53 protein-coding genes, 1 tRNA gene and 2 pseudogenes (1 of these 56 only partly in view) are annotated in these 55593 nt (G+C 61.8%); 27 read left to right on the top strand and 29 right to left on the bottom strand.

Annotated features, from left to right (window positions below; all coding sequences use genetic code 11):
• Positions 1-675 carry the 5' portion of a tRNA guanosine(34) transglycosylase Tgt gene (gene tgt, locus ACVW0Y_RS16660; protein WP_457439782.1) on the bottom strand. The gene continues 441 nt to the left of window position 1, outside the view, so only the first 675 of its 1116 coding nucleotides appear in the window; its start codon is at positions 673-675; its stop codon lies off the left edge, out of view.
• Between the two features lie 14 nt (positions 676-689).
• Positions 690-1739 (bottom strand): tRNA preQ1(34) S-adenosylmethionine ribosyltransferase-isomerase QueA, encoded by a 1050-nt coding sequence (queA, locus tag ACVW0Y_RS16655; RefSeq protein WP_457439644.1) that lies wholly within the window; start codon positions 1737-1739, stop codon positions 690-692.
• 109 nt (positions 1740-1848) lie between these two features.
• Here queA and ACVW0Y_RS16650 point away from each other — a divergent pair.
• Positions 1849-1933: transfer RNA gene (locus ACVW0Y_RS16650), tRNA-Leu, on the top strand.
• 161 nt (positions 1934-2094) lie between these two features.
• On the opposite strand, the gene ACVW0Y_RS16645 is transcribed toward ACVW0Y_RS16650, so the two are convergent.
• Genes ACVW0Y_RS16645 through ACVW0Y_RS16625 form a run of 5 tightly spaced genes read right to left on the bottom strand, consistent with a single transcriptional unit; the run spans position 2095 to position 7160 of the window.
• Positions 2095-3513, bottom strand: coding sequence for an efflux transporter outer membrane subunit (locus tag ACVW0Y_RS16645; RefSeq protein ID WP_457439642.1), 1419 nt, complete (start codon positions 3511-3513; stop codon positions 2095-2097).
• Positions 3510-4403: an efflux RND transporter periplasmic adaptor subunit gene (locus ACVW0Y_RS16640; RefSeq protein WP_457439640.1), complete on the bottom strand. Its 894-nt coding sequence runs from the start codon at positions 4401-4403 to the stop codon at positions 3510-3512. Before ACVW0Y_RS16640 ends, ACVW0Y_RS16645 begins: the two co-directional genes overlap by 4 nt.
• Positions 4400-4609 (bottom strand): DUF1656 domain-containing protein, encoded by a 210-nt coding sequence (locus ACVW0Y_RS16635; RefSeq protein ID WP_457439638.1) that lies wholly within the window; start codon positions 4607-4609, stop codon positions 4400-4402. Before ACVW0Y_RS16635 ends, ACVW0Y_RS16640 begins: the two co-directional genes overlap by 4 nt.
• On the bottom strand, positions 4606-6696 hold the full coding sequence (locus ACVW0Y_RS16630) for an FUSC family protein (protein ID WP_457439636.1): 2091 nt from the start codon (positions 6694-6696) through the stop codon (positions 4606-4608). The genes ACVW0Y_RS16635 and ACVW0Y_RS16630 overlap by 4 nt, the downstream gene beginning before the upstream one ends.
• Positions 6693-7160 (bottom strand): MarR family winged helix-turn-helix transcriptional regulator, encoded by a 468-nt coding sequence (locus tag ACVW0Y_RS16625; RefSeq protein WP_457439634.1) that lies wholly within the window; start codon positions 7158-7160, stop codon positions 6693-6695. Before ACVW0Y_RS16625 ends, ACVW0Y_RS16630 begins: the two co-directional genes overlap by 4 nt.
• Before the next feature lie 329 nt (positions 7161-7489).
• Here ACVW0Y_RS16625 and ACVW0Y_RS16620 point away from each other — a divergent pair, with 329 nt between their 5' ends.
• Positions 7490-7702: a cold shock domain-containing protein gene (locus tag ACVW0Y_RS16620; RefSeq protein ID WP_110616492.1), complete on the top strand. Its 213-nt coding sequence runs from the start codon at positions 7490-7492 to the stop codon at positions 7700-7702.
• Positions 7703-7848: 146 nt separating this feature from the next.
• Complete coding sequence (locus tag ACVW0Y_RS16615; RefSeq protein WP_457439632.1) at positions 7849-8343, top strand: RDD family protein; 495 nt, start codon at positions 7849-7851, stop codon at positions 8341-8343.
• An 87-nt stretch (positions 8344-8430) separates the two neighbouring features.
• Here the strand turns inward: ACVW0Y_RS16615 and lptG are convergent, their stop codons facing one another.
• Together lptG and lptF are read right to left on the bottom strand one after the other, a co-directional pair.
• Entirely contained in the window at positions 8431-9492 is a 1062-nt protein-coding gene (gene lptG, locus ACVW0Y_RS16610; protein ID WP_457439630.1) for an LPS export ABC transporter permease LptG, read from the bottom strand.
• Positions 9485-10606 carry an LPS export ABC transporter permease LptF gene (gene lptF, locus ACVW0Y_RS16605; RefSeq protein ID WP_457439628.1) on the bottom strand — a complete coding sequence of 374 codons (1122 nt, stop codon included), beginning with the start codon at positions 10604-10606 and terminating at the stop codon, positions 9485-9487. The genes lptG and lptF overlap by 8 nt, the downstream gene beginning before the upstream one ends.
• 279 nt (positions 10607-10885) lie before the next feature.
• On the opposite strand from lptF, the gene ACVW0Y_RS16600 reads away from it, so the two are divergent.
• The 9 genes and pseudogenes from ACVW0Y_RS16600 to ACVW0Y_RS16560 all read left to right on the top strand — a co-directional run bounded on the left by ACVW0Y_RS16600 (position 10886) and on the right by ACVW0Y_RS16560 (position 20208).
• Positions 10886-12376: a leucyl aminopeptidase gene (locus tag ACVW0Y_RS16600; protein ID WP_457439626.1), complete on the top strand. Its 1491-nt coding sequence runs from the start codon at positions 10886-10888 to the stop codon at positions 12374-12376.
• Between the two features lie 121 nt (positions 12377-12497).
• Positions 12498-12917, top strand: a complete 420-nt coding sequence (locus ACVW0Y_RS16595; protein WP_457439624.1) for a DNA polymerase III subunit chi — start codon at positions 12498-12500, stop codon at positions 12915-12917.
• 496 nt (positions 12918-13413) lie between these two features.
• Positions 13414-13557 (top strand): annotated as a pseudogene (locus ACVW0Y_RS16590) (DNA polymerase III subunit chi); the annotation flags it as partial.
• Positions 13558-13768: 211 nt separating this feature from the next.
• Positions 13769-16600, top strand: a complete 2832-nt coding sequence (locus ACVW0Y_RS16585; protein WP_457439622.1) for a valine--tRNA ligase — start codon at positions 13769-13771, stop codon at positions 16598-16600.
• Positions 16601-16657: 57 nt separating this feature from the next.
• Complete coding sequence (locus ACVW0Y_RS16580; protein WP_457439620.1) at positions 16658-17122, top strand: hypothetical protein; 465 nt, start codon at positions 16658-16660, stop codon at positions 17120-17122.
• A 14-nt stretch (positions 17123-17136) separates the two neighbouring features.
• Complete coding sequence (locus tag ACVW0Y_RS16575; protein ID WP_457439619.1) at positions 17137-17433, top strand: winged helix-turn-helix domain-containing protein; 297 nt, start codon at positions 17137-17139, stop codon at positions 17431-17433.
• On the top strand, positions 17433-18416 hold the full coding sequence (rlmF, locus tag ACVW0Y_RS16570; RefSeq protein ID WP_457439617.1) for a 23S rRNA (adenine(1618)-N(6))-methyltransferase RlmF: 984 nt from the start codon (positions 17433-17435) through the stop codon (positions 18414-18416). Before ACVW0Y_RS16575 ends, rlmF begins: the two co-directional genes overlap by 1 nt.
• Positions 18417-18559: 143 nt before the next feature.
• The gene (locus tag ACVW0Y_RS16565; protein WP_457439615.1) at positions 18560-19354 is read left to right on the top strand and encodes a tyrosine-protein phosphatase; all 795 of its coding nucleotides are present in this window, start codon (positions 18560-18562) and stop codon (positions 19352-19354) included.
• Between the two features lie 68 nt (positions 19355-19422).
• Complete coding sequence (locus ACVW0Y_RS16560; RefSeq protein WP_457439613.1) at positions 19423-20208, top strand: protein-tyrosine phosphatase family protein; 786 nt, start codon at positions 19423-19425, stop codon at positions 20206-20208.
• Here the strand turns inward: ACVW0Y_RS16560 and ACVW0Y_RS16555 are convergent.
• Positions 20201-20653, bottom strand: a complete 453-nt coding sequence (locus tag ACVW0Y_RS16555) for a PACE efflux transporter (RefSeq protein WP_457439611.1) — start codon at positions 20651-20653, stop codon at positions 20201-20203. The genes ACVW0Y_RS16560 and ACVW0Y_RS16555 overlap by 8 nt on opposite strands.
• Before the next feature lie 88 nt (positions 20654-20741).
• Here ACVW0Y_RS16555 and ACVW0Y_RS16550 point away from each other — a divergent pair, with 88 nt between their 5' ends.
• Positions 20742-21650 (top strand): LysR family transcriptional regulator, encoded by a 909-nt coding sequence (locus tag ACVW0Y_RS16550; protein ID WP_457439609.1) that lies wholly within the window; start codon positions 20742-20744, stop codon positions 21648-21650.
• Between the two features lie 103 nt (positions 21651-21753).
• A complete protein-coding gene (locus tag ACVW0Y_RS16545) occupies positions 21754-22560 on the top strand; it encodes a substrate-binding periplasmic protein (RefSeq protein WP_457439607.1) in 807 nt (268 codons plus the stop codon).
• Between the two features lie 142 nt (positions 22561-22702).
• Here ACVW0Y_RS16545 and ACVW0Y_RS16540 read toward each other — a convergent pair whose 3' ends face one another.
• Together ACVW0Y_RS16540 and sbcD are read right to left on the bottom strand one after the other, a co-directional pair.
• Positions 22703-26146: an SbcC/MukB-like Walker B domain-containing protein gene (locus ACVW0Y_RS16540; RefSeq protein ID WP_457439606.1), complete on the bottom strand. Its 3444-nt coding sequence runs from the start codon at positions 26144-26146 to the stop codon at positions 22703-22705.
• The gene (sbcD, locus tag ACVW0Y_RS16535) at positions 26143-27363 is read right to left on the bottom strand and encodes an exonuclease subunit SbcD (RefSeq protein ID WP_457439604.1); all 1221 of its coding nucleotides are present in this window, start codon (positions 27361-27363) and stop codon (positions 26143-26145) included. The genes ACVW0Y_RS16540 and sbcD overlap by 4 nt, the downstream gene beginning before the upstream one ends.
• 105 nt (positions 27364-27468) lie before the next feature.
• On the opposite strand from sbcD, the gene ACVW0Y_RS16530 reads away from it, so the two are divergent.
• Entirely contained in the window at positions 27469-28170 is a 702-nt protein-coding gene (locus ACVW0Y_RS16530) for an HAD family hydrolase (RefSeq protein WP_457439602.1), read from the top strand.
• A gap of 794 nt (positions 28171-28964) precedes the next feature.
• On the opposite strand, the gene ACVW0Y_RS16525 is transcribed toward ACVW0Y_RS16530, so the two are convergent.
• The gene (locus ACVW0Y_RS16525) at positions 28965-29384 is read right to left on the bottom strand and encodes an Lrp/AsnC family transcriptional regulator (RefSeq protein ID WP_457439600.1); all 420 of its coding nucleotides are present in this window, start codon (positions 29382-29384) and stop codon (positions 28965-28967) included.
• Between the two features lie 129 nt (positions 29385-29513).
• Between ACVW0Y_RS16525 and yjeH the strand changes: the two genes are divergently transcribed.
• Positions 29514-30782 carry an L-methionine/branched-chain amino acid transporter gene (yjeH, locus tag ACVW0Y_RS16520; RefSeq protein ID WP_457439598.1) on the top strand — a complete coding sequence of 423 codons (1269 nt, stop codon included), beginning with the start codon at positions 29514-29516 and terminating at the stop codon, positions 30780-30782.
• Between the two features lie 51 nt (positions 30783-30833).
• Here yjeH and mep72 read toward each other — a convergent pair whose 3' ends face one another.
• Positions 30834-32663, bottom strand: coding sequence for a biofilm-associated metzincin protease Mep72 (mep72, locus tag ACVW0Y_RS16515; protein ID WP_457439596.1), 1830 nt, complete (start codon positions 32661-32663; stop codon positions 30834-30836).
• Positions 32664-32682: 19 nt separating this feature from the next.
• Positions 32683-33348 (bottom strand): biofilm-associated metzincin protease inhibitor BamI, encoded by a 666-nt coding sequence (gene bamI / locus ACVW0Y_RS16510; RefSeq protein ID WP_457439594.1) that lies wholly within the window; start codon positions 33346-33348, stop codon positions 32683-32685.
• Positions 33349-33588: 240 nt separating this feature from the next.
• Here bamI and ACVW0Y_RS16505 point away from each other — a divergent pair, with 240 nt between their 5' ends.
• Positions 33589-34926 carry a TAXI family TRAP transporter solute-binding subunit gene (locus ACVW0Y_RS16505; protein ID WP_457439592.1) on the top strand — a complete coding sequence of 446 codons (1338 nt, stop codon included), beginning with the start codon at positions 33589-33591 and terminating at the stop codon, positions 34924-34926.
• Between the two features lie 36 nt (positions 34927-34962).
• Positions 34963-35970, top strand: a complete 1008-nt coding sequence (gene yejK, locus ACVW0Y_RS16500; protein WP_457439590.1) for a nucleoid-associated protein YejK — start codon at positions 34963-34965, stop codon at positions 35968-35970.
• 130 nt (positions 35971-36100) lie between these two features.
• On the opposite strand, the gene ACVW0Y_RS16495 is transcribed toward yejK, so the two are convergent.
• Positions 36101-36844, bottom strand: a complete 744-nt coding sequence (locus ACVW0Y_RS16495) for an SDR family oxidoreductase (RefSeq protein WP_457439589.1) — start codon at positions 36842-36844, stop codon at positions 36101-36103.
• A gap of 139 nt (positions 36845-36983) precedes the next feature.
• Between ACVW0Y_RS16495 and ACVW0Y_RS16490 the strand changes: the two genes are divergently transcribed.
• Positions 36984-37898 carry a LysR family transcriptional regulator gene (locus tag ACVW0Y_RS16490; protein WP_457439587.1) on the top strand — a complete coding sequence of 305 codons (915 nt, stop codon included), beginning with the start codon at positions 36984-36986 and terminating at the stop codon, positions 37896-37898.
• Here ACVW0Y_RS16490 and ACVW0Y_RS16485 read toward each other — a convergent pair.
• From ACVW0Y_RS16485 to ACVW0Y_RS16475, 3 genes are read right to left on the bottom strand one after another with little or no spacing between them, the layout of a single operon-like run.
• Entirely contained in the window at positions 37895-38512 is a 618-nt protein-coding gene (locus ACVW0Y_RS16485) for an SOS response-associated peptidase (RefSeq protein ID WP_457439586.1), read from the bottom strand. The genes ACVW0Y_RS16490 and ACVW0Y_RS16485 overlap by 4 nt on opposite strands.
• A 26-nt stretch (positions 38513-38538) precedes the next feature.
• The gene (locus ACVW0Y_RS16480; protein ID WP_457439584.1) at positions 38539-38799 is read right to left on the bottom strand and encodes a putative signal transducing protein; all 261 of its coding nucleotides are present in this window, start codon (positions 38797-38799) and stop codon (positions 38539-38541) included.
• On the bottom strand, positions 38799-38981 hold the full coding sequence (locus ACVW0Y_RS16475; RefSeq protein WP_457439582.1) for a CPXCG motif-containing cysteine-rich protein: 183 nt from the start codon (positions 38979-38981) through the stop codon (positions 38799-38801). Before ACVW0Y_RS16475 ends, ACVW0Y_RS16480 begins: the two co-directional genes overlap by 1 nt.
• A 187-nt stretch (positions 38982-39168) precedes the next feature.
• On the opposite strand from ACVW0Y_RS16475, the gene ACVW0Y_RS16470 reads away from it, so the two are divergent.
• Complete coding sequence (locus tag ACVW0Y_RS16470; RefSeq protein ID WP_457439580.1) at positions 39169-40332, top strand: 1-acyl-sn-glycerol-3-phosphate acyltransferase; 1164 nt, start codon at positions 39169-39171, stop codon at positions 40330-40332.
• A gap of 115 nt (positions 40333-40447) precedes the next feature.
• On the opposite strand, the gene ACVW0Y_RS16465 is transcribed toward ACVW0Y_RS16470, so the two are convergent.
• Positions 40448-40732 carry a hypothetical protein gene (locus ACVW0Y_RS16465; RefSeq protein ID WP_457439578.1) on the bottom strand — a complete coding sequence of 95 codons (285 nt, stop codon included), beginning with the start codon at positions 40730-40732 and terminating at the stop codon, positions 40448-40450.
• 286 nt (positions 40733-41018) lie between these two features.
• Here ACVW0Y_RS16465 and ACVW0Y_RS16460 point away from each other — a divergent pair, with 286 nt between their 5' ends.
• The 5 genes from ACVW0Y_RS16460 (at position 41019) to ACVW0Y_RS16440 (ending at position 48057) form a co-directional block, all read left to right on the top strand.
• Positions 41019-42182: a dipeptidase gene (locus ACVW0Y_RS16460; RefSeq protein ID WP_457439576.1), complete on the top strand. Its 1164-nt coding sequence runs from the start codon at positions 41019-41021 to the stop codon at positions 42180-42182.
• A 124-nt stretch (positions 42183-42306) separates the two neighbouring features.
• A complete protein-coding gene (rhlB, locus tag ACVW0Y_RS16455) occupies positions 42307-43773 on the top strand; it encodes an ATP-dependent RNA helicase RhlB (protein ID WP_457439574.1) in 1467 nt (488 codons plus the stop codon).
• Positions 43774-44007: 234 nt separating this feature from the next.
• Positions 44008-44526 carry a sigma-70 family RNA polymerase sigma factor gene (locus ACVW0Y_RS16450; protein WP_457439572.1) on the top strand — a complete coding sequence of 173 codons (519 nt, stop codon included), beginning with the start codon at positions 44008-44010 and terminating at the stop codon, positions 44524-44526.
• Entirely contained in the window at positions 44523-45473 is a 951-nt protein-coding gene (locus ACVW0Y_RS16445; RefSeq protein WP_457439570.1) for a FecR domain-containing protein, read from the top strand. The genes ACVW0Y_RS16450 and ACVW0Y_RS16445 overlap by 4 nt, the downstream gene beginning before the upstream one ends.
• Before the next feature lie 118 nt (positions 45474-45591).
• Positions 45592-48057, top strand: coding sequence for a TonB-dependent siderophore receptor (locus tag ACVW0Y_RS16440; RefSeq protein ID WP_457439569.1), 2466 nt, complete (start codon positions 45592-45594; stop codon positions 48055-48057).
• A gap of 93 nt (positions 48058-48150) precedes the next feature.
• On the opposite strand, the gene moaE is transcribed toward ACVW0Y_RS16440, so the two are convergent.
• The 4 genes from moaE to ACVW0Y_RS16420 form a co-directional block, all read right to left on the bottom strand.
• Positions 48151-48597: a molybdopterin synthase catalytic subunit MoaE gene (gene moaE / locus ACVW0Y_RS16435; RefSeq protein ID WP_457439567.1), complete on the bottom strand. Its 447-nt coding sequence runs from the start codon at positions 48595-48597 to the stop codon at positions 48151-48153.
• Position 48598: 1 nt separating this feature from the next.
• On the bottom strand, positions 48599-48847 hold the full coding sequence (locus ACVW0Y_RS16430; protein WP_457439565.1) for a MoaD/ThiS family protein: 249 nt from the start codon (positions 48845-48847) through the stop codon (positions 48599-48601).
• A complete protein-coding gene (gene moaC / locus ACVW0Y_RS16425; protein ID WP_457439562.1) occupies positions 48847-49323 on the bottom strand; it encodes a cyclic pyranopterin monophosphate synthase MoaC in 477 nt (158 codons plus the stop codon). The genes ACVW0Y_RS16430 and moaC overlap by 1 nt, the downstream gene beginning before the upstream one ends.
• A 143-nt stretch (positions 49324-49466) precedes the next feature.
• Positions 49467-50363, bottom strand: a complete 897-nt coding sequence (locus ACVW0Y_RS16420) for a DMT family transporter (RefSeq protein WP_457439560.1) — start codon at positions 50361-50363, stop codon at positions 49467-49469.
• Positions 50364-50514: 151 nt separating this feature from the next.
• On the opposite strand from ACVW0Y_RS16420, the gene ACVW0Y_RS16415 reads away from it, so the two are divergent.
• Positions 50515-51387, top strand: coding sequence for a helix-turn-helix domain-containing protein (locus tag ACVW0Y_RS16415; protein ID WP_457439558.1), 873 nt, complete (start codon positions 50515-50517; stop codon positions 51385-51387).
• A gap of 86 nt (positions 51388-51473) precedes the next feature.
• On the opposite strand, the gene ACVW0Y_RS16410 is transcribed toward ACVW0Y_RS16415, so the two are convergent.
• From ACVW0Y_RS16410 to ACVW0Y_RS16395, 4 genes are all read right to left on the bottom strand, one after another.
• Positions 51474-51797 carry a DUF3325 domain-containing protein gene (locus ACVW0Y_RS16410; RefSeq protein WP_457439556.1) on the bottom strand — a complete coding sequence of 108 codons (324 nt, stop codon included), beginning with the start codon at positions 51795-51797 and terminating at the stop codon, positions 51474-51476.
• Positions 51797-53395 (bottom strand): PepSY-associated TM helix domain-containing protein, encoded by a 1599-nt coding sequence (locus ACVW0Y_RS16405; RefSeq protein WP_457439554.1) that lies wholly within the window; start codon positions 53393-53395, stop codon positions 51797-51799. The genes ACVW0Y_RS16410 and ACVW0Y_RS16405 overlap by 1 nt, the downstream gene beginning before the upstream one ends.
• On the bottom strand, positions 53392-53718 hold the full coding sequence (locus tag ACVW0Y_RS16400; RefSeq protein WP_457439552.1) for a DUF3649 domain-containing protein: 327 nt from the start codon (positions 53716-53718) through the stop codon (positions 53392-53394). The genes ACVW0Y_RS16405 and ACVW0Y_RS16400 overlap by 4 nt, the downstream gene beginning before the upstream one ends.
• A 274-nt stretch (positions 53719-53992) precedes the next feature.
• A complete protein-coding gene (locus ACVW0Y_RS16395; protein WP_457439550.1) occupies positions 53993-54265 on the bottom strand; it encodes a DUF3509 domain-containing protein in 273 nt (90 codons plus the stop codon).
• Between the two features lie 475 nt (positions 54266-54740).
• Here ACVW0Y_RS16395 and ACVW0Y_RS16390 point away from each other — a divergent pair.
• Positions 54741-54950, top strand: a pseudogene (locus ACVW0Y_RS16390) (DUF3509 domain-containing protein); the annotation flags it as partial.
• Positions 54951-54987: 37 nt separating this feature from the next.
• Here ACVW0Y_RS16390 and ACVW0Y_RS16385 read toward each other — a convergent pair.
• On the bottom strand, positions 54988-55485 hold the full coding sequence (locus ACVW0Y_RS16385; protein ID WP_457439548.1) for a phosphate-starvation-inducible protein PsiE: 498 nt from the start codon (positions 55483-55485) through the stop codon (positions 54988-54990).
• Positions 55486-55593: the final 108 nt, after the last annotated feature.

The raw sequence follows: 55593 nt of genomic DNA, 5'->3' as shown, positions 1-55593 counted from the left end.
CACGCGGATCATCTCTTCCTTGGGCTCACCCACCGACAAACCGCCAATGGCCAAACCGTCGAAACCGATTTCGCTCAGGCCTTCCAGCGAGCGCATGCGCAGTTCCTGGTGCATACCGCCCTGCACGATGCCGAACAGCGCCGCGGTGTTGTCGCCATGGGCGACCTTCGAGCGCTTGGCCCAACGCAGCGACAGCTCCATGGAGGTGCGCGCCACATCGAGGTCCGCCGGGTACGGCGTGCACTCGTCAAAAATCATCACGATGTCGGAACCGAGGTCGCGCTGCACTTGCATCGACTCTTCCGGCCCCATGAATACCTTGCTGCCGTTGACCGGCGAGGCGAAGGTCACGCCCTCCTCCTTGATCTTGCGCATCGCGCCCAGGCTGAACACCTGGAAGCCGCCGGAATCGGTGAGGATCGGGCCTTTCCACTGCATGAAATCGTGCAGCCCACCGTGGGCCTTGATCACGTCCATGCCCGGGCGCAGCCACAGATGGAAGGTGTTGCCGAGGATCATCTGCGCGCCGATCGCTTCGATGTCACGGGGCAGCATGCCCTTGACCGTGCCATAGGTGCCCACTGGCATGAACGCCGGGGTTTCCACCACGCCACGGGGGAAGGTCAGGCGGCCACGGCGGGCTTTGCCGTCGGTGGCCAGCAGTTCGAAGGTCATGCGGCAGGTGCGGCTCATGCTTGCTCCTCGGGTCCGCGCGCGGCGGGATTGCGGGTAATGAACATGGCATCACCGTAACTGAAGAACCGGTAACCCTCGGCAATCGCCGTGGCGTAGGCCGCCATGGTTTGCGGATAACCGGCAAAGGCCGAAACCAACATCAGCAAGGTCGATTCGGGCAGATGGAAATTGGTCACCAGCGCATCGACCACATGGAACGGCCGGCCTGGGTAAATAAAGATATCGGTGTCGCCGCTGAAGGGCTTCAACTGGCCATCGCGCGCCGCGCTTTCCAGCGAACGCACGCTGGTGGTGCCGACGGCGATCACCCGACCGCCGCGTGCACGGCAAGCAGCCACGGCATCGACCACGTCCTGCGTCACTTCCAACCACTCATTGTGCATATGGTGGTCTTCGATCTTCTCCACCCGCACCGGCTGAAACGTACCGGCACCGACATGCAGGGTGACGAAGGCGGTTTCCACGCCCATGCCGCGGATGGCCTCCAGCAGCGGCTGATCAAAATGCAGCCCCGCCGTGGGTGCCGCCACCGCACCGGCACGCTCGGCGTACACAGTTTGATAACGCTCGCGGTCGGCGCTGTCGTCGGGCCGGTCTATATAAGGAGGCAACGGCATATGGCCAACGCGCTCCAGCAGCGGCAACACGTCTTCATTGAAGCCCAGCTCGAACAACGCATCGTGACGCGCCAGCATCGTGGCTTCGGCACCGCCATCAAGCAGAATGGTCGAACCGGGTTTAGGCGACTTGCTCGAACGCACATGGGCGAGCACGCGGCGGTTATCCAGCACCCGCTCCACCAGCACTTCCAGCTTGCCGCCGGAGGCCTTTTGGCCAAACAGCCGCGCGGGAATCACGCGGGTGTTGTTGAACACCATCAGGTCGCCGGGGCGCAGGTATTCCAAGAGATCGGCGAACTGGCGATGGGCCAGGGCACCGGTTGGGCCGTCGAGGCTGAGCAGGCGGCTACCTTGGCGTTGCGCCAGGGGATGGCGCGCGATCAGGGCGTCCGGCAGCTCGAAATTGAAATCGGCAACACGCATGATGGGAGGTCATTTTTCAGGGGCGCGAAGTTTAACGGAAATAGGTAAATTTGACCACGCAACCCCGTTGACCAACCCAAAAGCTCTCCCTATACTGCGCGCCCTATGTGCCCTGGTGGCGGAATTGGTAGACGCGGCGGATTCAAAATCCGTTTTCGCAAGGAGTGGGAGTTCGAGTCTCCCCCGGGGCACCACACATACGAAGAAGGTCCTATTTATAGGGCCTTTTTTTATGCCTGCGATTTGTCCAAAGCATCGCGGCTAACCGGAGCGCCGGACCGGCCGCTCCTACTAGGTCGTGCAATCCGTAGGCACGGCTTCAGCCGCGAAGCTCTTGCCTTTAGGGCTTGGCGTCCTACCACCCTCCACCCAACGCCAAGAACAGATTGATCTGCGCCATCGCCACCTGGGTGTTGGCCGCCGCCAACTGTGCACGCATATCGGTGTAGGTCTTGGTCGCCTGCAAATCCGCCAGGAACGACGCACGCCCTGCCTGGAAGAATTGATGCGTCTGGTTGGCCGCCTGTTGCGCTGAATGCTCGGCATCAGCCAGGGCGTCGCGGCGGTCGAGCAAGGCGCTGTATTGCACCAGACCGGTCTGGGTTTCCCGTACAGCGTTTAGTACCACGCCATCAAAATGCGCCAACGCCGCCTGGGTGCCAGCTTCGGTTTCACGAATCCGTGCCCGCGCGCCATTGGTGGGAATAGTCCAGCTGATCAGCGGACCAAACCCCCAACGGTTGGTAGCCGGTTCGCCCAAGTGGTCGAGAATGCCCACCGAACCCACGGTCGCACCGATGCTGATATTCGGGTACAGCTGTCCGGTCGCCACGCCGATTTTCGCGGTGGCCGCCGCCAGCGTGCGTTCAGCCTGACGGATATCCGGCCGACGTTTGAGCAGCTCGGCACCATCGCCCACCGGCAACAGCTGGGCGATATGCGGCAGTTCGGCGCAATCACTGACACCAGCTGGCAACTGGCTCACCGGCTTGGCCAGCAGCATCGACAAGGTGAACAGGCCCGCCTGTTGTGCGGCGTCGTAGCGCGGCATTTCCGCCCGCAGCGACTTGAATTGGGTTTGCGTGCGCGTGACCTGGGTTTCATCACCGCGTCCGGCATCGCGCAGGCGCTGCACCAGGGTTACGCCTTCCTCTTGCAGATCCAGAGATTTCTGCGCGATTTCGCGCTCTTCGTTGGCGGCGCAGACCTGGGTGTAGGCCCGGACCACCTCGGCCACCAGGGTGATACGCGCGGTGTCCGCAGCGGCCTGAGCGGCATCGGCATTGGCCTGGGCCGATTCGATACCGCGCTGCAAGGTGCCCCACAGATCGAACTGGTAGGAGGTGCTGATCGAGCCGCTGCCGATATTGGCTACCGGCACTTTTTCGGTGAGCAGAAAGGCTTCGCCAGACTCCTGTAAACGCTCGGCACCAAACTTGGCATTGCCACTGAAACCACCTTCGGCTTGCGCCTCTTCCACCTGCGTACGGGCGCGGGCCAGGTTGGCCGCCGCTACGCGCAGATCGGTGTTGGAGGCCATGGCCTGCTGCACCAGTTGATCCAGGCGCGGGTCCTGATAAAGCTTCCACCAGTCAGTCGGCACCGGTGCCGACACCACATCACTGTTACCTGTCGCCAGTTGCCCTTGCAGGTCCGGGCGCTGCAAGGCGGCGTCTTTAGGCAGCTGATAATCCGGGCCAACCGCCTGACACGCCGACAACACCAGACTGAAGCCAGCAGCCATCAACAAGCCCCGCGCGGCATGGCCGTTCATTGCGCGGCCTCCGCCTTCTTGTCGTTGCCGTCGATGATCGACACGGTCGCGGTACGCCCGGCAATCATGCGGAAGTCTGCCGGCACGTCGTCAAAGGCGATACGCACCGGAATCCGCTGAGCCAACTGCACCCAGCTGAACGCTGGATTGACGCTCGGCAGCATATTGCTGCCACTGCTGCGGTCACGGTCTTCCACGGCGGCGACGATGCTCTGTACATGGCCACGCAGGCGGGTGTTGTCGCCGAGTACGCGGATATCCACCGCCTGGCCGATCTGAATATGTTGCAGCTTGGTCTCTTCGAAATAGCCATCGATATGGAAGGACTCACCGTCGACCACCGACAACACCGGCCGCCCGGCGGTGACGAACTCATGGGCGCGCGGGGCGCGGTCGTTGAGGTAACCGTCCACCGGGCTGCGAATCACCGAACGCTCCAGGTTGAGCTTGGCGGCATCCACGGCCACCTGGGCAGCGGCGACCGCCGATTGCGCACGGCTTTCCCGGGACTGGCTTTCTTCCAGTTGCTCACGGGCGACCAGATTGCCCAGACCACGGTTACGTTTGGCTTCACGTTGCGCCTGGGCCAAGGCTTCTTTCTGCTCGGCGGCGCTGGCTTCAGCCTGGCGCAGGGCCAAGGTGAAACGGTCCTGATCGATGGTAAACAGCACGTCACCGCGTTTGACCGGCTGGTTGTCGCGCACCTCGACCTTCTCGATCAGCCCGGAAACATCCGGGGCGATCTGGATGATATCGGCGCGGATATGGCCGTCGCGGGTCCAGGGCGCGAACATGTAATACATCACCATGCGCCAGACCACGACGGTTGCCAGGGTCACCATCAACAACGTCAGGACCACGCGGCCCAGGGTCAACATAGGTTTTTTCATAGCATCAGGCTTCGGCAAATAGCATCCACCGCACCGAGCAGTACGGCGTAGAGACCAACGTTAAACAGGGCCCGGTGCCAGACCAGGCGGTAGAAGTGGGCGCGGTTCAACAGACCGTGCACCAGCAGGTACAACAGATAGGTGAACGCCATCATCACCAGCAGCGTGGGCAGGAACACCCCGCTGATATCCAGATCACCGATCACAGAGCAGCTCCATCGAGGCCGTAGGGCAGTTGTTCTTGCGTATCGCCCGCCTCCACCAGCACTTCCACCCCCGGCAACAACGCCAAGCGCAGACCACTGAGGGCCAACAGGCTGTGCAGCCGGGCCTGTTCGGCCTCGGCGCACACGGAATAATTGATCGCCCGCCGCGCACGATCCATGGTCATCAGCAAGCCCTTGGGTGCCGGCAGACGCTCGCCAGCTTTCAGGCAGGCGCGGAAGTACTCGCCGACTTCGGCGACCACGTTCTGCAGCTGGGTTTGCGCACCGGCCGGCAACCGCGGCAGATAGGCCAATACGTCCAACAGGCATAACGCAACGCGCAAATCACGCAGCGCGGCACCGCTGTCCTGCCCGGTCTGGGTCAGGCGCGGCAGGTGCTGCATCAGTCGGTCGAGCATGCGTACGCCCATGCGCCGGTGCTCGGCCAGAGTGGCTGGCTCGGTCAGGGCGACGATATCGCGCCAGCTGAATCGGGTCAGGCGCTTGGCCGCCACTTCCACACCAAAAGGGCGCATCACCAGGGTCCAGACAAAAGCGAACAGCAAGCCCACCGGACCGGCCAGGTTGCTGTTGATAAAGGTCATGAAGTTGGCGTCGTAGGTGCCCTGGATACTGATAAAGGACGAGGTGTTGACCAGCGTCAGCAGCATGCCGAGGTAGAACCGCGGCTGCACCGTCAGCGTGCCGATGCAGATAAACGGCACGGCGAAGGCCAGCACCAGCATCGGGAAGTCGTGCAAGTTGGGCAGGATCAGAAACAGGTAGAGGCTGGCAAACAGCGCCGACATCGCGGTCCAGAAGAAGAAGCGGTAGATCTGCGGTGCCGGGTCGTCCATGGCGGCGAAGAAGCTGCAGGCCACGGCGGCGAGAATCACCGCGCTGCCGCCATCGGTCCAGCCCAGGCCGATCCACAACAGCGAGGCGACAATGATCGCGCTGATGGTGGAAAACACCGAATAGAGCATCAGCCCACGGTCGAAAAACGGCGTCAGCCGACCCAGGCGCCAATGGCGGTACACGGCGCGCCACGGCGTCTGATCGTCGAGCAGAATCGCGTGTTGCAGACTGCGGCAGTCTTGCCACAGATCGATCCACTCGCCCAGGCGATACAGGGCGTTTGAGAGCAGCAACTGACGGCGTTCGTCCAGCGCTTCGGCTGTGGGTTGCAGGACTTCGAGCTGGTCGCGCAGCGCCTGCCAGCGCTGGGGTGCGGCATCCTCGGCGGTGCTCAGCAGCCATTGCTGACTCTGCGCCAACAACGGCGCAAGGATGGCGACCAGATCGGGCGAGCGGCGTTCGATGGCGAGCAGGGCATCATCCAGCCCGTCGATTACCGGCAACAGATGAATCATCCGCCCACGCAGCTCCTTGGCATTGCGCACGGTCTGCGGCCGGGCACCCTCATGGGGAAGCTGGCCAATCATCAGTTCCAGGGTGTTGAAGCTGGCGACCATCGCCGCACGCAGGTTGCCGACCTCGGACGGCACCGCACCACGACTGAGAAAGTGCTGGCTATAGCGAGTGGCATCGGCGAACCAGGCCGTAGCGGCATCCATCACCACCGGTGCCAGACGACGCGGCCAGAACACCGCGCCAACCACCGCTGCGCAGATGATGCCGAGAAAGATCTCCTGGGTCCGCGACGAGGCGATATCGAACACTGCGCCGGGGTTATCCACCACCGGCAGAGCAATAAGCGGCAAGGTGTAGCCCGACAGCATCAACGCGTAGCTGTTGGCCGTGCGCAGGTTCAGGGACAGGAATAGTAAGGTGCCCGTCCACAACGCCACCACCACGACCAGCAGCGCAGGCGATTGCACAAACATCGGCACAAACAGCACGGCAGCAGCGGCACCCACCAGGGTGCCCACTGCCCGATATAGCGCTTTGGAACTGGTGGGACCGACAAAGGGGCTGGAGACGATATAGACAGTGGCCATCGCCCAATAAGGCCGCGGCATCTGCATGATCATGGCGATATACAGCGCCAGCATCGACGCGGCAAAGGTGCGCACGCCATAAAACCAGTCGCGTGCTGGCGGTACGCCGGTAAAAAAACCGCTCATTGCAGCTCACCGCCGCCGGGCTCGACGGCACTGCTGCGCCCGGCTTCTTCAAAGGCACGCACCACGCGCAAGGCGGCTTCGAGGTCTGCCGGGGGAATGTTTTGCAGCACCTCGCGGCGCAAACGCACCAGCTCGTTTTCAATCGATTCAGCCAGCTCGCGGCCACGCAGCGTCAGGCTCAGGGCCTTGGCGCGGCGGTCGTCCGGGTCTTCACTGCGGCAGACGAAACCGGCGCGGCACAGTTGATCGAGCAGGCGCACCAGCGACGGGCTTTCCAACCCGGCAGCCTGGGCCACTGCCACCTGCCGCACGCCATCACCGAGGCGCACGATCATCAGCAACGGCACGGCGCAGGCTTCGGAAATGCCGTAATTGACCAGCGTCGCCTGGCAAATGCGCCGCCAATGGCGGGACGCCGTCACCATGCCGCTGCTGATATTGAGCTGGAGCGCTTCGAGGGTCATCGGGGAACACGAGAATTTAATTAGTTAGCAAGCTAATTGTATTCTCGGAAATTTCCGCTCGTCAATTACCGCATGGAGGCTTTGCCGCTTTATTTCGGCGCATCGGAGGCGGCTATTCCGGATGGTTTTAGCGCTATGCCAAAAAGCCCTGAAACGGCCGTAATCAGGCGCTCTAAGGGCTATTTCCGGGGGTTGTTTTTCACCCCGAAGTTAACTATCGTTCCGCCCACTGTGTTGCCGGGATCGCGCCTAAACGCACTCAATATTCCGCAACCAGTCCAGCCCTCGTCTCGAGGCTGTCATTAACTAAAGCTCCAAGGAAATAAGATATGTCGAATCGTCAGAACGGTACCGTCAAGTGGTTTAACGACGAGAAAGGTTTTGGTTTTATCACTCCAGAAAGCGGTCCGGATCTGTTCGTACACTTCCGCGCTATCGAAGGCGACGGCTTCAAGAGCCTGAAAGAAGGCCAGAAAGTCAGCTTCGTTTCGGTACAAGGTCAAAAAGGCCTGCAAGCTGATCAAGTTCAAGTTGTGAACTAAGCTTGGCCTGAACAAAAAAGGCGTCCTTCGGGGCGCCTTTTTTGTTTCCAGTTCGGGCTTACGCTGCGGTAAAAGCGCGCAAGTTTTATCAATGCCAGTCTTTTGCAGTAAAGTGCCTCGCGCTTTTCACCCACCGCGAGCTCCGCATGTCCAAACGTCTTCTCCAGCCCCAAGGCGATTTCCCCGCTGCCGGCCTGCTCCGCCGCCTCGCCGCGATGTTCTATGACTTCCTGCTGTGCGTGGCCATCGCAATAGTCACCGGCCTGCTGTACCAGCAAGTCGTTTTACGCCTGATCTTCGGCAGCGACCGTCTGTTGGAGTTGGCCAACAACAAAGCCTTGGATGTTGATCCGGTGCTCTCCACCGTTGTGCTGTTCGCCATTTTCGCCTTCTTCGCCAAGTTCTGGACCCACTCGGGCCAGACCCTGGGCATGCAGGTATGGGGCGTGCGGGTACAGAATGCCGATGGCAGCGCCATCAGCCTGTGGCAGGCGTTGCTGCGCTTTATGCTGTCGATTGCCTCATGGCTGTGCCTGGGCCTGGGCTTTTTCTGGATGCTCTGGGACAAGCAGAAGCGCAACTGGCAGGACATCTATTCGGACAGCCGTTTGGTGCATATTCCGAAGAAAAAGAAGACGTAGATTGGGTTGAGCGCAGCGAAGCCCAACAGTCCAACCACAGAAACCAAAAAGCCCGCACATCTGCGGGCTTTTTTATGCAGCTCGGAATTACCCCGCGCGCCGCAACATCCAGAACCCGGCGACACCGCAGATCAAGCTCGGGATCAGCACCGCCAACAACGGCGGGAAACCAAACACCAGGCTCGACGGCCCCAGCAGGTCCTGGGCAATGCGGAACACAAAGCCCACCAGCACGCCGGTAAACACACGCTGGCCCAGGGTCACCGAACGCAGCGGGCCGAAGATAAAGGAGATGGCCATCAGCACCAGCGCAGCGGTAACCACCGGCTGCAGCACCTTGGTCCAGAACGCCAGCCAGTACTTGCCATTGGCCAGGCCCTGATCCGCCAGGTAGTGGATATAGCGCCATAACCCGCTCACGGACAACGCTTCCGGCTCAAGCACCACGGTGCCGAGCAGTTGCGGCGTCAGTTGCACGTCCCAGCGCTCGCTCGGGGTTTGCACCACCTCGGTGTTGCGCTCGTGGAACAGCGTGGTCGCGACATCTTCCAGTTGCCAGTGATCGCCCTGGTACTGGGCTTTCTTGGCAAAGCTGGACGATTGCAGGTGACGCTGGTCGTCGAACTTGTAGCGGGTTACGCCGTACAGCACGCCGTTGGGTTGCACGGCGTTGATGTGCACAAACTCATCGCCCTGACGGTGCCACAGGCCGCGCTTGGAGCTTTGCGCGTCGCCGCCGCCTTGCGCCATGGAGCGCGCGGCCTGGCCGATATTCTCGCTCCAGGGCGCGACATACTCGCCAATCAGAATGCCGGCCAGCATCAGTACCAGCATCGGTTTCATCACCGCCCAGACGATCCGCCCAACCGATACCCCGGCTGCGCGCATGATGGTCAGCTCGCTGCTGCTGGCCAGGCTGCCCAGACCGATCAGGCAACCAATCAGCGCCGCCATCGGCAGCATTTCATAGACCCGCCGCGGCGTAGTGAGGAGCACATACCAGGCGGCGTCATCCAGGCCATAGCTGCCCTGTACGTCGCCCAACTCGTCGATAAAGGCGAACAGCAACGCCAGGCCAACGATGATGCCCAACACCGACAGAATGGCGAAGAACACACTGGTGCCGATGTAACGATCCAACTTAACCATGGGCCAACTCCCGCGCCATGCGGCGACCCGCCAGCTTCAGGCGCAACGGCTCCCAGAACTGCAGGGCCAGGCCGATCAGCAAAAATAATCCGTGTACCCACCACAAGCCGATGCCCATGGGGATCTTGCCTTTGTCCAGCGCGCCACGCGCAGCGATCAGCAACGACAGATAAGCCATATAAAGAAGAATCGCCGGCAGCAACTTGAGGAAACGACCCTGGCGCGGGTTGACCCGCGACAGTGGCACCGCCAGCAAGGTGACTACAAATACCAGCAACGGAATCGACAGGCGCCATTGCAGCTCGGCCTGTTTGCGCGGCTCGTCGCTGCCGATCAGCTCGCGGCTAGGCAGGGCTTCACGCTCGCTGATATCGCTGCTGACTTCCGGTTTTACCAAGAGCACGCCGTAGGTGTCGTACTTGATCGCGCGGTAATCGGCGGCACCGGGGTTACCGTCATAGCGGTAGCCGTTTTCCAGAATCAGGTAGCGGCTGCCATCCGCCTGGACTTCCTGGCGACCCTTGTCGGCCACCAACACGGTGATGCCACGCTCTTTATCGCCTTCTTTGGACAGGCGTTTTTCCGAGATGAAAATTCCACCGAGCTGGCTGCGGTCTTCCGTCATCTCCTGGGTGTAGGTGACCCGCGTGCCGCTGCGCATGGCCTGGAAGCGGCCAGGCACCAGGGTGTCGAACTCGGTCAGGGCATCTTGCTCATTGAGAATCTTCGCCACCTGCGCCACACCTTGCGGTGCCAGGCCCAGGCTCAGCCAGGCAACCAGCAGCGCCACCAGAGTGGCCGGTGCCAGGGTGTAAGCCAACAGACGTTGCTGGCTCATGCCGGTGGCGGCCAGCACGGTCATTTCGCTGTCCAGGTACAGACGCCCGTAGGCCAGCAGAATGCCGAGGAACAATCCCAGCGGCAGAATCAGCTCCAGAAAGCCCGGCATCCGAAAGCCCATGATCAGAAACAGCACACTCGGGTCGAGTGCGCCGGACGCTGCCTGGGCCAGGTACTTGATAAAACGACCGCTCATGATGATCACCAACAGCACGGCACTTACCGCACTCAGGGTCAGCATCACTTCACGGGACAGATAGCGGAAGACAATCAAACCAGACACTCCAGGGTTGTCAGGCTCAGGCGGCTAAGCTCAAACTAGCCGACCTGTTGCCAGCCCAGTAAAGGCCAGCGACCGAAAATTTGCAGGTGTGGATACGAAACCATCGCGGGTCACGCCTGCCGAACAACGACAAGGACGCGGAGTTTACTAGAGCCTGCTGCGCAGTCCGAGCCCGTTTTTCAAAGGCTTTACCTCGCCGCGCGGTTTTCACACCGATCAAGCGCGGCATTATCCTGTAATACCTACCGGTTGTCTTGGGGACTCCTCGCCATGGAATTTGTTGTTAAGAACGCACGTCCAGACGCACTGAAAACCGCCACCCTGGTAGTCGCCGTTGGCGAAGGCCGCGCCCTCAGCGCCGCCGCCCAGATTCTCGATGTGGCCAGTAACGGTGCCATCAGCAGCATTCTCAAACGCGGCGACCTGGCTGGCAAAGTCGGCCAGACCCTGCTGCTGCAAAGCCTGCCCAACCTCAAAGCCGAACGCGTGCTGTTGGTCGGCAGCGGTAAAGAGAGCGAACTCTCTGACCGCCAACTGCGCAAATTGATCACCGCCGTGCAAGGCGTATTGAAAGGTCTGGGCGGCAAAGAAGCAGTACTGGCCCTGGACGATCTGCAGGTAAAAGGCCGCGACACCTACAGCAAAACCCGCCTGCTGGTGGAAACCCTGGCCGACAACCAGTACAGCTTCGAACAGTTCAAGAGCCAGAAAAGCGAAGCCCGTACCCTTAGCAAAATCATTCTGCTGACCGAAAAAGCCAGCCTCGCCGACGTCGAGCGCGCCAGCCAACAGGCACAAGCCATCGCCGCTGGCATGGCCTTGACCCGCGACCTGGGCAATTTGCCGCCGAACATCTGCCACCCGACTTACCTTGGCGAGCAGGCCAAAGCCCTGGGCAAGGCCTATAAGTCGCTGAAAGTCGAAGTGCTGGACGAGAAGAAGCTCAAGGAACTTGGCATGGGTTCGTTCCTTGCCGTTGCCCAGGGTAGCGTGCAACCACCGCGCCTGATCGTGCTGCAGTACAACGGCGGCAAGAAAGGCGACAAGCCGTTTGCTCTGGTGGGTAAAGGCATCACCTTCGACACCGGCGGCATCAGCATCAAGCCGGCGGCCGGTATGGACGAAATGAAGTACGACATGGGCGGTGCCGCCAGCGTGTTCGGTACCTTCAAGGCGGTGCTGGAACTGCAACTGCCAATCAACCTGGTGGGCGTCATGGCCTGTGCCGAGAACATGCCCAGCGGCAGCGCGACCCGCCCGGGCGATATCGTCACCACCATGAGCGGGCAGACTGTGGAAATCCTCAATACCGACGCCGAAGGCCGTCTGGTGCTGTGCGATGCGCTGACCTACACCGAACGCTTCAAGCCGCAGGCGGTGATCGATATCGCCACCCTGACTGGTGCCTGCATCGTGGCCCTCGGCAGCCACACCTCGGGCCTGCTGGGTAACAATGACGAACTGCTGCAACAACTGCTCAGCGCCGGCCAGACCGCCGATGACCGCGCCTGGCAGCTCCCGTTGTTCGACGAATACCAGGAACAGCTGGACAGCCCGTTCGCCGACATCGCCAACATCGGCGGGCCGAAAGCCGGCACCATCACGGCGGCCTGCTTCCTGTCGCGCTTCGCGAAGAAATTCAACTGGGCGCACCTGGATATCGCCGGTACCGCCTGGATCAGCGGTGGCAAAGACAAAGGTGCCACTGGTCGCCCGGTGCCATTGCTAACCCAATACCTGCTGGACCGCGCTAAGGTTTAAAAGCCAACACCGCTCCCGCGTAGGAGCGGCTTTAGCCGCGATGCTTTTTAAAATCAAGAGCATCGCGGCTAAAGCCGCTCCTACGAAGGGCAATCCCCGCATCCTACGAACCAAGCTCACCATGCCCCGCATCGAATTCTACGTGCTCTCCTCCACCGCCCCCGCCGACCGCCTGCGCACGGCCTGCCAGTTGGCGATGAAGGCCTGGCGCCATGGCATGCCGGTATTTATGCGCGCCAGTGACGAGGCGCAATGCACGGAAGTCGACGAACTTTTGTGGCGTTTCAAGGCCGAAACCTTCGTGCCCCACAGCCTGCACCGCGACGCGCCCGAAGCGCCCGTGGTGATCGGCCTGGACGATGAGCCTGCGGCCAGCCAGGGCCTGTTGATCAACCTCAACAGCAGCCTGTCACCCCATGTACAGCGTTTCAGCCGGGTGATCGAGATCGTCAATCAGCAACCCGAACAACTGGCGAGCTCGCGGGAAAACTTCCGCACCTATCGTCAGCAGGGTTATGACCCCAAGCGAGTTGAACTGTAGCCACGCCATGGACACACCAAAACCGCCGCAAAAGCCCAATCACTTGCTCGACGACCTGGAGTCGATCCGCGAGTTCTTGAGCAATAACGAGCCCTCCCACACCGGCATTCCTGATGACTTGCTGGATCTGCCGCTGCTCACCGATTCGGTGGAAATGGGCCAGATTCCGCTGCTGTCGGATATTGTTGTTCCTGGCCACAGCACCCCGGTGTCTGCCCCGACCGCGCCATTGACGCCGCCGCCCAGTGCAACCCGCCCACTGCCGGCCGCCCCCAGCATTCCGGCAGCACCAGCGCATACACCACCGCCTGCCGTGGTGAGCCCCGATCCATCGCCAGCAGCAGCAGTAGCTCCCGCTGCGCATGCTCCGACAGCGGGCACCGCCTCGGCCGCCATTGCCCAGACTCATGCGCCGCAGCCTGCTACGCCAGTGCAGCCGAGCATCACGCAGGCCGTGCAGCGCAGCGTGGAAAGCAGCAACACCACCAGCGACCTGCTGCGCCTGGACGCCGAATTGCGCGCCGCCGCTCAACTGATTCTGCAAGACGTGATCGACGACTTCGTGCCGCAGATCGAAGCCGAACTCAAACGCCGGCTGGAAGCGCGCCTGACCCGGTTATTGCCACAGCGTAAAAGCTGAGCCAAAACGCCGTCGTCCCAGCGCAGGCTGGGGCCCAGAATTTTCAGACATGCGCGTTCTCCTGAACAACGCTGGGCCCCGGCCTGCGCTGGGACGACGGTGGTGAGTCCAGTAGCAGCGCCATGCGCATCACGCGCATTACCCCCTCGCGATCATCCCCCGTTATACTTGCCGGCTTTCCGATTAGCTGCCGAACAGGGTCCGAATCCGCATGGACAAGACGTACCAGCCTCACGCCATTGAAACCTCCTGGTACGAAACCTGGGAGTCGAAGAACTATTTCGCCCCGCAAGGTAGCGGCGACTCCTACACCATCATGATCCCGCCGCCGAACGTCACCGGCAGCCTGCATATGGGCCACGGCTTCAACAACGCGATCATGGATGCGCTGATCCGCTTCCGCCGTATGCAGGGTCGCAACACCCTGTGGCAGCCGGGTACAGACCACGCTGGCATCGCCACGCAGATGCTGGTGGAACGCCAGATCGGTGCCCAGGGCCTGAGCCGTCACGACCTGGGCCGCGACAAATTCCTGGAAAAAGTCTGGGAATGGAAAGACCAGTCCGGCGGCAATATCAGCCGGCAGATCCGCCGCCTCGGCTCCTCGGTTGACTGGAGCCGCGAAAAATTCACCATGGACCCCGACCTGTCCGAAGCCGTACAGGAAGCCTTCGTGCGTTTGCATGAAGACGGCCTGATCTACCGCGGCAAGCGCCTGGTCAACTGGGACACCAAGCTGCACACGGCAATTTCCGACCTCGAAGTGGAAAACCACGACGAGAAAGGCTTCCTGTGGAACCTGCGCTACCCGCTGGCCGACGGTGCCAAAACTGCCGATGGCCTGGACTACCTGATCGTTGCCACCACTCGCCCGGAAACCCTGCTGGGCGATAGCGCCGTAGCGGTGCACCCGAGCGATGAACGCTACCAGGCGCTGATCGGCAAGTTCGTCAAATTGCCATTGGTGGGCCGCCTGATTCCTATCGTCGCCGATGAATACTGCGACCCGGAATTCGGCACCGGCTGTGTGAAGATCACCCCGGCTCACGACTTCAACGACTACGAAGTCGGCAAGCGCCACAACCTGCCGCTGATCAACGTGCTGGACAAGAACGCCGCCATCCTCGGCCGCGCGCAAGTGTTCAATATCGACGGCAGCGTCAATGACACCTTTGAAGCCAGCCTGCCGCCGCAATACGCCGGCATGGATCGCTTCGTCGCCCGTAAACAAATGGTCGCCGACCTCGACGCCCAGGGTCTGCTGGAAAAGGTCGACGACCACGCCCTGAAAGTGCCGAAGGGCGACCGCTCCGGCACCGTCATCGAGCCGTGGCTGACCGATCAGTGGTACGTCTCCACCAAACCGCTGGCCGAAAAAGCCATCGCCGTGGTCGAAAGCGGCGAGATCCAGTTTGTGCCCAAGCAATACGAAAACATGTACTTCAGCTGGATGCGTGACATCCAGGACTGGTGCATCAGCCGTCAACTCTGGTGGGGCCACCGCATTCCAGCCTGGTACGACGAAGCCGGTCAGGTGTACGTAGGCCGCGATGAAGCAGAGGTGCGCGCCAAGCACAACCTCGGCGATATCGCCCTGCGTCAGGATGACGACGTGCTCGACACCTGGTTCAGCTCCGGTCTGTGGACCTTCTCCACCCTCGGCTGGCCGAACCAGACTGAAGCGCTGAAAACCTTCCACCCCACCGACGTGCTGGTGACCGGTTTCGACATCATCTTCTTCTGGGTTGCCCGGATGATCATGCTGTCCACCCACCTGACCGGGCAGATTCCATTCAAGACCGTGTACGTGCATGGCCTGGTCCGCGATGGCCAAGGGCAGAAAATGTCCAAGTCCAAGGGCAACGTTCTGGACCCGCTGGACATCGTCGATGGCATCGACCTGGAAACCCTGCTGGAAAAACGCACCAGCGGCCTGATGCAGCCGAAGATGGCGGAGAAAATCGCCAAGCAGACCAAAGCCGAATTCCCCGAAGGTATCGCCAGCTACGGCACCGACGCCCTGCGCTTTACCTTCTGCTCGCTGGCCTCCACCGGCCGCGATATCAAGTTCGATATGGGCCGCGTCGAGGGCTACCGCAACTTCTGCAACAAGCTGTGGAACGCCGCCAACTTCGTGATCGAAAACACCGACGGCCAGGACACCGGCGTCAACGGTGAAGAAGTCGAACTGTCGTCGGTCGACCGCTGGATCATCTCGCAGCTGCAACGCACCGAGGCCGAAGTGACCCGCCAACTGGACAACTTCCGCTTCGACCTGGCTGCACAAAGCCTGTACGAATTCGTCTGGGACGAGTACTGCGCCTGGTACCTGGAGCTGGTCAAGCCGGTGCTGTGGGACGAGAACGCCCCCATCGAGCGCCAGCGCGGCACCCGTCGCACCCTGGTGCGCGTGCTGGAAGTGATCCTGCGTCTGGCCCACCCGTTCATGCCGTTTATCACTGAAGAAATCTGGCAACGCATTAAAAACGCCGCTGGCGTTAGCGGTGAAACCATCATGCTGCAAGCCTGGCCGGTGGCCAACGAAGCACGCATCGATGCCGCTGCCGAAGGCGATATCGAATGGGTAAAAGCGCTGATGCTCGGCCTGCGCCAGATCCGTGGCGAGATGAATATCTCCATGGCCAAGCGCATCGACATCTTCCTGCAGAACGCCAGTGCCGAGGACCAGCGTCGTCTCAACGACAACGCGCCGCTGCTGAACAAGCTGGCCAAGCTGGATAATGTCACCGTGCTCGCGGCCGATGCCGAAGCGCCGATGTCCGCCACCGCGCTGGTGGGCGATATGCAGGTGCTGGTGCCAATGGCCGGCCTGATCGACAAGGACGCCGAACTGGCGCGCCTGGACAAGGAGATTCAACGCCTGAGCCAGGAAGTCGGCCGTGTGGGCGGCAAACTCGGCAACGCCGCGTTCGTCGACAAGGCACCCGCCGATGTGATCGCCAAAGAGCGCGCCAAGCTGGCCGAAGCCGAACAGGCGGTGGCCAAGTTCACTGAACAGCGCGCCCGTATCGCCAGTTTGTAAGCCCCCTACCCGGCCCTGTTTATCAGGGCCGAGTTTTTTACGAAATCGGAAACACGGATGACCATCTCCCTGCGCTTCGAATCCACGCTGAAATCCGAGCCTGCACAAGTCTGGCGCTGGATCACCGACGTGCGTTGCCTGCGCAAGGAAATGCGCCCGTGGCTGTGGATGAGCATTCCATTCAGCGTGCGCAACCTGGAAGACGTCGACGTAGAACCCGGCCAGCCGCTGTTCACCAGTTGGCTGTGGCTGTTCGGTCTGTTGCCACTGGGCACTTCGAAACTGACCCTGCTGGAACTCACATCCGGCGTCGGCTTTATCGAGCAATCGCCCATGACCGGCACCCGTCTGTGGCGGCACCAGCGCAGCCTGGAACGCCTGGCCGAAGGCGGCACCCGGGTGGTTGACCAACTGACCGTCGAGCCGCTGTTCGCCGGCTGGCTGCTGCGCAGATTTCTCCAGCTGTTCTTCGCCAGTCGTCACCGCGCCCTGCGCGCCCGCGACCGCAAACAGCTGCACTGATGGCAGGAGCGACCATGGACGTAAGCAAAACCAAAAGCAGCTTTTACCGGCGTCTGTACGTGGCCTGGCTGATCGACAGCGGCACCGCCAGCACGGTGCCGGCCCTGATGGTCGCCACCGGCATGCCCCGGCGTACCGCTCAGGACACCCTGCTGGCCCTGGCCGATCTGGATATCGACTGCCAATTCGCCCAGCAGGTCGGTGAGCGCAACAACGCCGGGCACTATGAAATCCGCAGCTGGGGCGCGATCGACAAGCACTGGATAGGTGCCCATCTGGCGCAGATCAAACACGTATTGGGTTACCCCTGATGTCTGCAAAAAAGCCCGCACCCGTGGCAGAAAAGAAAGCCGTGCTGCACCCGCGCAACCGCCACCAGGGGCGGTACGACTTCGCCCAGATGATCAAGGCCAACCCCGAACTGGGTGCCTTTGTGATCATCAATCCCTACGGTAAGGAAAGCATCGACTTCGCCAACCCGGCGGCGGTGAAAGCCTTTAACCGCACCCTGCTGCAACAGTTCTATGGCGTGCGTGGCTGGGATATTCCGCCGGCCTACCTGTGCCCGCCGGTGCCGGGCCGGGCCGACTACCTGCACTATCTGGCCGACCTGCTCGGCGCCAGCCATGACGGTGTTATCCCCCATGGCAAAGGTGTGCGTGGCCTGGATATTGGCGTGGGCGCCAACTGCATCTACCCGCTGATTGGTCAGCATGAATATGGCTGGCAGTTTGTCGGGGCCGATATCGACCCGCAGTCACTGGCCTCGGCGGCAGCGATTCTCAAGCTCAACCCCCAACTCGCCGGCCATATCGAACTGCGTCAGCAGGCCGACCCAGTGCATATTTTCCAGGGGTTGATCGGTAGTGACGAACGCTTCGACTTCACCCTGTGCAACCCGCCGTTTCACGCCTCTGCGCAAGAGTCTCGCGCCGGCAGCCAGCGCAAATGGAAAAACCTCGGCAAGCTCGACCCCAGTCGCCAGCTGCCGGAATTGAACTTCGGCGGGCAGAGCAATGAACTGCACTACGAGGGCGGAGAGTTGGCGTTTATCAGCCTGATGGCCGATGAGAGCGCGGGCTTTGCCGAGCAGGTGTTCTGCTTCAGCACCCTGGTGTCGAAGATCAGTAACGTCGCCTTGCTGCAGCAGCGCCTGCAACAACTGGGGGCCGGCGACATCCGCGTGGTGGACATGGCCCAAGGGCAGAAACAGAGCCGCTTCGTAGCCTGGACCTTTCTCGACAAGAATCAGCGCCGGGCCTGGCGCAAAGCGCGCTGGACAGCCCTGGGCTGATTTTCCGCCCAGCAGCCTACACGGCTGCGCTAGCGCTCCTCATGGCGCAACCGAAGGAGCCTACAGCCCCACAACTCGCTCTGGCTGAGCATGACCTCGACAGGCAGACAACAGGTCCGCCTCCCCTCCAGGGACGAGCAGTCATGAATCAACCATCAGCTATCGGGTTTTCCCTCTCCACCGCCATCCTCGGCGCCATCAGCGGTTATGCCAACGCCGCGCCAGTCAACGATATCCGCAGCCTCTACGGCAAAGTGCTCGAGGAGCAACTCAAGGAAATCACCGCAGGCAGCAGCTTCTCCCCGGAGCTGGTTCACCTGGTCGACCATGACAGCAACACCGGCAACTTTCTGTTCCGCGGCAATATGCCGATCAGCAACAAGGCCTTCAGCTACCAGCAACTGGTGGCCGCCATGCGCAACGCCAGCCCGGGCGTGCCGCTGCCGGACAAGGTGTATCTGATCGATGTCAGCCTGGTGAACAGCATCAACCCCGCCGAGGCCGCCGACCTCAAGATCGAACAGGGCTTCTGGCAACAGAACCCCACCCTGGGCAAGCTGATCAATCACCCGGTGTACGGCAGCATTACCTCCCCCAACGACTACCCCAGCGCCCTGCGCAAACGGCTGGAAAAAATCCCCACCATCAGCCGCATCGACGACCTGGTGGTCGATCTTCAGGCCCTGCTGAAAATGCCGCAGATGTCTGGCGTGACGCTGGCCATTTACGTGCACTGCGAAGCCGGCAAAGACCGCACTGGCGAAGTGGCAGCCGCCTACGCCATGAAGTACCTGGGCAGCTCCTATGCCAAGGCCTACGCCAACGCCAACGCCATTGCCAAGCGCGCTATCAGCCAGTTCAGCCGCAACGAATTGCAGTGGTATGCCTACTACCTGAAAGACGTGCGCAAAGTGCCCAGCATAGGTCCGATCAACTAACTGGCAGGCCATCCGGCCCAACCGTGAAACAAGCGCGGCTGCAGCCGCAATGCCATTCAGGAGCAGCCATGTTCAACCGTCGATTCATCGCCTTTACCCTCCCCGCCCTGCTGTTTTTATCAGCCTGCGGCAGCCCGGCCATTCAGGACGCCCGCGATGTATATGCCCTGGTTCTGCACCAGCAGAGCGAGGAAACCCTTGGCGCGCGCAAATTCAACCCGGAGCTGGTCTCGCTGATCGCCCACGTGCCCAGTTCAGGCAACTTTCTGTTCCGCGGCAATATTCCGATTCAGGGCAATGAGTTCAGCTACAACGACCTGGTCGCTGCGCTGAAAAAGGCGGCAAAGGACAAGCAACTGCCGGAGCAGTTTTATCTGGTCGATATCAGCCTGATCAACGACATCAACCCAGAGGAAGCGGCCGATCTGCGGATCGAACAAAGCTTCTGGCAGAAAAACAGTCAGAAGGGCCGGCTGATCAACCACCCGGTGTACGGTGCCCTGCGCTCGCCCAACGACTACCCGGAAGACGTGCGCAAAAAGCTGGAAAAGATTCCCACCCTGAGCAACACCGATGTGCTGATGGAAAACATCCAGAGCCTGCTGCTCGCCAGCCAACAGACGGGCCTGCCGCTGGTGCTGTATATCCACTGCGAAGCCGGCAAGGACCGTACAGGTGAAATGGCCGCGGCCTATGCCATGAAGTACCAGGGCAGCAGCTACGCCGACGCCTATGCCAACGCCATGCGCATCGCCAAACGTGATATCAGCCATTTCAGCCGCAATGAACTGCAGTGGTATGCCTATTACCTGAAGGACATCCAGATGCTTCCTGGCATCGGGCCGATCAAGTAGCGCACCCGGTTTGAGCCGGGCCCTCCGCCAAGGTGGCGCTCGGCACACCGAAGAGCAGGTCGAAACCCCACTGGAAGGCAAAGGCATACAAGAGGAAAAACAGCATCAGGGAAAAGTCGGTGGCCAGTGCCTGCCACCAGCCAATATTCAGCGCCCAGACCAGCATCGGCACGCTCATCAGCAACAAACCCAGCTCGAAGGCAATGGCGTGCAGCACCCGTCTTGCCACGGTACGTCGGGGTTGGCGCTGACGTTTTTCCCAGGCTTCGAACAGGCTGTTGAACAGCATGTTCCAGACCATCGCCACCGCACACAGGCCCAATGCCAAGGCACCGGACAGCGCCAGACCGCCGTCAAATACCCAGGCCATCGCCGGGGTAATAAAGACCAGTGCCACCGCCTCGTAACTGATCGCCTGTACCACTTTGCGTTTTTTGCCTTGCATCACTGCGCGCCCACGCTTGCCAATGTGCCGCCACTGTATTTCTAATGAACTGAAACCTTTAGTTAGCTTGTTTCAGGAAATCTGATAGATGAGCCTTAGCAAAGATGCGGTGCAGGTGTTTCTCGCAGTGCTCGACAAGGGCTCGTTTTCCGCCGCCGCGCGCAGTATCGGGCGGGTGCCCTCGGCGGTGAGCATGACCATCAGCAACCTGGAAGCCGACCTTAATCTGCAGCTGTTCGACCGCCGCGGGCGCGAGCCCCAGCCCACCGCCGCCGCCCTGGCGTTGCAGGCCAAGGCGCGCTTTATGCTGCAGCAGTTCGAGTTGTGGGAAGCCCAGGCTCTGGCGCTGTCCACCGGCCTGGAAAGCTGTCTGAGCCTGGCCATCGCCCCGGAGCTGCTGGCCTCCGACTGGGCCACGCCGTTGGCGAAACTGGCCGAGCGTTTTCCTACGCTGGACGTGGAAGTGCTGGCCGCCCCTGAAGCCGACGCCATCCGCCTGCTGCATGAAGGCCGGGTGCAGCTGGCGTTGGTGTTCGAAAACCCCAACTTCGACAGCCGCGAGTGTTGCCAGGAAACCACCCAGGAAACGCTGCTGGCGGTAATCGCCCCGCAGCACCCGGCAATTGCGACGGGTCGCCAGTTGCGTATCGATGAGCTGGCCGAGCATCGCCAGATAGTGGTCGCCGGTCGCGACCCCGAGCCGTTGCAACCGCGTTTTCTGCAAGCCCATCACCATTGGCGCACCGACAGCCATACGGCGGCGCTGCGCATGATGCAGGCAGGGCTGGGTTGGGGTTATCTGCCCGAGTCACTGGTGCGCCCGCAATTGCTGGCTGGCAGCCTGGTGGAACTGCAGCTGAGCAATATCTCCCAGCTGTCGTTATGGGTGGATCTGGTGTGGTCCACCAGCAAGCCGTTGGGCCTCGGCGCGCAGCACTTTATCGAGCTGGTTCGCGAGCAACGTCAGCGCAGCGCCAGGCGCTCTAAAGCGCACTGAATCAGGGCATTCAATTGCCTCTGTCGAAGCCGCCGAGTTCTGATAGCCTGCGGCTTCGACTGATGGCTGAGGCAGGTGACACATGACGCAGGAGAACGCGCGCATGGCCGTACGTGCCCGTCCGGCTTCCTGCTTCGCCCGCGCTTTCGCTTTCACTTTGCTTGCCATCCTCCCCGCCCTGAGCATTGCCGAGCCGCAGAACAGCCTCGGCACGTTGCGCGTGCTCACTGAACACTCACCGCCTGGCGAATACCAGGAACCCTCCGGACGGGTCACCGGCCCCACCGCCGAGATGGTCCGCGAGCTGATGCGCCGCGCTGGCGAAACCGCCGAGATCGAACTGCACCCGTGGAAACGCGCTTACGACTATGCCCTCAGCAACCAGCAGGTAGCGCTGTTCGAAACCGCCCGCACCCGTGAGCGTGAAGCACTGTTCAAGTGGGTCGGGCCGATCAAACGGATTTCCCGCGGCCTGTATGCCCTGGAAGAAAATGCCCAGCCGCTGACCAGCCTGGACCAGGCCCGCGACGGCACCAGCATCTGTGCCTACAACGGCGACAGCAGCGCCGAGATGCTGCAGCAAAAAGGCTTCGCCAACCTGGCCCTGCCAACCTTGCCGGAACAATGCCTGAGCATGCTGCTGCACAAGCGGGTGGCCATGTGGGCCACCAGCGATATTGAAAAAGATGCCTTTCTGGCCACTCTCGGCCTGCCGCCCACCACCATCAAACGGGTGCTTGAGCTGGATATCCGCGAGCTGTATATCGCCTTTTCCCTGGTCACGCCGGATAGCACCATCCAGCGCTGGCAGGCGGTACTCGACGAGATGAAACGCGACGGCACCCTAGCGCGTTTCTACCGCGGCACCTATTCCGACGAGCAGATCAGCTCGGTCACGTCAGTCGAATAACCGGTTGCGCTGCATTCCGTAGGAGCGGCTTCAGCCGCTACCCCTTGCACACGGAAGATCTAAAACTTCGCGGCTAAAGCCGCTGCGACTCGGCGGGGCGTCAACAGCGGCGGGCCCTTTGCAGGAGTCGGCGCGGGACGCTTCAGCTATTCACCACCGCATAGCGCCGATCCAGCGCGCTGTAGCCCAACCCCACTCCCTTGTGCACTTTCAGCTGCACCGGAATACGCTCCTTGAGCGCTTCCACATGGCTGATCACGCCGATCATCTTGCCACTGGCATTCAGCGCATCGAGGGCATCCAGGGCCACTTCCAGGGTTTCACCATCAAGGGTGCCGAAGCCTTCGTCGAGGAACAGCGAATCGATGCTGGTCTTGTGACTGACCAGGTCGGACAGCGCCAAGGCCAGGGCCAGACTGACCAGAAAACTCTCGCCGCCGGACAAGGTTCGGCAGTCACGCGCCACATCGCCCTGCCAGGTGTCCAGCACCTCCAGCTCCAGCTCACCGCTGCCACGCCGGGCCAGTTGGTAGCGACCATGCAGACGCTGCAGCTGCTGGTTGGCCAGGTACACCAGATGATCGAGGGTCAGCCCCTGGGCGAACTTGCGGTACTTGGCACCATCGGCGGAACCGATCAGGCCATTGAGGTGTTGCCATAGGTCGTGCTCGGCGCTCTTGTCGCCGATTGCAGCGAACAGGGCCTGTTGGCTCAGGCGGCGGCTGGCGTCACCTTGTAACTGGCTGCGGATCTCGCCCTGGCGTTGGCTCAGCTGTTTGAGCTGGTCGTTGAGTTGCTGCGCCTGCTGCTCAAGTTGCTCGCTGTCGAACGCCGTCTGCGGCGTGGCCTGCAACTGCATCAATGCCTGGGTGCTGGCAAGCTGCAGGGCTTGCGCCTCGGTCAACGCCTTGTCCAGTTGGCGCTTGAGTTCGTGCAATTCAGCTTGTTGCTCGTCGCTGAGCAGCGCGGCCAGATAGTCCGCCTCGGCGGCAAACGGGCTCTGCTCCAACGCGTCGTTCCAGGCCTGCTGATGCTGCTGGAGCTGGCCTTGTTCCTGTTCCAGCAGCTCGCTAAGGGTTTGCTGTTTGCCCACCAGCGCGCTGACCTGCTGCAACGCGGCCGCGTACTGTTGCTCCAGCGCCGCCAGACGCTGCGGCGCATCATCGCCAGCCGTCAGCGCGGCAAACGCCACCTCACCCTGCTGCTGCCAACGTTGCTGCCAGAGCGCGTGGGCTTGAATGGCGGCCGTCAGCCCATGCTGGGCATCGCGCTGGCGTTCCTGCAGATTTTGCAGTTCCTCCTGGCGTTGCTGATACGACGCCCACTCCTGCTCGCGCTCGGCCAACCACTGGGTGCCATCGTCCGGCATGGTGTAGCCCAGCTCGGCCAACGCAGCGGCCAGGCGGCCGTGTTGCTCCTGTTGCTGGAGTTGCAAACCCGTCAGCTGCTCATGGATGTCGGTTTGTTGTTGTTGATTGGCCTGCAGGTCTTTGTTCAGCAGTGCCAGCTGCTGGACGCTGTCGCGGTGCTGCGTATGTGCCTGCTGGCTGGCGGCGCGTGCGCTTTCCAGCGCGCTTTTCAGCTGTTCCAACGGGGCCAGACGCTGCTGCAACTGACTGACATTCTGCTCATGGGTGGCCCGCTCGGCTTTCAGCGCGGCGGAGTCGTCGAGTTGCACAGCCAACGCCTGGCATTGCTCGGCCCAAAGCTGCGCCTGGTGCTGCCGTTCCTGCTCGACACTGGTCTGTTGCTGGCGCTGCTGCTGCAAACGTTCGGTCAATGCGGCCAGGTCGCCTTTAAGGGTTTCACCCTGCTCAGCCAGCGCATCAAGTTGGGTTCTTTTGGCCTCCAGCTGCTGCCTGGTGGAGGCGCTGTCCAGTGTCTGGTAAGCGCTGATGGCCGGGTGTTCCAGTGAGCCGCACAGCGGGCAGGCATCGTGCGGTTGTAACTGCGCGCGGTACGTCTCCAAAGCCTGGATGCGCTGCTCCTGTTCCAGCAGCTGCTCCTTGTCACGCACCTGCAACTGCACCTCGCGGTATTGCTCGCGCAGGGACTGTCGAGCAAGCTCCTTGGCGCTCTGTTGCTGCGTCAGTTCGGCCAGACTGGCCGTAAACTGCGCCGCCTGCTGGGCCAACTGCTGACGTTGCTGGCCGATCTGCTGCAATCGCTCCAGACCATGACCATAGGTGAGCAGACGCTGGCTCTGCTCGCGAAGTTCGCTTTCCACCTGACCACCCAGCAACGCCTGCAACTGGCGTTGTTGTTCGAGCTCAGCGGCCTGAGCCCGCTCCAATTGCTGTTCGGCCTCGCCAACCTGGGCACTCAGCGCCTGCAGCTGATCGGCCAGCGTCGCCGCGACGTGCTGCGCCTGCTGCTGGCGTCCCTGCTGAGTAATGACGCCGGCCAGCAGCTCGCTGCTGGCGGCAAACTGCGCACGCCAGACACCGAGCTTTTCTCCCAGCTGGCGCTGCTGTGGTTGCTCGGCCAAGTGCCGATTCAAGCTCTGCTGTTGCTCGGCTAGTTGCCTCAGCTGAACCTGCCGCGCGGCCATGATCTGCTCGCCCAGTTGGCTGGCTTGCCACAGATCCTCCTGCACCTGCTGACTGGCCAGACGCTGCGCCTGCTCGGTGGTGTGCAGTTCCTGCTGACGCTGGGCGACACTGCGCAACGCGCGCTGCCAGGCACTGTGCTGCGGTTGCAGCCTCAATGCCGGTGCGCAGGCGGCAAGGCGTTGCAACTGCGGCTGGGCGTCCGCCATCCGCTGTTGGGCCTGCTGCTCCTGAGCAAGCGCCAGCTGTTGCTGCGCCTGCGCCTTGCTCAACTCCTCACGCCACTGGCGCTGCCGCTGCACCTGCTGTTGCTCGGCAAGCAGAACGGCTTCCGCCTCCCCCAGTTGCTGACCCTCATCCTCCAGCAGCTGGCGCTGCTCATCGTCCAGCAGCTCGACCCCCTCGGCACGGGCCCGCAGTTGTCCCAGTTCATCGCGCACCTCACGGGTGCGTTCGAAAACGCGCTGGGAAATCTGCCCGTAGATATCGGTGCCGGTCAGCTCTTCCAGCAGTTCGGCGCGCTGGTTGGCGTTGGCTTCCAGAAAGGCGGCAAAGCCGCCCTGGGCCAGGAGCATGGACTTGGTAAAACGCTCGAAATCGAGGCCAGTCAGGCTTTCGGTAAGGCGGTATTTTTCGTTGATCTTATCGGTGAGGATTTCCCCCTCGCCGGTGCCGGCATCCACCTTGGCCAGTTCGACCTTGGGCGGCTGCAACGCCCCGTCGCTTTTGTCCCGCGCCCGCCGTTGGCTCCAGAACGCCCGGTAACGCTGGCCCTTCACTTCAAACTCGACCTCGGCCAGGCACTCGGCAGTATGCCGGGTCATCAGTTCATTGGCGCTGGTGGACAGCGTGCTCATGCGCGGCGTGCGGTGGTACAGGGCCAGGCAGATGGCATCGAGCAAGGTGGTCTTGCCGGCACCGGTGGGGCCGGTGATGGCGAACAGACCGTTGTCTTTGAAGGGCTCGGCGGTGAAGTCGACCTTCCATTCGCCCTTCAGCGAATTGAGGTTTTTCAGGCGCAGGCTGAGGATCTTCATGCCTCGCCCTCCTGCAGCTCGCTGACCACCTGGCGATACAAACCCTGCAGGCGCTTTTCCAGTTCGTCCTCCAGGGTTTCACTGACCAGGCGCTGGGCAAACACCTCGTCGGTGCTCAGTTCATCCAGGGTTTCCTTGGTACTGCCTTGCAGGCTGGCCTGGGCATTGCCGCGCTCGCGGCGGATACGCAGCACTTCCACCGGCAAGCCTTCGGTCATGGCCTGGATACGGCTTTGCAGATCGCTCAGGTAGTCATCGGCACTCACGCAGACTTCCAGCCACACCGGTTTTTCCGCCGTGCCCTGTTCGGCCGCTGCGCTGATCGCCGTTTGCAGCTCGGCCAGGTTACCGCGCACCGACGCCAGGGCCTGCGCCCGCGGCACTGCTAGCGCCTGAATGCTGTGTAACTCGCGCCCGGCGAATTCCACCAGCAGCACTTCTTTGTTCTGCTTGGCCTCATCGAAGCTCAACGGAATCGGCGAGCCGCTGTAGCGGATATGTTCCAGGCCACCGACCTTCTGCGGCCGATGGATATGCCCCAGGGCAATGTAGGCCGCCGGTGGAAAGGCGCTGGTGGGAAAAGCCTCCAGCGCGCCGACGTAAATTTCCCGCACCGACTCGCTGGCACTGGCGCCCACCGTGGTCAGGTGGCCAGTGGCAATGACCGGCAGCTCGCCACCCAACTCGGCGCGACGGGCTTCGGCCAGGGCAAACAACTGCTGGTAATGCTCGTGAATGGCTTCCTGCAGCGACAGCTGTTTGTCCTGGGCACTCTGCCCGGCCTGGCTATGCAGCACATCGCGCGGGCGGATAAAGGGAATGCCACAGAGCAGCGCGGCGGGGTTGCCGGCGCGGTCTTGCAGCACCAACAGTTGCTCACTGAGGTCGCTGGCGACAGCGGGAATCACCCGGGCATTGAGATGCGCCAACAGGCTTTTGCTTTCACCGAGCATGGCCACTGAATCGTGGTTGCCGCCAAGCACCACCAGCTGGGTGCCGGTGGCGCGCAAGGCGACGATAAATTCGTTGTACAGCTCGCGGGCATAGCTGGGCGGCGCGCCGGTGTCGAAGATATCGCCGGCAATAATCAGCGCATCCACGGCATGGGCCGCACATTGTTCAATCAACCATGTGGTAAAAGCCTGGTGTTCGGCCTGGCGGGTCTTGCCCATAAAATGCTGGCCAAGGTGCCAATCAGAGCTGTGCAGAATGCGCATCCCGGTTCTATTCTCGCGGTTTTCAAGGCGCCAACCTTGGATCAAAGCGGCGTCCATGGCAAATCACAACGCGCTGCGGCACCAGCGCTCAGGAGTTCGGGTTTGATGACTAAAGCCAGCTATATCGACTTGCTGATCAGCGACTGCGACGGCGTGCTGATCGACAGCGAAATCGTCGCCGAACGCCTGGTGCGCGAAGCCCTTGGCAAACTGGTGCCGCGGCACGAACTGGAAGTGGTGCTGCACGGCACTTTCGGCCTGCAGGCCCACGATATTTTGGCCCGTGTGGAAGCGCATTTCGGCATCAGCCTGGATAAAGCCTTTGTCCGCGACCTGTATATCAGCACCGCCACCCGCATCCACGAAGACGCCCAGCCCATTGCCGGTGCCCGCGAGGCCTATCTGGCCATCGATCTGCCGGTGGCCGTGGCCTCCAACAGCCAAATGGCCAGTGTGGTGCACTCGGTACAGCGCTGCGGACTGAGCGAGCGGGTCAACGCCGGGCTGTTCAGCGCCGAGCAGGTGCCACGGCCCAAGCCTGCGCCGGATGTTTATCTACTGGCGGCGAAAACCGCAGGCGTCGCGCCAGAGCGCTGTCTGGTGGTGGAAGACAGCGCCACCGGCGTAAGCGCCGCTCTGCTGGCAGGTATGCGCGTTATCGGCTTTCTGGGTGCCAGCCATATTCCCCCGGAGCATGGCGAGACCTTGCGGCAGATGGGGGTGGAGCATCTGATCCGGCATATGGATGAGTTGCCGGCTTTGGTGGCGCGGTTGTGCGCTGAGCCGCCGAGGGATGTGTTGCCGTAGGCGGGAAAATTTTCGATTGCAGGAATCGCGGCAAACCCAACGGAGGTTTCTGCCTATATCACCGTCATTCCAGCGCAGGCTGGAATCCAGAGTGCGGCATGGAAATGCGTTCTCCTGACCCATTCTGGGTCCCAGCCTACGCTGGGACGACGGAGGTTTTTGCTAGAGCGCCCAATCCTTGACCACCATATGGGTCTTCACTTTCTGCATGCCGGGAAAATTTCGTTTGCAGGAATCGCGGCAAACCCAACGAAGGTTTCTGCCTTTATCACCGTCATTCCAGCGCAGGCTGGAATCCAGAGTGCGGCATGGAAATGCGTTCTCCTGACCCATTCTGGGTCCCAGCCTACGCTGGGACGACGGACGTTTTTGCTAGAGCGCCCAATCCTTGACCACCATATGAGTCTTCACTTTCTGCATGCCGGGGAAGTTTTCGATTGCAGGAATCGCGGCAAACCCAACGGAGGTTTCTGCCTATATCACCGTCATTCCAGCGCAGGCTGGAATCCAGAATGCGCCATGGAAATGCCTTCTCCCGTCCCATTCTGGGTCCCAGCCTACGCTGGGACGACGGAGGTTTTTGCTAGAACGCCCAATCCTTGACCACCATATGAGTCTTCACTTTCTTCATGCCGGGGAAGTTTTCGATTGCAGGAATCGCGGCAAACCCAACGGAGGTTTCTGCCTTTATCACCGTCATTCCAGCGCAGGCTGGAATCCAGAATTCGGCATGGAAATGCGTTCTCCTGCCCCATTCTGGGTCCCAGCCTACGCTGGGACGACGGAGGTTTTTGCTAGAACGCCCAATCCTTGACCACCATATGGGTTTTCACTTTCTGCATGCCGGGGAAGTTTTCGATTGCGCCGCGCACCTCAGCCAGGCGCTGCATGGAGGGCGCTTCGATATACACCAGCATGTCGGTCTCGCCGCTGATCCCACTAATGCGGCGGATTTCCGGGTAGACCTGCATGCGCTCGACATAGTTTTCGCAGCGCCCGCCGTTGTAGAACAGTTCCAGATAGCACTTCACCGCCACCCCTTGCGGTTCGGCGATGCGCGCGTGGTAACCCTGGATGGTGCCATTGTGCTCGAGCTGGCGAATCCGCTCGCTCACCGCCGAACGCGACAGGTTGACCTCGCGGGCAACCTGACTCACGGCTAAACGGGCGTCGGCACGCAACAGGGCGATGATCTGCTGATCGAACTTGTCCACAAGAAATCTCACGCAAAGCAGGTTGACGGTGACTTCCGCCAGTTTGCCGGGTAATGCCGACGGTCTGTCTGCGCCGGCAAAAACGCCTGCGGCTTACCATGGGCAACGACGGACCGCAGAGCATACCCCATGAGTCGCCTGAACCAAGAATTGAGCCTGTTGCAGGGCATCGGCCTGCTGAGCACCTCGCTGCTGGGCACTGGCATTTTCGTGGTCCCGGCCCTGGCGGCCACGGCGGCTGGCGGTGCCTCGTTGTGGGCCTGGCTGCTATTGATTGTGCTGGTGTTGCCGGTGGCCTTTACCTTCGCTCAACTGGGCCGCCACTTTCCCCATGCCGGCGGCGCGCCGCACCTGATCGGGCGCGCCTTTGGCGCACGCATGGAACGCATCAGTGCCCTGCTGTTTCTTGCCGTGCTGCCGGTTGGCTTGCCGGCCGCGCTGAATATCTCCACCGGTTTTTTCCAGGCCCTGTTCGCCATTGGCCGTGGCGAGGCGCTGCTGATTCAACTGGCCACCCTGGGTGCCATGCTGTTGCTCGGCCAGCGCCCAGCCAGAGCCTCGGGCATGGTTCAGGGCGCGATTGCCCTGGCGATCATCGCCACCGTCGGCCTGATCTGGTGGGCCGGTGACCTGCCCCACGCCAACCAGCCGCTGCTGCCGGAACTCAGCGGCTCCTGGCACCTGCTGCCGGCGGCGCTGGGGGTGATGTTCTGGTGTTTTGTCGGCATCGAAGCCTTTACCCATATGGGTGAGGAATTCAAACACCCGCAGCGCGACTTCCCCCTTGCCCTGTTGCTTGGCGTATTGCTGGCTGGCCTGGTGTATTGGGCCTGCTCCCTGGCGGTGCTGAGTTTCCATGCCTATGGCGATGTACAGACTGACGCCGCCTCCCTGCCGCGCATGCTCGACCAGTTGTTCGGAGCCAAGGCGCGCTGGCTCAGTGCGCTGATCGGTTACCTGGCCTGCTTCGCCTCGATGAATGTGTATGTGCAGGGCTTTGCCCGGCTGATCTGGAGCCTGGCCGACGAAGGCAAGCTGCCGCGCCCCCTGGCCCAGCGCAATCGGCATGGCGTACCGGCGCGGGCGCTGTTGCTGGTGGTGTTTATCTGCGCCCTGTGCGCCAGCCTGGCGGCGGTGCTGCAGCTGTCGGTAGACCAGTTGATTCGCTACGCCAACGGCAACTTTGTGCTGATCTATCTGTTCAGCATGGGTGCTGGCTGGGTGCTGCTCAAAGGCCTGTGGCGCTGGGTGGCGGCCTTCAGTGCGGCGCTGTGTGCGCTGGTGTTGATCGCCCTCGGCTATGACGCTTGGTATGCGGTCGGCCTGTTGCTGGCCTTGGCGGCGTTGGACTTTATCCGCACCAGTCGCTCATCTGCCTCGACCCATTCGGCGCACTAACAGCAAACGAAAATACCCCCTTGGCACCCCAGGGGTGCCAAGGGGCATGTGTTATTGCGGTTTGAGGCTGACGTTATCCAGGTACAGGGACTGGTCGGCACGGGTGCCTAGCACCAGCAGTTCCATGTATTGGTAGCTTCCCGCTGGCACCCGGAAGCTCTGCTGCAAATTGCCCCAGACCCCGCCCCGGGTGCGCACCGCGCCCAACCGCAGCAGCCGGCCGTTGCCGGCAGGATCTTCAAGGTACAGGTAGGCATAGGCCAGCGCGGCGACGCGGGCAGAACTTCCCACCATCACGTCGGCGGAGAAGCGGTAGGCCAGTCCCGGCTGCAGCTTGCCCACCAGCGAAAGGCTGGCACCGGTGCCATCGCCCTCGCGGCCGTATACCTCCAGGGATTTGCCCGGTGCCGCCAGCGCCTTGAGCCGGGTGCTGCCATAGAATCCCGTCCACTCATCGATGGAGCTGTCGAAGTTCCAGCTGTACGCCGCCCGGGTAACCGGAGTGGCGGGGCTAGTCACTTCACTAAGCTCGACCTCATCCAGCAATACGCCAAGCCGGTTGAGGCTAACCAGCCCCAGGTAGGCGTTACGGAAGGTGCCCGGCGGCTGGTAGACAAAGGTCATGTCGATGGGCGTGAACTCGCTGCTCGTCACCGACTTGATCACGCCGTTGACGCTGCTGTAGCTGATACCGGCGTTTTCCTCATGGACCATACCGAGGTAAACGTTGCCACGTACGTTGCTACCCTTGAGCATCACCTTCGCCTTCAGCCGATAGGTGCTGCCAACCTTGAGTTCGCCGACGGAGGTGACCAGCACATCATTGCGGCCGGCCGGCAGATCGAATTGCAGGGCGTCATCGCGGCAGGTTTTGCCAACGTTGAGCTGGCTCAGACTGGCCAGATTTAGCAACGCCTTCCAGCCATCCAGGGTACGAAACTCGCCATTGGCGACCAGACCTTTGAGCGCCGGCTTGTCGCACCAGGCCGGTACCGGCGGCGTCACGGGAGTGGTCGGCGTGGTGGGTGAGACAGGCTCGCTGGGCGTGCTGGTAGGGTTGACCGTCTCGGGCACTTTCGTCGGTCGCAGGGCGGCAATCTGCACGGCCATGTCGTTCAACGCGCGGGCTGCGTCGGCAAAGCCGGCGCTGCCACAAGCCAGGCCCGTGCAGGTGCCGTCGGACACCGCAGGCGTGGAGAACAATGGTGCGCGCACCGAGGTGTTGAATTCCTCAGGGTACGCCATGATGGTCGCGAAGCGCCCCTGCACGCCGTAGCCACGCCCCCACTCGTAGGTGCCCAGGTGAAAGCCTTGGGCCAGGTAGGCGTAGTAGCCCTCGGTCTGGTCCTGCTCATAGGAGTGACGCAGCCCCAGGTTGTGGCCGATCTCATGGGCCATGGTGCTGAGGCTGCAATCTACGCCAGTAATGCCGTAAGCGTTGGCCCAGGAGCCGGCCTGGAAAGTGCCGCTTTTCTGCCCTCCGGAGAGTACGTAACCAATGCCGCACACCCCATAGCCCTGCCCCTCCTCGGTCCGGCTGACCAGCTGCACCACGTCGGCACCATAGGTTTCACGCAGTTGTTGAACGCGGGGATCGGCGGCGAACGCAGCCAAGTCAGTTTTGGACACGCCTGGGTAACTCGCCCAGTTCAGCACTTGCCGATTCACCAGGCGCAAGCGCAGGTCGACGTTGCTCTTCTTGAACGCGTTATTGGCGAACTCGATATAGCTGGCGATACGCGCATCCATATCACGTCCGTTGGGCAGAGCCTGGGCTTCCTTGGTGTACAGCACCAGCAGATCGATGGTGCGAGGTTCGGGTGCAGCTTGAGTGATCGGGGCCAATACGAGCATGCCCAGCAAGGCGAGTATTTTTTTCATGGTCTTGGTCCTGTAGCGCTCACCCGCGCGATGGCGGAGCGAGGGGCGGCAATGGCTTGGAGTTGGGCTTGACGATGGCGTCCGGGGTGGCGCGCATCAGCAGTTGGTTTTGGTCGGTGATCAGGGCTTTGCCGCTGGCGTTGTCCACCACAACGGACAGCGTCGTCTCGCGGGTGGCAAGCGTGATGTGGGTCTCCAACTGCCCGCGCACGACGGTGAGGGTGTCTTCCGGCTGCCCCCCCTGCACCGGCCCACTCCAGACGGCGGCACCGGTGTTGTGGGTCTCGTCCAACTTGGCGCGCAGCGGTTCTTCACGGCCGGGCACGGCCATTTGCAGGGTCATGCCGACTGCCAGACTGCTGAGGGCGGTAAGCGGGACCTGGGTGTGGTAGAGGGTCATTTCGTTCTGCTGCTCGGGCACCAGCGAGTGGCTGTCCCAGAGCTCGAGCAAGCTTCCATCCGGCGTCGCCGGTTGGACCTGCACGTTCTTACGCGAAGGCGCGGTGCTTCCCCCCCCAGCAAAGCCAGGCGCGGCGCTCGGCGAACTGGACGACACCGGAGCGGTTAGAGAAGAGGCTATGGGGACCGCTGCGGCAGCAGTGGGTGAAGGATCGCGCAGTAAAAATGCCACTGTGGCACCTGAGCAAATCAGCGCTAACGCCACGTAAAACCAGGTTCGAGGCATGGACTAGCTTCCTGTATTCCACCCAAGACGCCGGGTGACTGCGAAACTACGGAAGAGCATCCATGACCAACCGCAGCGTTAGGTTCAGCCGTTCTTCAATGAGCAAGCGGCCAATGAACAAGCGATACACGCCGTTTCACTGAGGTAGAAATGCTGCCCGCCTCGCTGCATTCGTAACAGGCGAAAAATCCTCGAGGCGGTTACGCTCTATTGCACCGACAGCACCGCTAAGGATGTGCAATGCGTAGGATCTTGCGTGACCTGAAAATCATGTTGCTGACCAACCTGTGGATAGTCCCGGTGGTGGCGGCGTTAGTCGGTGCCCTCTTCTACTTCGTCGCCCCGCCCCCGCCCATGCACGCGCGCATGGCCACTGGCGCTGCCGGTGGCGGCTACCACGCCTTTGCCGAGAAGCTGAAAACCGAGCTGGGGAAACAGGGCTTCAGCCTGGAGCTGGTGGCAAGCAAGGGCTCGCAGGACAACCTCAACAAACTGGCCAAGGGCGAAGTGGAACTGGCCCTGGTGCAGAGTGGCCAGGAGCTCAGCATCGCCGCTGATGCGCGGGACAAACTCAGCGGCCTGGGGGTGATGTACCGCGAACCGCTGTGGCTGTTTCTGACCAAGAAAGCCAAGTTCGACCGCCTCGCCGATCTGATGAAAATGCGCGTGGCCATCGGTGTTGAAGACAGCGGCACCCAGGCGGTGACCGCCGCGCTCTTTGCCGCCAACCGCATCGAACCCGCGCAGTACCCGAAAACCTGGCAAGCCGTGGGCGGTGGCAAGGCCGCCGATGCGCTGCTTGCTGGCGAGCTGGATGCGGCGTTCTTTGTCGGCCCGGCCGAGAACGCCTTGATCCAGCGTCTGGCTGCCGATCCCAATCTGCAACTGGTCAGCCTGCGCCGCACCGCGGCCTACCTGGCGCGCCTGCCCTACCTCAGCGAGTTGCAGGTGGGCGAAGGAATGCTCGATATGGCGCAGAACACCCCCGACCACGACATCGTCACCCTCGGCCCGATGGCCACCCTGGTAAGTGGTGAAAACTTCCACCCCTCGCTGACCGCGCTGATTCTGGAAGCGGCGAAAACCGTGCTGAAAAACGGCAGCTTGCTCGACCCCGCCGGCAGCTACCCGGCACCGCCACCGCTGTCGCTGCACACCCTGGACGAGGCCGACTACTACTACAAAAAAGGCCTGCCGATTCTGCAGCGCTACCTGCCGTTCCGCATTGCCTCGCTGGCCGACCGCTACATCATTCTGGCCATTCCGCTGCTGGTGTTGCTGTTCCCGCTGTTCAAAGCCATCGGCCCGATCTACCAGTGGCGCATCCGTGCGCGCATCTACCGCTGGTACAAACACCTGAGGGAAATCGACCAGCAACTGTACAAAGGCAAGCTGCCCAGCGACCTGAGTGCCGAGATCGCCCGTCTGGAAGGGCTGGAGGACGAACTGGCGCGAGTGGAAGTGCCGCTGTCCTACTCCAACGAGCTGTATGAACTGCACATGCACCTGCGCTACATGATCGAGCGCTTGCAAGCCTTACAGCGGCGAAGGGCGACCCAGACCGAAGTGGTCGGGTAAACTGCGCGCCGCTTGTACTTTTAAACCGAGACCGCCATGCCGATTCGCCACTGCATCGTTCACCTGATCGAGAAAAAACCCGATGGCACCCCTGCCGTTCTCCACGCCCGCGACAGCGAGCTGGCCGAATCCCAGGCCATCGAGAACATGCTCGCCGACCTCAACGAAAGCTATAACGCCAAACAGGGCAAGGCCTGGGGTTACTTTCAGGAGGAGTCCGGGGCGTTTCCGTTCAGTGGCTGGCTGGCGCAATACCAGGCTGGCGATCAGGACTTCACGTCCTTCAGCCGTCAGGCCGTCGAGCACCTGCAAAAGCTGATGGAAGAATCCAACCTGTCCACCGGCGGCCATGTGCTGTTCGCCCACTACCAGCAGGGCATGACCGACTACCTGGCCATCGCCCTGCTGCACCACAGTGAAGGCGTAGCGGTAAACGCCGCGCTGGACGTGACCCCGGCCAAGCACCTGGACCTCGGCCAACTGCACCTGGCGGCACGCATCAACCTGTCGGAATGGCAGAACAACAAGCAGTCCAAGCAGTACATCTCGTTTATCAAAGGCAAGAACGGCAAGAAGGTCTCGGAATACTTCCGCGACTTTATCGGCTGCCAGGAAGGCGTCGACTCGCCCAGCGAAACCCGCACCCTGCTGAAAGCCTTCAGCGACTTCGTGGAAAGCGAAGACCTGCCGGAAGAACAGGCGCGTGCCAAGACCGACACCCTGGTCGACTACGCCACCAGCCAGGCCAAGATGGGCGAGCCGATGACCCTGCAGGAGCTCTCCGGCCTGCTCGACGAAGAACGGCCGAAAGCCTTCTATGACCATATCCGCAACAAGGACTACGGCCTGTCGCCGGAGATTCCAGCGGACAAACGCACCCTCAGCCAGTTCCGCCGCTTTACCGGCCGCGCCGAAGGCTTGTCGATCAGCTTCGAGGCGCACCTGCTGGGCTCGAATATCGAGTACAACGAAGCCGCCGGCACCCTGACCATCCGCAATCTGCCCACCCAGTTGCAGGATCAGCTCAAGCGTCGCAAAGACTGATGCAGTCGCCGTTTTTTCGTAGGAGCGGCTTCAGCCGCGATGCGCTTGATCTTAAAGGCATCGCGGCTGAAGCCGCTCCTACGGGATTTAGTGCGTATAAAAAAACCCGCTTTCGCGGGTTTTTTGTTGCTTAGAAATCCTGCACGGTCGGGCGCAGCAAGATATCGCTGATGTCGACGTCTGCCGGTTGGCCGATGGCAAAGGCAATCGCCCGCGCCACCGATTCCGCCGGAATCGCCATTTTGTAGAACTCGTTCAGGCCCTCACTGCTGGCCTGGTGCGAGCTGCCGTGTTTCAGCTCGGTGTCCACCGCGCCCGGCGAAATCACTGTGGTGCGGATCGCCCCGCCCACTTCATGGCGCAGGCCATCGCTGATGGCGCGCACGGCGAACTTGGTACCGCTGTAGACGGTGCCACCCGGGCTGAACACCTTGTGCCCGGCAATCGAGGCAACGTTGATAAAGTGCCCGCTGTTCTGCTGCTGGAAGCGTGGCAGGGCAGCGGCAACGCCGTAGAGCAGGCCTTTGATATTGATGTCGATCATGCGCTCCCACTCGTCCACCTTGATCTCGCTCATGGGGGCGATGGACATCAGGCCAGCGTTGTTGATCAGCACATCGACACGACCGAAGCTGTCCACCGCGCCTTGAATCAGCGCTTCGACCTGGCTGCGCTCGGTGATATCGGTGGCATAGGCCACGGCCTTGCCGCCGGCACCGGTGATTTCGCTGACCAGCTTGTCGAGACGATCCTTGCGCCGCGCACCCAATACCACCGATGCGCCCAAGGCGGCCAGGTGGCGCGCAGTGGCTTCGCCCAGGCCGCTGCTGGCCCCGGTGATCACTACAACCTTGCCTTCGATATTGTTGCTCATGCTCATGTCCTCAGAATTGCGGGCCAGGGAGTTGGCAGCCGTTGAGGGCGAGTATGGGCAGCGCGCTTGCAACTGAAAATGGAACAGATAGGATTTGGCTATTCCATAAACTGGAACAAATCATACAAGGCCCCACCTGATGCTCAACCGCATGGAACTGCTGAAAATTCTCTGTACCGCCGCCGAGGCTGGCAGCTTTCGCGAAGCGGCCATGCGCCTGAGCATTTCGCCGCAAAGCGTGACCCGGGCGATTCAGGAGCTGGAGCAGCAGTTCGGCGAAATCCTCTTTCACCGCAGCACCCGCCAGGTGCAGATCACCGCCTTTGGCCAGAGCCTGGCGGAGCAAGCGCGGCAGACCCTGGACAGCGTCGACCAATTGTTCCAGCGCAACGCGCGCCACCCGAGCAATGAGATCAGCGGCCGGGTCGGCATCACCGCGCCGCATGCCATCGGCCGGCGTTTTCTGGTGCAGTTGTTGGTGCCGCTGCTGCGTGAGCACCCGGGCCTGCAGGTGGACCTGCGCCTGGAAGATGAAATGACCGATGCGGTCAGCGCGCAGATCGATATCGGTATCCGCGTCGGCATGATCCGCGACCGCCGGTATATCGCCCGGCCGATGGCCAAGGTGCCGTTGTGGGTGGTCGCCAGCCCCACTCTGCTCGCCACCACCGGCGCGCCTTCATCACTCGAAGCGCTGCAGCAGCAGCCGCTGTCGGCGCTGATCGACCGCCGCAGCGGTAAACCCTGGCCGTGGATGTTTGCCAACCATGAACAGCTGCTGCCTGAACAGGCGGTGTTTATCAGTGATGACCCGGAGGCGGAGCTGGAAGCGGTGCTGGCCGGGTTGGCCTTTGCCCAGGTACCGAGTTACCTGGCCGTGCCCCATCTGCGCAGCGGCGCGTTGCTCAGCGTGTTGGATAGCGTCGCGCCGCCGGCCTGGGACCTGTTTATCTACCGCCCGCAGCGTGGACCGGTGTCGCCTCGGGTGCGACTGGTGTTCGATCACCTGATGGCGCAGTTTTCTGACCCTGCGCTCTTTCCCGAACAGCCTTAGGCCGGGGTCAGGCATTCGGGGCCATTGGCCTTGGGGTCATTGACGAAATGCGCCAGCGCCCGTTCACGCAAGCTCGGGTTGGGCTGACAGAGCAGTTCCTGCAAGGCCGGCAGCGGCGTATCAGCGCCCAGCCAAACCTCCTGACCCGCCGCATCGAGGATCAGCGGCCGGCGCAAACCATTGGCCGGCTGGGTGATCACCGCTACGCTCAGGTAGGTATGGCCCTGCACTGGAAACGCCTCCCACACCGCGGCGAAATACAACGGCGACTCTTCACGGGTGATCCAGTAGGGGCGCTTGCGCACCGAGCCGCGCCACTCGTAAAAGCCATTGGCTGGCAGCAACGCCCGGCGCAGGCGAAAGGCATCGCGAAACATCGGCTGTTCGGCCAGGGTTTCGGCGCGGGCATGGGCAGGGGTTTTCGACAGATCGGTGAGCCAGGGCGGGGTCAGGCCCCAACGGGCGCGCTCGGCCTGACGCTGGCCCTCGACCTGGCGCAGCATCAGCACCTGGCTATTGGGCGCGATGTTCCAGCCCGGCTGTTGGTCGGCGGGGAAACCAGGGGTTGCCGCCAGGGCGGGTGTCCAGCGAAACAGGGCGTAGCGTCCACACATCAGGCAGGGGGCTCATTGAAAAGGGTTCAGCATAAGAGGATGCCCTGGAATTCTTCAGGCTCATCGCCCGGCAGCGGCTGCGCGGCATTGTACGCGGCGATCAGACCGCGTGCGTGCTCGGCCTGCTGATTGGGCACCAGCAAGCCCAACAGCCCCATGACCGGCAACTCCCCCGCCGCGCCGAGCAGATGGCCACCCGTGACATGGGCCTGCACACCTTCGCTGGCCAGCATACTGGTCAGCAATTCCGCTTCCATCAGATCCTGTGGCTCATAAATGCGCTGCATCAGTCATTCTCCCCACGAACATCCAGATCCCAGCCATCCCCATCGGTACGCAGATCAAACACAATCGGCCGGCAACACACCGGACAGTCCTCGATGTACTGCTGATCACCGCCGGAAAGATCGAGCAGCGCCTCGGCCGGTTCACCGCAATACGGGCAGTCGTAGAGCTGGGTTTCGAGCATAGGGAACTCCGGAAAATCGCCTGAACGTCGTAAAGCCTTGTGAAGCGTTACAGGAGCAAGCGTAGTCTCCCTGTGACTTGTAGGTATAATCGCCGGTCTATTGCTGACCGAGCAGCCTCGCCGTATTTTTCACACGGCCTGCAGGGCGCATTTCCAACCGTAACCGCAAGCAGAACAAGAGAGCATGATGGGCGAATTCGATGCCATCCGACCGTACGCTGACGCCGAAGTCCCTGCGGTCCTGAATCGCCTGCTGGCGGACCCGGCGTTTTTGCAGATCCTTACCCATTTCCGCTTTCCTCGCCTTTCCCGGCATTTTTCCTGGTTGCTCAAGCCGCTGATCGCCCATCGTCTGCGTTCGCAGTTCGCCGCGATCGATTCGGTGGCGACCTTGCAGGACAAGGTCGAGGTGTATGTCGACCGCAGTATCGAGCAGGCTACCGATGGCGTGACCTATAGCGGTCTGGAGCACCTCAAGGCCGGCAATGCCTATCTGTTTCTGGCCAACCACCGCGATATCGTGATGGACCCGGCCTTCGTCAACTACGCGGTGTACCACGCCGGCCTGCCGACGCCGCGCATCGCCATTGGCGACAACCTGCTGCAAAAGCCCTTTGTCAGCGACCTGATGCGTTTGAACAAGAGCTTTATCGTGCACCGCTCCCTGAGTGGCCGGCGCGAGAAGCTGGCGGCGTTCCAGTTGTTGTCGGCCTATATCAACCACTCGATTCGCAATGATCATGAGTCGATCTGGATCGCTCAGGCCGAAGGCCGCGCCAAGGACGGTGATGACCGTACCGATTCGGCGATCCTCAAGATGTTCCATATGAGCCGCAAGGACGAGCCGTTCGTCGAGGTGATTGGCCGGCTGAATCTGGTGCCGGTGTCGATCAGTTACGAGTACGACCCCTGCGATCAGGCCAAGGCCCGAGAGTTGTTTATCCGCGCCAGCACCGGTAGTTACGAGAAGGCCGCCGGTGAAGATGACAAGAGCATTGGCTTGGGCATTACCGGCTACAAGGGCCGGGTACACCTGAACTTCGCCCCGCCGGTACTGGACGGTTTTGAGGACAGCAAGCAGCTGGCGGTAGAAATGGACCGGCAGATTCTCAGTGGCTACCGCTTGTTCCCAGCGCATTACCTGGCCTATGCGCAGTGGGCCGATCGCGACCCGACGCTGCAGGTGCCGGACGCCACCGAGCTGTTCCCGGCCGAAGAGCTGGCGGCGGCGCAGCAGGAATGGCAGAAGCGCCTGGACAGTTGCCCGGCCGAGCAGCGGCCGTTTCTGGTGGTGCAGTACGCCACGCCGGTGCGCAATCAGTATCGAATCAAGGCCGGCCTGCCGTTGTAAGGCGCAGTCGGCAACAAAAAAGGCGGCCCCGGTATCGGGTGCCGCCTTTTTTCGTATTGGCGTTTTGTTGCAGATCGTAGATTGGCTGGAGCGCAGCGAAGCCCAACGGTCCATTTCAGATCTGGGTACTGAACCAGGACACCAGCAGACCAATCGCCAAACTGGCATAGCCAAACGCGGTAAAGAAGCGGTTGAGCTGCAGGGTGGAGGCATCGAGGCTGGACAGTTCGGTGCCTTCGGCCAGTTCACTGTCGGCCAGCAGACCGGCGATGGCGCGGCGCTGGCGAATACGGGTGGCGATCAGCAGCCAGCTGCCGGCGAGGGCGAAGAACAGTGCCAGGGCATTGATCGATTGTGCGGGGTGGGACAAAGCGAGAGAAAACAGCGCCTGCAACGACATCTACAACCTCGGCTTCAGAGCTACGGCAAACGGCTCTGGTCGGATCTGCGCCGCCTGGTACGGGCGCTACGGCGGCGGATTCTACCGAAGCCGAACGGCGCTGCGCGGCTTTCCGACGAATGTCCCGGACGCTGGTGCCTGCCCGGGCTAAATCCCCTGCCCCCTGTTTCGTATGTCCTTGGAGAGGGGCTGCGCGCAAGCAGCCCCGGGCCAGCTGCCGTACGCCCAGCACCGCCGCCGATTTGCTACAGTCCGGGCCACAACAACAAAAGCTCGGATGCGACCTATGCGTAAACTTTCGATTGCCGTACTGGTTTTGCTGGCTATTGGCCTGGGGGTGTTCTTCAGCCTGCCCAGCTACCTCGACCGCACGCTCAACAGCGTGGAAAACCCGGCACCCTACCCGGCCAATGAACAGGCCGAAGCCCTGCACAAAACTCTGTTTATCGCCGACCTGCACAACGATGAGCTGCTGTGGCAGCGCGATATCCTCAAGCGCGTGAGCTATGGCCATTCCGATCTGCCGCGGCTGATCGAGGGGCGTGTGGCGTTGCAGGTGTTTTCCACCGTGACCAAAACCCCGCACAACCTCAATTACGAAAACAATGGCAGCGACAGCGACGACATCACCCTGCTGGTGATGGCCCAGCGTTGGCCCACCGCCACCTGGAAAAGCCTGCTGCAACGCGCCCTCTACCAGAGCCGGAAACTGCACGAAGGTGCCGCCAATAGCGATGGCAAGCTGGTGGTGATCAAAACCCGCGGCGATCTCGCTGCCTTTATAGAGGCCTGGAAAAAAGACCCCAACCGCGTCGCCGGGATCATGGCCACCGAGGGGCTGCAGGTGATCGAGGGCAAGCTGGATAACGTCGACCGTCTATATGACGCCGATTTCCGCATTGCCGGCCTCACCCACTTTTTTGATAACGAGGTCGGCGGCTCGGCCCACGGCCTGGCCAAGGGTGGTCTCACCCCATTGGGTCGCCAGGTGATCACCCGTCTGGAACAGAAAGGCATGCTGGTGGACCTGGCCCATGCCTCGCGCCCGCTGATCGACGACGTATTGGCCATGGCCACCCGCCCGGTGCTGGTCTCGCACACCGGGGTTGAAGGCACCTGCCCGGGCACCCGTAACCTCAGCGACGCCCATATCGAGAAAATCGCCGCCACCGGTGGGGTGATCGGCATCGGCTTCTGGGACACCGCGGTGTGCGAGACCTCGGTGCCGGCCATCGTCAAAGCCATTCGCTACACCGCCGACAAGGTCGGCGTCGCCCATGTGGCCCTGGGTTCGGACTTCAACGGCACCATTCACGCGCCGTTCGACAGCACCGGCCTGGCGCAACTGACCGAAGGCCTGCTCAAGGCTGGCTTCAGCCAGGCGGATATCGCCGCGATCATGGGCGGCAATGTCCAGCGCCTGCTCCTGCAAACCCTACCCGAGGCCTGAGTGGCAAGGGGATGAACGTCCGCCGCCGGCCGATGTTTAGGCAGTTGCCTGCAACATTTCGCCGCACCGACTTATTGCTTTACACTGGCGGGCGTTCATTCCTTAACCAATTGAAGAGATTCCCGTGCTCAAAGCACTCAAGAAAATGTTTGGCAAAGGCGAAGGCGAGCTGCCGGCGTCTGTCCCTGCCGCCCCCTCTTCCGCGCCCACCCCTGCCGTAGACAGCCCCCGCCAGGCCAAACCGAGCCAGCCGCGGCAACCACGCGCAGCGAAAACCGAGCGCACCCACGCCGCTCCAGCGCCAGCCGAAAGCGCCACCAGCACCACCCACCATTCAGAAAAACCCCGTCGGGCCCGTCCGGTGCCGGCGGTGAGCACCTGGAAACTGGAAGACTTCGTGGTTGAGCCGCAAGCCGGCAAAACCCGTTTCCATGATTTCCAGCTGTCCGATGAGCTGATGCACGCCATCCACGACCTGGGTTTCCCGTATTGCACGCCGATCCAGGCCGAGGTTCTGGGCTACACCCTCAAGGGCCAGGACGCCATCGGCCGTGCCCAGACCGGTACCGGTAAAACCGCCGCCTTCCTGATTTCCATCATCACCCAGCTGCAGCAGACCCCGGCACCGAAAGAGCGCTACATGGGCGAGCCGCGCGCGCTGATCATCGCCCCCACCCGCGAGTTGGTGGTGCAGATCGCCAAAGACGCCGAGTTGCTGACCAAGTACTCGGGGCTGAACGTGATGTCGTTTGTCGGCGGCATGGATTTCGACAAGCAGCTCAAGCAGCTCGAATCGCGCTTCTGCGACATTCTGGTGGCCACTCCAGGTCGCCTGCTGGACTTCGCTCAGCGCGGCGAAGTGCACTTGGATATGGTCGAAGTGATGGTGCTGGACGAAGCCGACCGCATGCTCGACATGGGCTTTATTCCCCAGGTACGTCAGATCATTCGCCAGACCCCGCCGAAAAACGAACGCCAGACCCTGCTGTTCTCCGCGACCTTCACCGAAGACGTGATGAACCTCGCCAAACAGTGGACCACCACCCCGGCCATCGTTGAAATCGAGCCGGAAAACGTCGCCAGTGACACCGTGGAACAACATATCTACGCGGTCGCCGGCAGCGACAAATACAAGCTGCTGTACAACCTGATCACCCAGAACAACTGGGAACGGGTAATGGTGTTTGCCAACCGCAAAGACGAAGTGCGCCGCATCGAAGAACGCCTGATCCGTGACGGCGTGAGTGCCGCACAGATGTCCGGCGATGTGCCGCAGCACAAGCGGATCAAAACCCTGGAAGGCTTCCGCGAAGGCAAGATCCGCGTGATGGTCGCCACCGACGTGGCCGGCCGTGGCATTCATATCGATGGCATCAGCCATGTGATCAACTTCACCCTGCCGGAAATGCCGGACGACTACGTGCACCGCATCGGCCGTACCGGTCGCGCGGGTGCCAGCGGTGTGTCGATCAGCTTTGCCGGTGAAGACGACTCCTACCAGTTGCCGGCGATTGAGGAACTGCTGGGGCGCAAGATCAATTGCGAAACCCCGCCGACCGAGTTGCTGACGCCGGTGCCGCGTAAGCACTGATCGTCGCCCACAAAAAAGCCCGTCCATGTGACGGGCTTTTTTGTGGGCGAACGAATTAAAACAGCATCGCGGCTCAAGCCGCTCCTTCGGGGGCAACGCGCTCCCCTGTAGGAGCTTGAGCCGCGATCCCTGCAAACGACACAACCCCCTCCTCACGCAAACAGTGGCAATTGTCACTTGATAGACATTATCATTTGCCACCCTTTCCTAGCCGCTGCACAGCGCGAGTGTCTGATGTCTTCCGCCGGGCAACCGTTACACCAGCTCTATAGCGCCCACCATGGCTGGCTCACGGCGTGGCTGCGGCGGCGCCTTGGCTGCTCGCACAACGCGGCCGACCTTGCGCAAGACACCTTTATGCGCCTGCTGCTGGCCGACCGCGCCGCGCGTTTGCCCAGCGATCTGCAGGAGCCTCGGCACTTTCTGGTGACGGTGGCCAAGCGCGTGATGGTCGATCACTTCCGCCGCCGGGCCATTGAACAAGCCTATCTGCAGGCGTTGGCGTTGCAGCCGCAGGCCGAAGAGATCTCCCCGGAAACCCGCTTGCTGATGGTGGAAACCCTGCTGGCGCTGGACGCCATGCTCGATGGCCTGGGTCAGAAGGCCAAGCAGGCGTTTCTTATGTCCCAGCTCGAAGGCCTGGGCTATAGCGCCATCGCCGAACGCCTGGGGGTGTCGGTCAGTTCGGTGACCAAGTACATGGCCAAGGCCACCGAGCACTGCCTGCTGTTCGCCCTGGACGCGCAGCTATGAAAACCCCGGACAAACGTCTGGCGCTGCGCGAGGCGGCGCATTGGTATGCGCGTCTGGGTGCCGAGCCGGTGAGTGGCGAGGTACAGCAGCAATGGAGCGTCTGGTATGCCCAGGACGCTGCGCATCAATGGGCGTGGCAGCAGGTGCAGCGCTTGCAGGCGCAGCTCCAGGGCTTGCCCGGCCCGCTCGCCTACCAGGCCATGCAACACGCCAACTCGGCCCCTGCGCTGGCGCGGCGCACGTTGCTCAAAGGCTTGTTTCTGGGCGTTGGCGCGGGCGGCCTGGGGCTGTATGGCTACCGTGAAGCACCGCTGTGGCTGGCCGACTACCGCACCCGTGTCGGTGAACGCCAGCGCATTGCCTTGGCCGATGGCAGCACGCTGATCCTCAACACCGCCAGCGCTGTGGATGTGCACTTGCAGGCCGATCTGCGCCTGGTCATCGTGCGCGCTGGCGAAGTACTGATCGAAACCGGAAAAGACCCGCGCCCCTTTGTGGTCCGCAGTGCCGAAGGCGATATGCGCGCCCTCGGTACGCGCTTTACCGTGCGGCAACGCGAGGGCATCACCGACCTCGGCGTGCTGGAACATGCCGTGGCCGTGCAGAGCAAAAACGGTAACGGTGCCGAGCAGATTGTGCCGGCCAACCAGCGCCTGTCCTTCTCTGCCAACCAGCTTTTCAGCCCCAGCGCTCTCGATCCCAGCGAGGCGCAATGGGTCAATGGCCAACTGGTGATCGACAACTGGCGTCTCGACCAGCTGCTGGCCGAGCTGCAACGCTATCGCCCGGGGTTTGTGCAGTGCAGCACGGATATCGCCGGGCGGCGGCTGTCCGGCGCTTATCCGCTGGATGACACCGACAGCGCCCTCGCCGCCATCGCTCGCGCCCTGCCGGTGCGCATCGAACAACGCAGCCGTTACTGGGTGCGGGTGTTGCCCCAGGCCTGAGTTTTCGCCCTGCCCCGCCGCCCTGAAAAATTTTTTACCCGCCATTGTCGATTTGCCGTCCCTCGCTCGACTCCCTCTGCAAAGAACCATAACGCCTACACGATCTTCAGGAGTCAGCATGTACGCAGGGCAGAAACCTACAGCGCGTCGCCCCCTCAGAACGCCACTGGCCGCCGCCATTTTCGGCACCAGCCTGGCCCTGCACGGGGCATTGCTGATGCCCGCCGCGGCGCAAGCGGCAGAGACCGAAACCAGCGCCCAGCGCAGCTACTCGATTGCCCCCGGCCCGCTGGGTGCGGTGCTCAGCCGCTTTGCCGCAGACGCCGGTGTGGTGCTGTCGTTCGACGCCAGCCTCACCAATGGCAAGCAGAGTGCCGGCCTGCAGGGCAGCTACAGCGTCAGCCAGGGCTTTGCCCAGTTGCTGGCCGGCAGTGGCCTGCGCAGCGTGCAGCAAGGCGCTAACAACTATTCGCTGGCCGTGGCACCGACCGGCGAAGGCCTGGAGCTGAGCGCCACCAGCATCAACGCCAGCAGCCTCGGCGAGAGCACCGAAGGCAGCGGTTCCTACACCACCGGCAGCACCCGCTCGGCGCTCAAGTTGCCGCTGTCCATTCGCGAAACGCCGCAGTCGGTGACCGTGATCACCCGGCAACAAATGGATGATCAGGGTGCCCGCGATATCAGCGATGTGCTGGCGCGCACGCCGGGGGTTTCGGCCCAGCAGTACGACAGTGACCGTATGGAGTTTTCCACCCGCGGCTTCACCATCACCAACTACCAGTACGACGGTGTGAACACCCTGTACGACGGTGTCTACGATCAGGGCACCACCCACACCGATATGGCGGTGTACGACCGCGTGGAGGTGATCAAGGGTGCTACCGGTTTGATGACCGGCCTGGGCGACCCGTCTGCCACCGTCAACCTGGTGCGCAAGCGCCCGACCCGCGAGTTTCAGGCCTCGGTCACCGGCACTGCCGGCTCGTGGGATGACTACCGCAGCGAAGGCGATGTATCCGGCCCGCTGAATGACGAGGGCTCAGTGCGTGGGCGGATGGTCGGGGTGTACCAGGACCGCAACTCCTACCTCGACCACTACTCGCAGAAAAAAGACATTCTCTACGGCATTTTCGAAGCCGATCTGACCCCGGACACCCTGCTGACCTTCGGCATCGACCAGCAGAACAACAAGCCGCGCGGCACCTCGTGGACCGGCGATATCGCGTTCTACAACGACGGCAGCGAAACCGACTTCTCCCGCTCGTTCAACCCCGGCACCGACTGGAGCCGTCGCGATTTCGAGAGCACCACCTTCTTTGGCTCGGTGGAACAGACCCTGGCCAATGACTGGAAGCTGAAAACCAGCCTCACCCATATGATCAACGACCACGACACCCTGCTCGGCTCGGCCAGCGGCACCACCGTTGCCGGCCTGGACCCGGCCACCGGCGAAGGCGCGGCCTTCTACTGGGGCCACTGGGAAGGCCATCGCCTGCAGGACACGGTGGATGTGAATGCCAGCGGGCCATTCAGCCTGTTCGGGCGCGAACATGAGCTGGTGATCGGTTATACCGCCGCCGCCGCGAAAACCACCGGCGACCTGTACGAGGGGCTGGGCGGCGATGCGGTGCCGGGCAACCTGTTCGACTGGAGCGGCGACTACCGCGAGCCGGACTTCGCCAAGACCGGCGACTATGAAACCAACCAGCGCCAGAGCGGCGCCTACCTGGCCAGCCGTTTCAAGCCGACTGATGACCTGGCGATCATCCTCGGCACACGCGTGAGCACCTTCAAGTACGACGACAAGAGCGACTTCTACGTCGACCCCGACACCCGCACCAGCTACGAACAGCATGGTGTGGTCACGCCTTACGCCGGGGTGGTGTACGACCTGGACGAGACCTACTCGGTGTACGCCAGCTACACCTCGATCTACCAGCCGCAGACAGTGAAACAGCAGAACCTCAACACCCTCGACCCGGTGGAAGGTGCCAGCTATGAGGGCGGCCTGAAAGGCGAATATCTGGGCGGCCGTTTGAACGCCAGCCTGGCGCTGTTCCGCATCGAACAGGACAACGTGGCGCAATACGTGGGCACCACCCTGACCGGCATCGACTACTACAAGCCAATCAAAGGTGCGACCACCAAGGGCATCGAGCTGGAACTGGCCGGCGAGATCAGCGAGGGCTGGAACCTCTCAGCCGGTTACACCTACGCGCGCACCCGCGACAAGGACGACCAGCGCATCTATGGCTATCCGCTGTCCACCACCAAACCCGAGCATGTGGCGCGCCTGTTCACCACCTACCGCCTGACTGGCGACCTCAACCGCCTGACCATCGGCGGCGGGCTGAGCTGGCAGAGCCAGTTCTACGGCCAGGCCTGGGGTCCGTATGAACTCAAGCAAGGCGGCTACACCCTGGTGGACGCCATGGCGCGCTACGACTTCAACGAGCACCTGAGCGCCAGCCTGAATGCCAAGAATCTGTTCGATAAGGAGTACTTGTCGGGGCTCGGCAACTTCGGCACCACCTACTACGGTGAGCCGCGCAGCTTGAGTGTGTCGGGGACGTATAAGTTCTGATTGAACACGTAGGGCGAATATCCGCAGCGCGGATATCCGCCGTTACACCGAATCAGCGGATATCACCTGCGGCGATATTCGCCCTACGCCTCTCTACCAACGATTGGCGGCGTCTTTATCGCTGCACTTGCCTTCCACCCAGCGCGGCCCTTCGGGGGTGTCTTCCTGCTTCCAGAACGGCGCGCGGGTTTTCAGGTAATCCATGATAAAGGCGCAAGCGTCGAAGGCGGCCTGGCGGTGGGCGCTGGTGGTGGCGACAAAGACGATGGGCTCGCCAGGTTCGAGGCGGCCGATGCGGTGAATCACTTCCACCTTGAGCAGCGGCCAGCGCTGGCCGGCTTCATCGGCGATTTTGCCCAAGGCCTTCTCGGTCATGCCGGGGAAGTGTTCGAGGAACAGGCCGGACACCTCGCGGCCATCATTGAAATCGCGCACATAGCCGACGAAGCTCACCACCGCGCCCACCCCGGCATTGGCGGCGTGCATGGCGTTGAGTTCATGGCCTGGATCAAAGGCGTCGGTTTGTACGCGAATGGCCATCTCAGCCTCCGGTCACGGTGGGGAAGAAGGCTACTTCATCGCCATCGGCCAGGGGCTCGTCGAGGCTGCACAGCTCCTGGTTACGGGCGCACATCAGGTTCTGTTCGGCCAACACCTGCCACACCCCGCCACGGGCCAGCAGGTGCAGGCGCAAGGCGTCGAGGGTGGTGAAGGCGCTGGCGTTGTTCAACTGTTCGGCTTCGATGCCGAGGGCTTCGCGATAACGGGCGAAATACTGCACGCGAATCATCACTGCTCCTCGCCGGCTTTGAAGTGGCCGCTCTTGCCGCCCAGTTTCTCCAGCAAACGCACCGACTCGATAACCATGCCGCGGTCCACCGCTTTGCACATATCGTAAATAGTCAGGGCGGCGACGCTGGCGGCGGTCAGGGCTTCCATTTCCACCCCGGTCTGGCCGGCCAGTTTGCAGCGCGCCTGGATGCGTACGCAGTCCTCACCCTGGGCGCTCAGCTCGACCTTGACGCTGGTGAGCATCAGCGGATGGCACAGGGGAATCAGGTCGGAAGTTTTTTTCGCCGCCTGGATGCCGGCAATGCGCGCCACGGCAAATACATCGCCCTTGGGGTGGCCACCGGCCTGGATCATTTGCAGGGTTTGCGGTTGCATGCGGATCAGGGCTTCAGCCACGGCCTCGCGGGAGGTCACCGCTTTGTCGGTGACATCGACCATATTGGCGCGGCCTTGGGAGTCGAGATGGGTTAACACGGGGGTGCTCCGTTGGAAGAGCGGGGATTGTAAACCCGTGGGTCAGAATTCGGTCAATGGCCATAAAATCAAAAGCATCGCGGCTAAAGCCGCTCCTACAAATTGTGCGACCCCGTAGGAGCGGCTTGAGCCGCGATACGCTTTCAACGAGCCAACGCTGGTGCCCCCACCGCCTTGGGCTTCCTGAACACCAACACATTCCCCAGCATCACCAACCACAACCCCACCAACGCCGTTGCCGTCCATTGGTAGCCTTCGACAAACGCCGAGATATTCAACGCCACCACCGGAAAAAGCACCGTGCAATACGCCGCCCGATCAGCCCCCATGCGCCCCACCAAGGTCAGGTAGGCGGTGAAACCGATCACGGAGCCGGGAATGGCTAGATACACCAGCGAGCTTACGTATTGCGTGCTCCAGTCAACGCTCAGCGGCGTGCCACTGAGCAGGCAGTAACCGCCCAGAATCAGCGCGCCGTAGAGCATGCCCCAGGCGTTGGTGGTCAAGGGTCTGAAGCCGGCTTTCTGTTGCAGACTGGAGAGCATATTGCCGGCGGAAAAACACAGGGTGCCGAACAGCGCCAGCGTTAGGCCGATCAGGGTTTCCCGGCTGGCCTCATGCCCCGCCAGCTCCGGCCAGAACAACAGCGCCAGACCGGCCAGACCGAGGGCACCGCCGGCCAGCACATTGGCGGCGATACGTTGGCCAAAGAACACCCGCGCATTCAGGGCATTCCATAAGGTGGCGGTGGAAAACACCACGGCGATCAGGCCGCTGGGTATCCATTGGCTGGCGGTGTAAAAACACATGAAGTTGATGCAGAACAAACACAAGCCTTGGGCCAGACAGAGCCACTGGGCGCGGCGATTGAGGGTTTGCAAACGGCGGCTGAGCAACAGAATGGCAAACAGCACAATCGCCGCTAGGCCGAAGCGATAAGCGATGGACAGAGGGATGGCGACGCTGCCCACCTGCAGTTTGATGGCGATCCAGGTGGTGCCCCAGATCAGGACGGTCAACAGGTACAACGACAGGTTCATGGCAAGGCTCCCGAGCAATGCCGGCAGTCTGCGCAACCGGCGGTCCGGGCGCTTGCAGAAACTTGCGCTTATTTGCCCAAGGCGGCTGGCAGCCAGGCGCGCGCGCGTTAGCATAGGTGCCACAGTCAGTTAGCCAGCGACGCCCTGCCGCATGCCTCAACTCCCGCACATTCAGGTGTTTCAATCGCTCAACAGCTCGCCCCATGCGCAGCTGGAGCATTGTGCCGAGTTGGGCGACGGCCTCACCGCCGCGCTGTGGAGCAACTACCACGATGCCCGCGAGTACCAGGGGCCCAGTCATCACACCCTGTCCTGCTACCTGGCCGGCGGCACCGGCACCTTCCGCCGCGACAACCCCAGCGCCAAAGGCGCGCCGGGCAAACTGTGCATCATGCCGGCCGGCCATGATTCGTCCTGGGTGATCAATGGCGATATCCGCCTGGCCCATCTGTATATCAGCCCCGAGCGCTTTGCCCTCAGCGCGGTCAGCCTGCTGGACCGCGAGCCACGGGAGGTGGAGTTGCGCGAAAGCACCTTTGTCGACGACCCCGTGCAGGCCGGCCTGTTTCGCCAACTGGCGGCGCTGAACTGGAATGAGCCGGGCGAGCGTTTGCTCACCAGCAGCCTGGCCCACGAGATGGTCGGCCACGCGCTGCTCAATCAGGCCGGGCAGCGGCAGAACCTGCGTTTGAAAGGTGGTCTGGCACCGAATTTGCGCCGCCAGTTGCGCGACTACATCGAAGCGCAGCTGAGCGAGCCCATCAGCCTGGGGCAGTTGGCGGGATTGGCGGCGTTATCGGAATACCACTTTGCGCGGATGTTCCGCGAAAGCTTTGGTGTGCCACCGCACCGTTATCTATTGGCGCGGCGTTTGGTGCGGGCCCGACAACTGCTCAAAGAAAGCGCCCTGCCCCTGGGCGACGTGGCGTTGGCCTGCGGTTTCGCCAGCGCCAGCCATTTCAGCAATACCTTCCGCAATGCCTTGGGCGCGACGCCTGGGGAGTATCGGTTGGCGCTGCGGTAAGCGTTTTTTGTGGGAGGGGCTTTAGCCGCGAGCTGTTGATCTTAAGAGCTCGCGGCTAAAGCCCCTCCCACAAGGTTCTGCGTTTGTTACGCCAACAACGCCAACAACCCACCCAACGGCAACAGCCCACCCAACGGCAGCACCCAGCGGTTGCGCCAGGCCATCAGCAGGCCGACCGCCAGGCCGGCCAGCATCAGTTGCAGCAGGCCGGTGATGATGCCCATGTCGGCCGTCAGCTCGATGATGTTCAAGGCCATACCCACGGCCAGCAGCAGCGCGCCGATAACGCGCAAACCGTTGGTACGGGCGGCGGTGGGAGCACTGTTTAGCAGCGCTTTGTGGTGACGGGACATGGCCAGACACAGGGCAGTCATGCCCAGGTAGTTGAGGCCGAACGCGAGCAACAACATCAGACGCTCTCCTCCACCAGTTCACGGCGTTCGCGTTTGCTCCGCGCCTGCACCGGCACTTCTTTGGCCACCCGCGGCCACCAGGCCATCTTGGCGCACAGCAGGCCGGCGGCGAAGATCGCCAGGTCGATGCCCGGCACACGCCAATCACCGCGTGCAATGGCGGCGCTCAGCGCACCCGGTTGCCCGGTAAGCACGTCCAGGGCTGGCAGGCCCATGGCCACTACCGCGCCGACGGCGAACAGGTCGCGGCCAACCCGGCCGCTGTTGCGACGGATCACGGCCCACAGCGCCACGGCCACCCAGACGGCGACAAAGGCATAGGCTTCCCAATGGTCACGCAGGTTTACATTGGCCGGAATCAGGCGGTTGCCGTACAGCAAACCGAGGCTGGCAATGGGCAGGCCGCCGATCACTGCGCCGTTCATGGCACGGACAAAACCGATGCCCCAACCGCCCTTGGCTTCGCGTTTGCGCAGCCACACTTGCAGGCCACCCACCACCATGGCGCAGCCCATCAGGCCGAGGCCCAGGTACAGCCAGCGCACGATGGCACCGCCAAACTGGGCCATATGCACATTGGTCAGCCAGGCGTATGCGGTGTAGCCGGGTTTATACGGTTTCTGCTCATGCAGGAAGGCCCCGGTGGTGGCGTCGTAGGACATGATCCATTGGAAGTCGACCACCCGCGAACGGTCGTAGCGGCGAATATCCACCACCGCGCCTTTGTCGCCCGGGTGGTGCACGCTGATCCAACCGGTTTCCGTGCCACCCTCGCCACTGGCCGCCCAGCGACGTTTGGCGTCGAGCACCAGCTTGTCGATGGAGGCCGCATGGTCGGATTTACGCTTGAGTTCGTCACGGCCGAACTGGCCCTGCACTTCGGAGAACATCTTTTCGATGTCGCCCTTGTAGCCGACCTTCAAGCCCGCCGGCATATAGAAAGTGACGAAGATCGCCAGGCCGGTGTAGGCAATCAGCAGATGGAACGGCAGACCGACTACGCCAAACAGATTGTGCGCATCCAGCCAGGCGCGCTGGCCATTGGCGTCCGGGCGCAGGGTGAAGAAGTCTTTGAAGATGCGCCGGTGAATGATGATGCCGCTGACCAGCGCCACCAGCATGAACATGCCGGCAATGGCGACGATATACATGCCGAGCATGCCGCCAAACAGGTTGTAGTGCAGGGTGAACCAGAAGGTGCCGCCGAGGGTTTTCGGCAGCACGTCACCGGTTTGCGGGTCGAGGGTGAAGCTGACGAACGGCTCCAGCTCGCTTTGCGGCTCGTAGCCGGCATACCAGTAGGGTTGGCGCTCGTCCGGCGGGCGCATCCAGATGGCGTGTGGCGGCTTCGGGGCCTGTTTTTGCACCCAGGCGCTGACCTGATCGAGGCTCAGGGTGGTTTCACCGACCGGGTGCAGGCTCGGGCGCATCCACACTTCCAGCTCTTTATCGAAGCAGGCAATGCTGCCGCCAAACAGAATCACAAACAGCAACCAGGACGGCAGCAAGCCACCCCAGGTATGCAGCCAGGCCATGGCCTGGCGCAGGCTTTTGTTTTTTACCCTAGTCACCGAAGTGTTATCCGCCGCACTCATCGCCGGGCTCCAAAATCACCGGCTACCAGAGCGCCCAGGGCCAGCAGCAGGCTCAGGCCCAGCAGCACCAGCCAGGCCCGCGAAGCGGAGCGGGCGGCAAAGGTGTAAACGACAGCCGCCACATAGACGATAAAACTCGCCAGGCTGGCAAATACCACGCGATCGCTGCGTACCAGCGGCAGGTAGACCGTGAGGAACATGGTGCTGGCATACGCCAGCCCGTAGCCGGCAAAGATTGCCGCGACGATGCGCGAGCCCAGGGCCACAGCCGGAGACGAACTCCAGGCCTTGACGGTGGTTTTGGTAGGGATAGCGGTACTCACGGGGCTCCTTCATGGCCTGACGTTGCCGGTCTTGATTCAGCGGCTATTTACCGGCCAGCGCTGGGTTTCGCAGCCCGCTGTTCAACCAACCGGGAAGGTGGTGAGCAAGCGCGGAAGGAAAGGAGAAAAACGCACAGTGAGCCGGCACGGTCGCTGCCGGAAAGGGCAGTCGCTTCTTAAATGCGAATATATTTCACTTAAGAGCCAGTGTCACGCGCGGAGCAAAATCCCGGCGGCTTGCTGGATTGCCTCGGGCAGCGCAGCCCAAGCCAACCTATGCCAGGATTTCGTTGGCCGCCGGGCTGAGTTTGCCCAGGCACGACAGGCCACGCCCCTGGTCGATGGCCAGGCCGAAGCGAATGCTGATGATCACCTGTTCAAGCTTCTCGACGTCGGCCAATTGATCACTGCTGAGCATGCGTTGCGCCACTCGGCCCTGGTCGTTGGATAACGAAAGCATTGCGCTGCCATCCGGGCTGCCAATGCTGAAGCGCACCAGAAACTCATCCTTAAAGGAGTCGCTGACGTATTTGAAGGGATTAACCATGGCCTCATACCTCGGTTCTGCGGATACCTGCTATTCCCTTCGCAAGTCAGGGGCCAAGTTTGTATCCGAGTCGACAAGCGGTCGTGAATGAAAGGTTTAGGGTCGTTATTTATTCGACTGATGGGTTCTGGCGTCGAAAATGGCCACTGGCCTTCACATTTCCTTCACAAAAAACGCACCGTAAACAATCACTTGCCCTGTAACTGGGCAGTGAAATACAGCGACCGAGCGGAGCGGGAAAAGTACCGTCGAATTAATTAGCGAACGGCGTTTGGAGGTTTTTCAGCGGCCGTCTACGCTGATTACCTGTGTCGCAAAACTTCTGGTCCAAAGATTAGAACTTTGTACGAGCGCGACCGGTCAACAACCAAGACTTGAATAACAAGACTTGCCCAACTGGTGTGCAAACCAGGCTGTTTCAACTACCTGCCACTGCCAAGTTTTATTCAGCCCTTTAGCAAACAGGTAATGGACTATGCACAATCCCTTTCAGTTACTGACCGAAGCGTTCCACCCGCAATACCGCGTCAACCTGAGCATCGAGCGGCTCGATGGCAGCATCATGTTGACCTTGTCAGAAGAGCAGACAGTAGTGGCCAAACGGCTGATCAGCCCGGCCCAGCGCAATGACGAAACACGGCTACGCAACGTGATCCGTTCGCTGCAGCAACGCATCGAACTGGAACACGCCGCCGTCTGATCCACTGCCCTGAACAAAGCGCTCAGTCAGTGTCCGCCGCTTCGGCTTCGGTCGAGCGTGAGGACGCAGCGCTTTTGTTTTCCTTGCTCGGCGTTACCGACGGAAAGTTCGACGACGCGTAGCGCACCACCAGAATCGCCAGGGCCAGCAGCAGAATCGCGCCCGACACATACACCACGCCCATATCCGGACTCTGATGGTGGGACACATCGGAAATCAGCAAGCGCGTGAGCGCGGTGATCGCCACATAGATCAGAAAGCGCACCGGCATATGGTTGGTCTTGAAGTAGATGCCGACCATCGCACCCAACTCCAGATAGATAAACAGCAGCAGGATGTCATCGACTGTGATGTGACCCTTTTCGATCATCTGCAAAAACGCCGTCACCGCCGCCCAGGCCGTGATGCCACCAATACCGAACAGCGCCAGGTAGTGAAAGCCTTCCACCAGCAGATCGCCCAGTGACTCGGCCAGGCCATGCATGGACTGCTTGAGGTCTTCCGCCCATTTGATTTTCAACGTGTGCTTCCTTGTAGATACCGTCTTGCCCATCAGTGAGCAAGCGCCTTTTGCGCATCGAAGGGTTGTCCCGATTTGAGTACGCCGTAAGCGATGTGCAGCAACTTG

This window comes from Pseudomonas sp. TE3786 (genome assembly GCF_054057335.1).
Note: the sequence above shows the minus strand (reverse complement) of the source record. Positions and strands in the feature narration are given on the sequence as shown.

Excerpts from the sequence above, each read along its gene's own strand:
- ACVW0Y_RS16530 (WP_457439602.1), top strand. The coding sequence starts at position 27,469 with ATGACTAAAGCCAGCTATATCGACTTGCTGATCAGCGACTGCGACGGC.
- ACVW0Y_RS16480 (WP_457439584.1), bottom strand. The coding sequence starts at position 38,799 with ATGCAGCGCATTTATGAGCCACAGGATCTGATGGAAGCGGAATTGCTG.
- ACVW0Y_RS16640 (WP_457439640.1), bottom strand. The coding sequence starts at position 4,403 with ATGAAAAAACCTATGTTGACCCTGGGCCGCGTGGTCCTGACGTTGTTG.
- yejK (WP_457439590.1), top strand. The coding sequence starts at position 34,963 with ATGCCGATTCGCCACTGCATCGTTCACCTGATCGAGAAAAAACCCGAT.
- ACVW0Y_RS16545 (WP_457439607.1), top strand. The coding sequence starts at position 21,754 with ATGGCCGTACGTGCCCGTCCGGCTTCCTGCTTCGCCCGCGCTTTCGCT.
- ACVW0Y_RS16410 (WP_457439556.1), bottom strand. The coding sequence starts at position 51,797 with ATGTTGTTGCTCGCGTTCGGCCTCAACTACCTGGGCATGACTGCCCTG.
- ACVW0Y_RS16600 (WP_457439626.1), top strand. The coding sequence starts at position 10,886 with ATGGAATTTGTTGTTAAGAACGCACGTCCAGACGCACTGAAAACCGCC.
- ACVW0Y_RS16485 (WP_457439586.1), bottom strand. The coding sequence starts at position 38,512 with ATGTGTGGACGCTACGCCCTGTTTCGCTGGACACCCGCCCTGGCGGCA.
- ACVW0Y_RS16415 (WP_457439558.1), top strand. The coding sequence starts at position 50,515 with ATGCCTCAACTCCCGCACATTCAGGTGTTTCAATCGCTCAACAGCTCG.
- ACVW0Y_RS16465 (WP_457439578.1), bottom strand. The coding sequence starts at position 40,732 with ATGTCGTTGCAGGCGCTGTTTTCTCTCGCTTTGTCCCACCCCGCACAA.
- ACVW0Y_RS16540 (WP_457439606.1), bottom strand. The coding sequence starts at position 26,146 with ATGAAGATCCTCAGCCTGCGCCTGAAAAACCTCAATTCGCTGAAGGGC.
- ACVW0Y_RS16555 (WP_457439611.1), bottom strand. The coding sequence starts at position 20,653 with ATGCAAGGCAAAAAACGCAAAGTGGTACAGGCGATCAGTTACGAGGCG.
- ACVW0Y_RS16490 (WP_457439587.1), top strand. The coding sequence starts at position 36,984 with ATGCTCAACCGCATGGAACTGCTGAAAATTCTCTGTACCGCCGCCGAG.
- ACVW0Y_RS16495 (WP_457439589.1), bottom strand. The coding sequence starts at position 36,844 with ATGAGCAACAATATCGAAGGCAAGGTTGTAGTGATCACCGGGGCCAGC.
- ACVW0Y_RS16630 (WP_457439636.1), bottom strand. The coding sequence starts at position 6,696 with ATGAGCGGTTTTTTTACCGGCGTACCGCCAGCACGCGACTGGTTTTAT.
- ACVW0Y_RS16625 (WP_457439634.1), bottom strand. The coding sequence starts at position 7,160 with ATGACCCTCGAAGCGCTCCAGCTCAATATCAGCAGCGGCATGGTGACG.
- ACVW0Y_RS16450 (WP_457439572.1), top strand. The coding sequence starts at position 44,008 with ATGTCTTCCGCCGGGCAACCGTTACACCAGCTCTATAGCGCCCACCAT.
- ACVW0Y_RS16505 (WP_457439592.1), top strand. The coding sequence starts at position 33,589 with ATGCGTAGGATCTTGCGTGACCTGAAAATCATGTTGCTGACCAACCTG.
- yjeH (WP_457439598.1), top strand. The coding sequence starts at position 29,514 with ATGAGTCGCCTGAACCAAGAATTGAGCCTGTTGCAGGGCATCGGCCTG.
- ACVW0Y_RS16565 (WP_457439615.1), top strand. The coding sequence starts at position 18,560 with ATGAATCAACCATCAGCTATCGGGTTTTCCCTCTCCACCGCCATCCTC.
- ACVW0Y_RS16470 (WP_457439580.1), top strand. The coding sequence starts at position 39,169 with ATGGGCGAATTCGATGCCATCCGACCGTACGCTGACGCCGAAGTCCCT.
- ACVW0Y_RS16395 (WP_457439550.1), bottom strand. The coding sequence starts at position 54,265 with ATGGTTAATCCCTTCAAATACGTCAGCGACTCCTTTAAGGATGAGTTT.
- ACVW0Y_RS16420 (WP_457439560.1), bottom strand. The coding sequence starts at position 50,363 with ATGAACCTGTCGTTGTACCTGTTGACCGTCCTGATCTGGGGCACCACC.
- moaE (WP_457439567.1), bottom strand. The coding sequence starts at position 48,597 with ATGGCCATTCGCGTACAAACCGACGCCTTTGATCCAGGCCATGAACTC.
- ACVW0Y_RS16595 (WP_457439624.1), top strand. The coding sequence starts at position 12,498 with ATGCCCCGCATCGAATTCTACGTGCTCTCCTCCACCGCCCCCGCCGAC.
- ACVW0Y_RS16405 (WP_457439554.1), bottom strand. The coding sequence starts at position 53,395 with ATGAGTGCGGCGGATAACACTTCGGTGACTAGGGTAAAAAACAAAAGC.
- ACVW0Y_RS16645 (WP_457439642.1), bottom strand. The coding sequence starts at position 3,513 with ATGAACGGCCATGCCGCGCGGGGCTTGTTGATGGCTGCTGGCTTCAGT.
- ACVW0Y_RS16440 (WP_457439569.1), top strand. The coding sequence starts at position 45,592 with ATGTACGCAGGGCAGAAACCTACAGCGCGTCGCCCCCTCAGAACGCCA.
- ACVW0Y_RS16550 (WP_457439609.1), top strand. The coding sequence starts at position 20,742 with ATGAGCCTTAGCAAAGATGCGGTGCAGGTGTTTCTCGCAGTGCTCGAC.
- mep72 (WP_457439596.1), bottom strand. The coding sequence starts at position 32,663 with ATGAAAAAAATACTCGCCTTGCTGGGCATGCTCGTATTGGCCCCGATC.
- ACVW0Y_RS16430 (WP_457439565.1), bottom strand. The coding sequence starts at position 48,847 with ATGATTCGCGTGCAGTATTTCGCCCGTTATCGCGAAGCCCTCGGCATC.
- bamI (WP_457439594.1), bottom strand. The coding sequence starts at position 33,348 with ATGCCTCGAACCTGGTTTTACGTGGCGTTAGCGCTGATTTGCTCAGGT.
- queA (WP_457439644.1), bottom strand. The coding sequence starts at position 1,739 with ATGCGTGTTGCCGATTTCAATTTCGAGCTGCCGGACGCCCTGATCGCG.
- ACVW0Y_RS16620 (WP_110616492.1), top strand. The coding sequence starts at position 7,490 with ATGTCGAATCGTCAGAACGGTACCGTCAAGTGGTTTAACGACGAGAAA.
- ACVW0Y_RS16575 (WP_457439619.1), top strand. The coding sequence starts at position 17,137 with ATGGACGTAAGCAAAACCAAAAGCAGCTTTTACCGGCGTCTGTACGTG.
- ACVW0Y_RS16615 (WP_457439632.1), top strand. The coding sequence starts at position 7,849 with ATGTCCAAACGTCTTCTCCAGCCCCAAGGCGATTTCCCCGCTGCCGGC.
- lptG (WP_457439630.1), bottom strand. The coding sequence starts at position 9,492 with ATGGTTAAGTTGGATCGTTACATCGGCACCAGTGTGTTCTTCGCCATT.
- ACVW0Y_RS16460 (WP_457439576.1), top strand. The coding sequence starts at position 41,019 with ATGCGTAAACTTTCGATTGCCGTACTGGTTTTGCTGGCTATTGGCCTG.
- ACVW0Y_RS16445 (WP_457439570.1), top strand. The coding sequence starts at position 44,523 with ATGAAAACCCCGGACAAACGTCTGGCGCTGCGCGAGGCGGCGCATTGG.
- rlmF (WP_457439617.1), top strand. The coding sequence starts at position 17,433 with ATGTCTGCAAAAAAGCCCGCACCCGTGGCAGAAAAGAAAGCCGTGCTG.
- ACVW0Y_RS16475 (WP_457439582.1), bottom strand. The coding sequence starts at position 38,981 with ATGCTCGAAACCCAGCTCTACGACTGCCCGTATTGCGGTGAACCGGCC.
- ACVW0Y_RS16580 (WP_457439620.1), top strand. The coding sequence starts at position 16,658 with ATGACCATCTCCCTGCGCTTCGAATCCACGCTGAAATCCGAGCCTGCA.
- ACVW0Y_RS16560 (WP_457439613.1), top strand. The coding sequence starts at position 19,423 with ATGTTCAACCGTCGATTCATCGCCTTTACCCTCCCCGCCCTGCTGTTT.
- ACVW0Y_RS16585 (WP_457439622.1), top strand. The coding sequence starts at position 13,769 with ATGGACAAGACGTACCAGCCTCACGCCATTGAAACCTCCTGGTACGAA.
- sbcD (WP_457439604.1), bottom strand. The coding sequence starts at position 27,363 with ATGCGCATTCTGCACAGCTCTGATTGGCACCTTGGCCAGCATTTTATG.